Raw genomic sequence first — 55057 nt, forward strand, 5'->3', positions numbered from 1 at the left:
GCCACGGTGCCGGTGAGCGCGTAGACGCCTGTGCCCAGGATGTCACCGATGATGAACAGGATGAGGAGCTTGGGGCCGATCGCCCGCTTGAGAGAGACCTGGCCGGCCCCTGGTACGGGGGCTGTCATGAGATTCTCGTTCCCGTTGTCACGGTCTCTGACACGGACGGGACAACCTCGGAATCAGCGGGGGCCGGCTCGGTCCCGGTATCGTCCTCAGCCGGCCGCCACGGTCTGCGGCTGCCACGAGAAGACGGCGGATGACGTGGGGTCGGCGGTGACGCGGAGCCAGTGGGAGGCGGTGTCGCCGTACGTCTCCAGGCGAGTCAGGTTGGGCACGCCGGCGTAGCCGGGCTCCACCTCGTAGACGTGCTCGTCGCCGTGCGCGAGCACGACCGGCTTGCCGTACGCCCGCGCCCGCTCCACGATGCGGGCCCTGATCTCGGCGAATCCCGGCGTGTTCATGGGCTCGGCCTGCATCAGCAGCAGGACGCCGGGCGCCTGCGTCCGCTGGGCGACGGCGAAGGCGTGGTCGATCCAGTCCAGCGCGGCGGCCTTGCGCGCCTGGAACTCGGCCAGCCGCTCCTCGGGCCGGTCGCCGCCGGGCAGTTGGCTCCACGGGGCCAGGTCGTTCTCGCTGCCGACCACGTGGACCGTGGCGAAGACCACGCGGGCCCGGGTGAAGAGCACGTTCTCGCGGTAGTCGCGGTGACGGGGATCGCGGGCCTGGGTGCGCACGCCCATCGGGTGCTCGCCGAGCGTACGTCCGGTGACGGGATAGAAGACGCGGCGGACCGCCTCCAGCCGCTCGGTGGGGAGGTAGCCGCCTGCGGCGGTGCGGTGGCAGTCGGTCCACTCGTTGTCGCCGGGCGTCAGCACGAACGGGTCGTCGAACGTGCCGAACAGCCCGGCCAGTGTTTCGAAGCGGGCGTCGTCGCAGGCGGAGGAGCCGTTCTTGACGTCGCCCGCGTGCAGGACGAACCGCACGCCCGGGTCCGCGTCGATGGATTCGACCAGGTTCGGGAACGCGGCCTGCTGGACGTCGCCGTACGGGGTGTCGCCGATCAGGGCGAACGTGACGGCGGGTCCGGCGGAGGCGTGCGCCGGGCCGGACGGCGCGACCAGCGACGCGGCGATGAGGGCGGTCAGAAACAGAGATTTGCGCATGCGCGATTCTCTAGCGACCTCGGTCACCGCCCGGTGACGCTGAGCCGACGCCCAGGAGAACGCTGACGGGCGAGCCCCTGGGCGAGGCTGAATGCGGACGACGTCCGCCGGGCCGACCCTGAGCCTTCGCCCGCACATGCCCGGCTGAACGGGAAGCCCACTCGCCCATGGCGGGGCGCGTCAGGAGCTCGTGGCGAACCGGAAATCGAACTCGACCTCGACTTCGTCGCGGAGCCTGAGGGCGCCGAAGAAGGCCGAATAGGGCCGAATGCCCCACTGGGACTGCACGACGGTCGCCGTGCCTTGGACGCGATCACCTTCCAGGCGAGCCCGCACCGTGAGCGGCCGGGTGACGCCGACCATGCTGAGATCGCCGTCGACCGTGAACGATTCCGGTTCCCCGGCGATCCGGGTCGACCGGAACGTGATGGCCGGATGGGACCGGGTGCGCAGGATCTTCTCCCGCACGTTCTTCTTGATCTCCGAGCGGTCGCCGTCCGTCAGGGGCTTCACGCCGCCGGTCGCCTGCCGGATCTCCAGCGACTCCGGATCCACGGACACGGTCACCGAGGAGGCGGCCGGATCGGCGGTGTCGACGGTGAGGTCCGCCTGCCAGCGCGTCACCTCGAAGGTGAGGTCGTGGCCGGCCTTCGCCCCCAGCCCGGCACGGCCCGTTTTGATCAGCAGCCGGCCGGACTCCGGCGTCACCGTGAAGCCGCCGTCGTGTGCACCCATCACAGCAGGCTAGCCGCCTGAAACTTTCAGTGCTCGTTGACACGCTTGACATGAGCGCTGACAATGCGCGGAATCCCGCGGCCGGCCTACCACGACGTCGACCGTGGTGAAACGCCCGAACGGCGGTTACCTCCTCGCCCACACCGGCGACAACATCGCCCTCAAGACGTCAGCCGACCGCACCGCGTGGCGTGACGCGGGCGTGGTGTTCCCGTCGGGCGCGCCGTGGACGCACGCTTACACGGGCGGCAGCGCCGGCCTGTGGGCGCCGGACATCTCCTACGGAAACGGCAGGTACTAATGATCGCGCGCTCGCCCCTTCGGCCTGTTACCGTTACCGCCGAGGGGGTGAGCCGCGGTGAAATCCAAGCCGGGCAGACCTGCGGTGCTCGTGGACGTCGCCGTGCTCGCCGGCGTTTCCACGATGACCGTCTCGCGCGTGCTCAACGCGCCCGAACGCGTCAGGGCCGAGACCAGGGCCCGCGTGCTGGCCGCCGTCAAGGAGCTCGACTACCGGCCCAACCAGGCCGCCCGCCAGCTCGTCACCGGACGCTCGGGCGTGCTCGGCGTGGTCAGCATCGACACCACGCTGTACGGCCCGGCCTCCACGCTCTACTGCATCGAGCAGGCCGCCAGGCACGCCGGCTACAACGTCAGCATCGCCAGCCTGAGCTCGCTCAACCGCAGGTCGATGGAGGAGGGCATGCAGCGGCTGCGTGCCCAGGCGGTCGACGGCGTGATCATCGTCGCGCCGCACGAGTCCGCGGCCGACGGCCTGCGCCACCTGCCGCCCGAGATGCCGGTGGTCGCGGTGGACGCCGGCGACGACATCCCGGTGCCGGTGGCCAAGGTGGACCAGCGGGCCGGCGCCGCGCGCGCGACCAAGCACCTGCTCAGCCTCGGCCACGAGACCGTCCGGCACGTGGCGGGACCCGCCGACTGGCTCGACGCCAACGACCGCATCGAGGGCTGGCGCGGCGTGCTGGAGTCGGCCGGCCGGCCGGTGCCCGAGATCCTGCGCGGCGACTGGAGCTCGCGCTCCGGCTACGAACTCGGCCGCCGCCTCGCGGAGGATCCCGAGGTCACGGCCGTGTTCGTGGCGAACGACCAGATGGCGCTCGGCGTGCTGCGGGCGCTGGGCGAGGCGGGGCGGCGCGTTCCCGAGGACGTGAGCGTGGCCGGGTTCGACGACATCCCCGAGGCCGCCTACTTCTGGCCGCCGCTGACGACCGTGCGGCAGGACTTCGGCGCGGTCGGCAGGTACGCCTTCCACATGTTGCTGGACCGGATGGCGGGCGCCGAGCCGGAGGCGCGGCGCCTGGTGGAGCCGGAGCTCGTCGTCAGGGAGAGCACCGGCCCCGCACCCAGGCGGGTCAGCCGAGCCTGATCACGTTCCAGGAGACCGGCGGCAGCAGGACCCGCATCGGATCGTGCTCGACGTCCGGGTTCGCCCGGGGCGCGACGCGGTCGGGCTCGTCGGCCGTGTTGCGGGCGTAGACGTCGGCGTCCGTCAGCGTGGTGGCCTCGACGATGCGCTTGCCGCCGAGCGCCCGCGCGTCGATCTCCAGCGAGAGCGGACCGTCGGCCGAGCGGTTGACCGCGAACAGCGTCGTGCCCTCCTCCGAATGCGTGGCCACCGCGTGCAGCAGCGGCACGTCGCCGTAGTCTGCCGTCTCGTACGACGGCGAGACCGGCTCGATCCGCAGCACGTCGCCGGCCGCGTGCCTGGACGCCTGCGCGAACGGGTGGAAAGTGGTCTGCTTCCACGCCCGCCCGCCGGGCTCGGTCATGATCGGCGCGATCACGTTCACGAGCTGGGCCAGCGAGGCGGCGGTCACCCGGTCGCTGTTGGCCAGCAGCGTGATCAGCAGGCCGCCGAACGCCACCGCGTCGGCCAGGTGGTAGTGGTCCTCCAGCAGCCGCGGCGCGACCGGCCAGTCGGTGGGGGGCTCGGCGTTCTGGAAGCGCGAGAGATACCAGATGTTCCACTCGTCGAAGGAGATGTCGATCCGCTTGCGCGACTTCAGCCGGGCGCCGACGTGGTCGGCGGTGGCGACGACAGAGCGGATGAAGTACTCCATGTTGGTCGAGCAGGCCAGGAAGCTGCCGAGGTCGCCGTCCTTCTCCTCGTAGTACGCGTGGCAGGAGATGTAGTCCACGAGGTCGTACGTCTCCTCCAGCACCTCGGCCTCCCACGCGCCGAAGGTCGGCATGCTGGAGCTGGAGCTGCCGCAGGCGACCAGCTCCAGCCCCGGGTCCACCATGCGCATGGCGCGGGCGGTCTCGGCGGCGAGCCTGCCGTACTCGCGGGCCGTCTTGTGGCCGGTCTGCCAGGGGCCGTCCATCTCGTTGCCCAGGCACCACATCCTGATGGCGTGGGGCTCCTTGGCGCCGTTGGCGGCGCGCAGGTCCGACAGCGTGGTGCCGGAGGGGTGGTTGCAGTACTCCAGCAGGTCGAGGGCCGCCTCGATGCCGCGGGTGCCGAGGTTGATCGCCATCATCGGCTCGGCGTCGGCCTTGCGGCACCAGCGGACGAACTCGTCGACGCCGACCTCGTTCGTCTCGGTGCTGTGCCAGGCCAGGTCGAGCCGGCGCGGGCGCCGGTCCTTGGGCCCGACGCCGTCCTCCCAGCGGTAGCCGGAGACGAAGTTGCCACCGGGGTAGCGGACCGTGGAGATGCCCAGTTCCCTGGTCAGCCGCAGCACGTCGCGGCGGAAGCCGTCCTCGTCGGCGGTGGGGTGTCCCGGCTCGTAGATGCCGGTGTACACGCATCGCCCGAGATGCTCGACGAACGTGCCGAAGGTGCGCCGCCGTACCGGAGCGACCTTGAACGCGGGATCGATCGTGAGTTTGGCCTGATGCACGAAGGTGGCTCCTGGTTTCGCGGGCGTTACGTCGATCCAGATTGTTAGCGTTATCACCGGTACTGGTCAAGGGCTCGGTGGTCTGGGAGTGCGGCCGCGACCGGGGTTGACACGATTCGTGTTACCGCTAACACTCGGGTAACCCCGCTGAAATACGGGGTCCGCACGGCGGCCTGCGTACTCCGCAGGCCCGCCCCGTCACCGGGCAGCCTTCAACACTCCCCAGTCAGACCCCAGACACTCAACACCTTCCGCGAGAACTCGGCCAAGCAACAGCTCGGTGAAGGAAGAGGCCACAGTGCAAGGTCACCCCCACATCACCCGCCGGACCCTTCTCGGCGGCAGCCTGGCGCTGGCCGGCGCCGCCGCCACGGGCTGCGCCATCCCGGTCGGGCTCGGCTCGTCCCAGACCCGCGTCCAGTACTGGCATTTCCTCGGCGCGAGCGACGGCATCATCATGAACCAGATGGTCAAGGCGTTCGCCACGCGCAACCCCGGCATCTTCGTCGAAGAGAACGTGCTGGCCTGGGGCGAGCCGTACTACACGAAGATCGCGATGGCCGGCTCCGGCGGACGCTCGCCCGACCTGGCCACCTTCCACCTGGCCCGGCTGGCCGGGATCGGCGCCGGCGCGATCCTCGACCCCTTCAACGTGAAGCTGCTGGAGGAGGCCGGCCTGCGCGCCGCCGACTTCAGCCCGCCGATCTGGGAACGCGCCCACCTCGACGGCGTGTTGTACGCGATCCCGTTCGACGCCCACCCGATGGTGCAGTACTACAACACCGACATCTGCGGCAAGGCGGGGCTGCTCGGCTCGGACGGCAAGCTGCTGCCCACCAAGGGCCCCGACGAACTGCTGGCGATGCTGCGCAAGGCCAAGGAGGTGATGGGCGGCAAGCCGCCGCTGGCGTTCGACGCGCTTGGGCTCGGCACGGTGGGCCCCTGGCGCGTGTGGTATTCGCTGTATCCGCAGAGCGGCGGCACCCTGCTGTCGGACGACGGCACCCAGATCACGATCGACGACGCCAAGGCGCTCCAGGCACTGCGGCTCATGGCCCAGCTCGGCGAGGAAGGGCTGTGCGACTGGCGCACCGACTACGGCGCCTCCGTCGCCAACTTCACCAACGGCCAGGCCGCCTTCCTCTGGAACGGCGACTGGGAGACCACCGGGCTCAAGGAACGCAAGACCCCGTTCAGCATGACCCGCTTCCCCAGCGTCTTCGGCACAGGCGCGGCGCAGGCCGACTGCCACGCGTTCGTGCTGCCGCACCAGCGCGATCGCGATCCGGAGGTCGAGCGGGCGACTTACCGCTTCATCGCCGACATCGTCAAGAACAGCGCCGACTGGGCGGTCGCCGGGCACGTGCCCGCATACCTTCCGGCGCTGGAGAAGCCCGAGTACCTCGCGCTGCAGCCCCAGTCCGAGTACCGCTCGGTCATCACCGAGGTCGCGCTCGACCCGCAGGTCTGGTTCGCCGGCTCGGCCTCGCGGCTGTGGATCCTGTTCGGCGAGGCGTTCTCACCGGTCATCAGCGGCCAACGCACGCCGGAGGAGGGCCTGGCCGCGGCCAAGGCGTCGCTGACCCGGCTGCTTTCCGCCCCGAACCCCTTCCCCGCCCAGGAGCGATGATGACGACCACCGTCGCCGCCCCCGCGGCCGCCACCCCCGTCACCGAGGCCAAGGTCAAGCGCGGCTGGACGCAACACGGGATGTTGTTCGTCGCGCCCTTCATGGTGATCTACGTGGCCTTCCTGGTCTGGCCGACGATCCTCGGCCTGCGGATGAGCCTGTCGAGCGTCAACATCGCCGGCACCAACGACAACCTCGTCGGCTTCGCCAACTACGCCGAGGCGTTCGCCGACCCGCGCATGTGGCGCTCGCTGTGGAACACGGTGGTCTTCACCGTGCTGAGCACGGTCCCGCTGGTGCTGCTCGGTCTGGCGTTCGCACTGCTGGTGCACCACCTGCGGTTCGTGCAGTGGTTGTGGCGGCTGTCGTTCTTCGGGCCGTTCCTGCTGCCGTCCGCCGTGGTGTCGATCCTGTGGCTGCAGATGATCTACCCGGCCGACTACGGCCTGCTCAACGGCACGCTGGGCACCGACATCCTGTGGCTGGGCGACTCGTCCACGGCCATGCTGTCGGTGGTGCTGACCACGGTCTGGTGGACGGTCGGCTTCAACTTCCTGCTCTACCTGGCCGCGCTGCAGTCGATCCCGCAGCACCTGTACGAGGCCGCCGCCCTCGACGGGGCCAGCGCGTGGGACAAGCTGCGCTCGATCACGCTGCCACTGCTCGGCCGCACGACCTCCCTCATCGTGGTGCTGCAACTGCTGGCGTCGCTGAAGGTCTTCGACCAGATCTACCTCATGACCGGCGGCGGCCCGGAGGACAGCACCAGACCCATCATCGAGTACGCCTACGACGTCGGCTTCACCGGCTACCGCATCGGCTACGCCTCGGCTGTCTCCTACATCCTGTTCGCCATCATCGTCGTCGTCTCCCTGGCACAGCTCCGGCTGTTCCGCAAGCGCGCGGAGGGCTCCTCATGACCAAGCGGTTCAGCTTCAGCCAGATCGTGCTGCTGGTGGTGGCGCTGGCGCTGGCGGTCATCTGGCTCGCGCCCCTGGCCTGGGCCGTGGCCACCTCGCTCAAGCCCGAGGACGAGACCACCAAGATCCCGCTGCAGTGGTTCGGCAGCGAGATCACCCTGGACTCCTACCGGCTGGTGCTGGAGACCGGCGGCATCGTCAAGTGGGCGATCAACTCCACGGTCACCGCGATGATCGTCACGGTCCTCACCGTGCTGTTCTCGGCGATGGCCGCGTACGGGTTCGCGCGCACGCAGTTCCGTGGTCAGCGGGCGATGCTGGCGGTGATCCTGGCCGGGATCATGGTGCCGCCGCAGGTGCTGATGGCGCCGCTGTTCGCGGAGATGGTCGCGCTCGGGCTGGTGGACACCTGGTGGGCGGTGATCCTGCCGCAGGTGGCCGCGCCGCTGATCGTCTACATCCTGTACAAGTTCTTCCAGGATGTGCCGCCCGAACTGGAGCAGGCCGCGTTCGTGGACGGGGCGGGGCGCTGGCGGGTGTTCTTCACGATCGTGCTGCCGCTGTCGCGTCCCGTGCTGGCCGCGGTATCGATCTTCACGTTCATCACCACCTGGAACAACTTCCTCTGGCCGTTCCTGGTCTCCACCGACCCGAACACGATGACGCTGCCGGTCGGCCTGGCGAACGTCGTCCAGGGCACGTTCGGCCTGCGCTACGCACAGATCATGGCCTCCGTGGTCCTGGCCGGGCTGCCGCTGCTCGTGGTGTTCGTGCTGTTCCAGCGTCAGATCGTCCGCGGCGTCGCCCATACCGGCCTGGCCGGCCAGTGACATCCTCCGAGGGGCGTGAACCGTCATCCTCGACGTTCACATGGCTGTCAAGCCGCCGACCGGGTGGCGATCGATGTGACCTCACGGTGAAGGATGCGTAGTTCGTCAAGGTGGGGGCGAGTTCGTGGCAGTGGTAGTGACAGGCCGCACCAAGCGCACCCCACGCGCCGGCGGCGGTGCCGGCGGCGGCACGGCCGTTAGACCAACCGGCCATCGAGCTTCGGCAGGGTGCCTGTGTTGCCATGCCGCAACGCCGATGGCGATCTCCATACAGATCTCCCACGTGTGCTCCGTACTGCTCGCGTAGTTCCTCAACACGGGCCGGTTCGCCTGTGGATGCGGTGGAGAAAGCCATCGAGGCACTGGGAGTTGCCCGCGGAGGCCGCGGGCGCCCGTGTGATTCCGGCCGCCTGGCCGCCGCAAGGGCTGCCAGGCGGCGGTTCGGGGTCAGCCGTTCGTGGAGATGACCGACGTGGCCGGCGGCGCACTGGGGGCGGGACGGCCGGACGGGACGGGCGCCGGGGCCGAGTTGACGACCGGTGCGGGCGGGATGGCGGAGGCGGTGACCAGACCGGTCGCCTCCAGCATGTCCATGTGGTCGTTGACGAACTTGGCCGCCCGCTCGGAGAAGTCACGGATCAGCGTGTTCCGCGTGGTCGCCCGCACCTGCGCGATCGCCGGGAACACCCCGCCGTGCGCCAGCCGCAGCCGCTTGACCGCCGTCTTGTCGAAGGACACCCCTCGCTTGCCGAAGATCTCCTTGATGAACCCCTGCTGCAGGGCCGAGGGCTCGTCCGGCAACGGCACCCGCAACCGCGCCGCGACCGAGGTCACGTCGGCGTCCAGTTGCTCGTGCTGCCGGGCCATCTCGCCGAGCATCTCCCTGGTCTTGGCGCGGGCCGCGCGCCGCGCCGCTTCGCGCCCGACCGGGATCTCCCACAGGCCTGCCTGCCGCACCTTCACCAGCAGGTCGCGGTCGGCGGCGCTCAGCGGGCCGAACTCGGTCGGGAAGACGCCGATGACGTTGACGGCGGGCGGTACGGAAGGCAGGTTCTCGCCGGCAGGGATCACATCGGGGGCCGACTGGACCTCTGGCACCGGCGGCAGGGCGTCTTCGGTGACCAGCCCCGTCCCCTCCAGAAAGTCCATGTGGTCGTTGACGAACTTGGCCGCGCGCTCGGCGAAGTCGCGGACGTGCTTGTTCTGCGTCGTCGCCCGCACCTGCGCGATCGCCGGGAACACCCCGCCGTGCGCCACCCGCAGCCGCTTGACCGCCGTCCGGTCGAAGGACTCTCCCCGCTGACCGAAGATCTCCGCGATGAACCCCAGTTGCTGCCGGGTCGGCTTGTCGGGCAGCGGGACCCGCAACCGCGCCGCCACCCGCCGCACATCGGTGTCCAGGGCGATGTGCTGGCGCCCGATTTCCCCCAAGTGGTTTCTGATCTTGTCGCGCGCAGCCTGTCGCGACGCCCGGATCCCGACCGGGTTCTCCCACAGTCCGGCCTGCCGTGCGCGCACCAGGAGATCGCGGTCGGCCGGGCTGAGCGGACCGCCCGGCGCCTCGACCAGTCCCTGCCCGGTGCTGGGAAGCGGCTCGCTCTCGGAGCCGGGACCGGTGCCGTCCGGCGCGGGCAGGTCGGCGACGGAGGGCACTCTGGGCAGGCGTTGCCCGCGTGCGATCACGTCAGGCGCGGACTCCACCTCCGGCGCCTCCGGCAGTGCATCGGCGGTGACCAGGCCCGTCGCCTCCAGCATGTCCATGTGCCTGTTCACGAACGTGGCGGCACGTTCGGCGAAGTCGCGCATCAGTGTGTTCCGGGTGGTCGCGCGCACCTGTGCGATCGCCGGGAACACCCCGCCGTGCGCCAGTCGCAACCGCAGCACCGCCGTCCGGTCGTAGTCCAGGCCCGACTTGCTGGAGATCTCCGCCATGAAGCCCTGCTGCGCTTCACTCGGCACGTCAGGCAACGGCACCCGCAGGCGCGCCGCCACCCGCCGTACGTCCCTGTCCAGGACGACGTGCTGGTCGGCCATCCCGCCGAGCATCTCCTTGGTCTTGGCGCGCACCGCTCGCTCGGCCGCCTCCCGTCCGACGGGGATCTCCCACAGCCCTGCCTGCCGTACCTTCACCAGGAGGTCGCGGTCGGCGGCGCTCAGCGGACCCCACTTGGTCTCGACGAAGCCTGACCGGGTGCCTGACTGGGTGCTGGTGCCGGCGGCTTTCGCGGCGACGGCGAGGAGTCGCATGCCTTCGGCGCCACTGCTGCCACGACTGTCGACCGCCGCGCAGGCGCCCGCGAATTGGAGCACGGCGAAACCACTCACTGCGGCGGCCATGAATCGAGAGTGCTGACGTCTCATCTGCCGTCGTCCTTCCGAATGTCGAACCGCTACGGATCGGCGCCGAATCCGTGGGGGTAGCGGGAACGTGTTCTCGTTCCTAAAGAGGTACGCACTCCTCTGCCGGACAGTTCGCCGCAAGATGCAAAATTTGCTCTGAGCAATAGTTGGCCGACTTTCGCACCTTAAGTTATGTTTTATCGCTTTTGTCGGAAAAGGGTGATGGCGAGCCCGGCGCCCGTGTCCGCCGGGCGATGGGGCTCAGGGACTCCCGGATGCGGGGGAGGCTGGAGACCGCCGGCACACGAAAGCGACGGATCGGGGAACCGACTGCGGTCCCTTTCAGTCAAACTTGCGGAATTGCCGATCACTGGGCTGCGCGCGTTCCCGTGAGGTGGGCGCCGGCCATAGGGGGAGCATGCATGATCGAGATTGACGGCGTCGAGGCCGTCACCTTGGCCGTGCTGACCGCCTCCCGCCTGCTGGTGGCAATTTCGGCACGGTCTCTGTCGGTGGTGGAGGAGACGGTGACCCTCCCTCAGTTCCGGCTCCTGATGATCATCTCGGTGCACGGCCCGATGAAGCTCGTCGCGCTGGCCGAGCGGCTCGCCGTCAACCCTTCCACGGCGATGCGCATGGTGGACCGCCTCATCGCCGCAGATCTGGTGACGCGCAACGTCAACCCGCGCGACCGCCGGGAGATACTGGTGGACCTGACCGAGAACGGCCACCGGACGGTGGCGGAGGTCATCGAGCGGCGGCGGGAGGAGATCGCCGCTGTCGTACGCCGGATGGCGCCGGAACAGCGGGCGGCGCTCGTCGAAGCGCTGCAGGCGTTCTCGGCGGCCGGCGGCGAGATCGCCGCACCGGTGCGAGAGCAGGACCTGGCTCGGCTCGGCTGGACCTGACAAGCCGCCGGCAGTCGTGATCGACGCGGAACAACAACAAGCCCCAGACACCCGGCATGTGCCGTGGGCTGGGGCTCTGTCTCCTGTTCGACCAGGTCATGCCTGATCCGGGTGGAGTCTGGTGGACGATACTGGGATTGAACCAGTGACCTCTTCCGTGTCAGGGAAGCGCTCTCCCGCTGAGCTAATCGTCCTTTGAGGTGGCGACGGGATTTGAACCCGTGTGGACGGCTTTGCAGGCCGCTGCCTCGCCTCTCGGCCACGCCACCGAGTCAACATCCCACTCCGAGCGGAAGACGGGATTCGAACCCGCGACCCTCACCTTGGCAAGGTGATGCTCTACCACTGAGCCACTTCCGCGCTGCTTGAATCACTCTAGCGGGTTTTCCGACCGAATGCTCACTTGCGCAGCTGCCGGGCCACGCTGCGCTCCGTGGCGGGGAGGCTGAGGAAGATCTCCAGGATCCTGGTGAGGCGGTGGACCTCGATGCGGTGGAAGGCGGGGCCCTCCGAGCGGGCCAGGATGAGGCCGAGTGCGAGCGGCGGCAACGGGGCGTGGATGACGTGCAGGCCGCCGTCGAGCGTGGCGGCCGTCGGGCGTGCGGGCACCTCGTCCGGGACGGTGAGGTCCTGCGGGGCGCGCCAGCTCGCGTACAGGACGCGGTCCTCAGCGATCGTGGCGGCCCAGTCGGCGCTGAAGAGGACGGGGAGCGAGTCCACGAGCGTGGTCAGGGCCCGGTCGCCGGCCGTCGTGATGTATTTGAGGATCTCCAGCTCGGGGTAGGTGCCGGGCGCCTCGCGCGTGGTCCAGATCCCCTCGACCCTCACGTCCCGGACGCCCTCCAGGCTCTTGACCAGGGCCTGCCGGGGCGTGCTGTCCGGGCAGAAGATCGTGATGTCGTCCAGCGCCGCGCCGGCGCCCCGGTCGAGGACGGTCACCTGCGTGATGTCGGCCCCCGCCGCCCCCAGGACCTTGGTGACCTGCGCCAGGGAACCCGGCCGGTCGGGCAGCGCCACGCGCACTCGAAGAAGCATCCATCCCCCTCCACCGAAGATGCTGATCACAGCTTATCCGCGAATACCGGTTGCAGCCGGACCTGCGCTACAACTGACGGGGTGAAGATTGGGCCGATTGGGGTGTGGCCGCCGGTGGTGCTGGCGCCGATGGCGGGGATCACGAACGCGCCGTTCCGCGTGCTGTGCCGGGAGCAGGGCGCCGGGCTGTTCGTATGCGAGATGATCACGACGCGCGCGCTGGTCGAGCGTAATCCCAAGACGCTCAGGATGATCAGGTTCGCCGAGTCGGAGCAGCCCAGGAGCATCCAGCTGTACGGGGTGGACCCGGGCGTCGTGGGGCGGGCGGCCAAGATGATCGCCGAGGAGGATCTGGCCGACCACATCGATCTCAACTTCGGCTGTCCGGTGCCGAAGGTGACCAGGCGCGGCGGCGGGTCGGCGCTGCCGTACAAACGCAATCTGCTGCGGCGGATCCTGCGGGCGGCCGTCGCGAACGCGGGGTCGCTCCCCGTGACGATGAAGATGCGCAAGGGGATCGACGACGATCATCTGACGTACCTGGACGCGGGGCGGATCGCCGCCGAGGAGGGCGTCGCGGCCATCGCGCTGCACGCCCGCACGGCACGGCAGCACTACGGCGGGGTCGCCGACTGGGCGGCCATCGCCCGGCTGAAGGAGGCCGTCCCCGAGATCCCCGTGCTGGGCAACGGCGACATCTGGTGCGCCGACGACGCGCTGCGCATGGTGGCGGAGACCGGCTGTGACGGCGTGGTGGTCGGGCGCGGGTGCCTGGGGCGGCCGTGGCTGTTCAAGGACCTGGAGAACGCGTTCAACGGCAGCCCCGAGCGGGTCCGGCCCACGCTCGGCGAGGTGGCCGGGGTGATGGCCAGGCACGCCGAGGGTCTGGCCGGGTGCTTCGACGTCGAGCGGTACGCGGTGGCCGACTTCCGCAAGCATGTCGGCTGGTATCTGAAGGGGTTCACGGTCGGAAGCGAGCTGCGGCGGGAACTGGCCACGGCAGAGTCGCTCGACGGGCTGCGGGCGGGGCTGGCGAAGCTGGAGCACGACCAGCCGTGGCCGTCCAACACGGACACCCCTCGGGGGAAGTCCGGTGAGCGGTCCAAGGTGCTGCTGCCCGACGGGTGGCTGGACGATCCGTGGGACTGCGTGGTGCCCGAGGAGGCCGAGTCGGACGTCTCCGGCGGTTGAGCCCCCGTCCCTAGTGCGGGCCCGCGACCTCCGTGCCGCAGGGTCCGCCGCCCACGGCCGGCTCCAGCCGGAGCGGCTCGCCCGACATCGTGAGCGTCGGATAGTACTCGGCGATCCGCTCCGCCGAGCGGCCGGCGTAGTGGCAGATGAAGCTGCGCCTGAACCGGTCGGTCGTGGTGTTCGGCTCGGAGCCGTGCACCAGGCTGCCGTTGAAGAACAGCACGTCGCCGGGGTCCATGTCGACCGGCTCCTTGCCCAGGCCGGGCGGCGGCGGGACGTATTCGCGGGTGAAGGACACCTCCGGGTCGGCGTCCTCCGGGCAGAACAGGTCCATCCGGTGGGTGCCGGGCACCACCTCGAGGCCGCCGTTCGCGCGGTCGACCCGGTCGAGCGCGACCCATGCGGCCACGCAGGTGCCGGGCTCCACCTGGAGGTAGAAGTTGTCCTGGTGCAGCGCCTGGCCGCGCGCTCCCGGCGGCTTGAAGTAGAACATGCTCTGGGCTGCTATCGGCTCCTCGCCGAGCAGGTCGCGGAGTATCCCGGCGATGCGCGTGTCGAGCAGGTAGCGCAGGGCGAGGTCGCTCACCTGGTGGGGATGCATGATGCGCGGGTAGTCGCGGAGGATGTCGTACGGCCGGCCCGGCTCCTGCGGCATGGGCGTGAAGTGACCGGGGATCGGGCCCCTGGCGTGCATCGCCATGAACTCGTCGCGCAGCGCGGCCACCTCTTCCGGTGCGAGGAGACCGGGCACCAGCATGTACCCGTGTTCGTGGAAGTCGTTGAGCCTCATGTGTCTCACGCTAAGGAGCGGGATCGGGGAACGGTATGCCTGTGATTGCTGAGGACATGTCCGTTCCTGCTGCCGAGCTGATGATCGTGGGCCACTACGACAAGCCGGCGGGGTACGGGACGCGCCGTCCCACCGGGTCGCCCAGCTGGCTGCTGATGTGGACGCAGGCGGGGGCGGGGATCGTGGCGCAGGGCGGGGCGTCGTACGAGGTGGGGGCGGGGGACCTGGCGGTGCTGGGGTCGGGGGTGGCGCAGCACTACCGGGTGGCGCCAGGGGCGGGGCGGTGGCGGTTCTGGTGGGTGCACTTCCAGCCGCGGGCCTCGTGGGCGGCGTGGCTGGGGCCGTACGCGCGGGGCGGCGGCTACCACCTCGTGCCCGGGGTGCCGGAAGGGCTGCACGAGCGGATCGATGCGGCCTTCGGGCGGGCGTTGAGAGATGCCCGCTGGATGCCCTCGGGCGTGTCCCGCGCCGTGCCCGTTCCGGAGGTGGCGGTCGTGGTGGGCGGGGCGGCGCGGGAGCTGGTGCTGGGCGCCGTGGAGGAGGCGCTGGTGCTGGCCACCGCCTCCGCGCGGCTCGAGAGGGGCCGGCAGGCCGACGAAGGGGACGAGCGGGTGCGCCGCGTCCTCGCGATCATCGCGGCCGAGCCGGGCGCGCCGCACTCGGTGGCCTCGCTCGCGCGGGCGGTCGCGCTCTCGCCGTCCAGGCTCGCCCACCTGTTCACGGCCGAGACGGGCCGCACGCCGATGCAGGCAGTGCGGCAGGCGCGGGTGCGGCATGCGGCCGGGCTGCTGGAGGTGACCGACTTGGATGTGGGGCAGGTGGCGGCGGCTTCGGGTTTCGTCAGCCCGTTCCACTTCAGCCGGGCCTTCAAGCGGGAGTACGGCCTGCCGCCCCGCGACTACCGCGCCCGCCTGCGCCCGCCGCCCTGACGCGGAGGCGGGCGGCAGGCGGGGTCAGCGGGTGAGGGGGAGGGGGCCCTTGTCCGTGGTGAAGAGCTGGTCGTCCAGGTGGTCGACGGCGTAGTCGATCGCCCCGACCACCACGCACTCGTCCCCCAGCGTGGACGCGCGTACCTCAGGTATGCGCATGCACACCCGCTCCAGCCGCTCCCGCAGCCGTCCGAGCAGCACGTCCGACGACCGCGAGAACCCGCCCCCCAGCACCACCATCTCGGGGTCCAGGATGAGGACCATCGCGGCCGTGCCCACCGCGAGGTCGTCGACGTAGCGTTCGACGGCCTCGATCGCGACGGGATCGCCGTTCCTGGCGGCGGCCAGGGTGTAGCCGGCGGCGTCCTCAGGCGCGGTGCCCTCCGGCACGCAGGCGCAGGTGTGCAGGTGCTCGGGCGCGTTGAACCAGCGCGCCTCCGGCAGCATGACGATCTCTCCGGACGCCGCGCCGAAGCCCCTGTGCACCTTCCCGTCGATGATCAGCCCGGCACCCATGCGCCGGCCGACGTGCAGGAACACCACGTCCCTGGCTCCCCGGGCGACGCCGCGCCGGGTTTCGGCCATCGCGGCCAGGCGGCTGTCGTTCTCGATCAGCACCTGGCAGGGGAACATCTCGCGCAGCTTGCCGGCCAGGTCCAGATCCCGCCAGGCCGGGACGGCGGCCGAGTAGATCACGCGGCCCTCGACGTCGATGACGCCGATCGTGCCGACGGCGATGCTCCACACATCGGCCACCGTCGTACGGCTGAGTGCCAGGCAGCCGGAGACGGCGCGCTCGATCGCGGCCAGCCGCTCCTCGAGCGGGGCGTCGGGCAGGACCGGCTGCCGGGTCTCGGCGAGGATCTCGCCGTCGAGATCGGACAGGGCGGCGCGGATGTTGTGTCCCCCTATGTCGACGCCGACCAGGTAGCCGTTGTCGGCGCGGAAGCGGTAGCGGCGGGCGGGGCGGCCCATCGTGCCCGGGCTCGGCGGCACCTCCTCCACCCAGCCCAGCGCCATGAGCTCGCCGGCGACCTCCTTCATGGAGGGCCGCGAGAGGCCGGTCCGCTCGGCGAGCGCCGACAGGGTGAGCGGACCCGCCCTGCGCAGGGCCCGGATGGCGGTCAGCGAGTTGAGCTGCCGCAGCCGTGACAGGTCGCCGCCACGTAGGTCCGCCATCGCCGTCCTTAATGTAGCTCTCCTCTGTAACCAGACATTATGCCAGTGCTCGCCGCAAGGACGCGTCCGTTACATCCGAGAAGGACAACGTTGACCCCTCGAGGGGTCAGTGCTACTAATGAAGCGCTCCTTCGTAAGTCGAGAGGAATGAGGACTGATGTCGTTCGCGGACATCGGCGAGATCACCTACGTCCCCGGCCGGGCGCGGGTGTTCGAGCACGGCTGGCAGTCGTGGAGCCCCACGGGCGCCTACGGCCTGGGTGAGACCCCGCCCCGGCCCGCCGACGAGACGATCCAGGTCCTCGCTTACCGCCCGGGGACGCCCGTCCCGGACGGGGTCTTCCAGGGCGAGGGGCTGCTGGCGATCGAGCCGGGCGACGGGTCCGTCGAGCTGTGGTCGGCGCCGAGCCCGCTCCGGGTGCCGTCGATCAGGGCGCGAGAGGAGCGCGGCCGCCTGGTGATCTCGGCCGACGGCCCGGTGCGTCACCACCGCTCCGAAGGCGGCCTGGACCGGGCTCTGCGCGACTGGGCGGACACCATGGCCGAGCCCAGGGCGTTCCCCGCGATCCCGCCCATGTGGTGCACCTGGTACGGCTACTGGGACAAGGTCACCGACGCCGACGTCATCGAGAACCTGGAGCTGGCCGGACGGCACGCGCTGCCCGCCGACATGTTCCTCATCGACGACGGCTACGAGGCCGAGATCGGCGACTGGCTGGAGGGGCGGCCCGGGTTCGGCTCGCTGGAGCGGGCCGTCGACGCCGTCCTGGCGACGGGCCGGCGGGCCGGGATCTGGACGGCGCCGTTCCTGGCCGGGCACCGGAGCCGGATCTTCCGCGAGCATCCCGGCTGGCTGGTCGAGGGCGCGTACGCGGGCCGCATGTGGAACCAGGAGCTGGCCGTGCTCGACGTCACCCACCCGGGGGCCGCCGAGCACCTGGTGGAGGTGTTCCGTACGTTCCGCGCCATGGGGATCACCCACTTCAAGCTCGACTACCTGTACGCGGGCGCGCTCGCGGGCGGGCGGCACGAGGACCTCGACCCGATCGCGGCGTACCGGCGCGGGCTGGAGCTCGTCCGCGAAGGCGCGGGGACGGACGCCACGCTGCACGGGTGCGGGGCGCCGATGCTGCCCAGCATCGGGCTGGTCGACGTCATGCGGGTCAGCCCGGACATCGCGCCCACCCTGCTGCCCCGGTCGGGGGACATCAGCCAGCCGTCGCAGCTCGGCGCCCGGCTCACGGGGGCGGCGCGGGAGTTCCTGCACGCGCGCTGGTGGGTGAACGACCCCGACTGCATCATCCTGAGGCCCGAGGTGGAGGCCAGGCAGGAGTGGGCGGCGCACATCGCCGGCACGGGCGGGCTGCGCGGGGCGAGCGACCCCATCGCGGCCATGGACGCCTGGGGCCTGGAAACGACCAGGCGGCTGCTGGTCCCGACCGCCGCGGAGCCGTCGTGACCAGCCAGGCCGCCGACGCGCGCCTGCCTGCCGCCGCCCGTAACAGGCGGAGAAGGCGGGGGAGGGGATGGCAGGCGTACCTGTTCGTCGCGCCCAGCCTCTTCGGCGTCGTGGCGTTCCTGCTGCTCCCCATGGTGATCGTCCTCGTCCTGAGCCTGTTCGACTGGGAGCTGCTGTCCGCCCCCGAGTTCGTCGGGCTGGACAACTACCTCCGCCTGGCCGCCGACGGCGAGAGCTGGCACTCGCTCTGGGTCACCGTCGTCTACGTCCTGCTCTGCATCCCCCTCCAGACCGTCCTGGCCCTCGCTCTGGCGATGCTGCTCAACCAGCGCGTCAAAGGCGTGCGGTTCTACCGGTCGCTGTTCGTGATCCCGTGGATGGCCACGCCGATCGTCCTCGCCCTCATCTGGAACTGGATCTTCGACCCGCGTGACGGGGCGCTCAACAGCGCCCTGGCCCTGGTCGGCATCGCGGGTCCCGACTGGCTGTCCGACCCTGCCTGGGCGCTGCCCGCCGTCGCGCTGGTCAGCGTCTGGCAGTACACCGGCTACAACATGCTGTTCTTCCTGGCCGGCCTGCAGGGCGTCCCGAAGGAGCTGTACGACGCGGCCGCGACCGACGGCGCCACCCCGGCGCAGCGCTTCTGGCGGGTGACGTTACCGCTGCTCAACCCCACGATGTTCTTCGTCACGGTGACCAACCTCATCGGCGCCTTCCAGGTGTTCGACACGGTCTACGCGATGACGGACGGCGGCCCGAGCGGGAGCACCGAGGTGCTCAACTTCCGGATCTTCCAGACTGCGTTCAAGGAGTTCGACTTCGGCTACGCGGCCACGCTGTCGACGCTGCTGTTCGCGGTCATCTTCCTGGTGACGGTGGCGCAGGTCAGGTTCTTCGGCAAGCGCACCACCTACGACCTGAGCTGAGAGACCCATGGCCAAGCGAATCCTGCTGTACGCCGCGCTCGCGATCGGCGCTTTCATCGCGGTGTTCCCGTACCTGCTGGTGGTGCTGACCGCGGTCAAGTCGCAGGCGCAGCTCACCTCCACCGCGCCGTGGCTGCCCGCGCTGCCCCCGACCGCGGACAACCTGGCCAGGATGCTGAGCGGGGACTTCCCGCGCTACCTCCTCAACACGGCCGTGATGACGGCGCTGCTGACGGCCGGGCAGCTGGTGTTCACCACGTTCGCCGCCTACGCGTTCGCGCGGCTGCGCTTCCGGGGCCGGGACGTCCTGTTCTGGCTGTACGTGGCCACGATGATGGTGCCGAGCGCCGTCACCATGATCCCGCTGTTCCTCATCATGCGGGAGCTGGACCTGGTCAACACCTGGTACGGCCTGCTGGCCCCCTACATCCTCGGCACGCCGTACGGGATCTTCCTGATGCGGCAGTTCTTCAAGACACTGCCCGCCGGGCTGGAGGAGGCCGCGCGGATCGACGGGGCGGGGCCGCTGACGATCCTCCTGCGCGTGCTGCTGCCCCTCTGCCGTCCCGCGCTCGGCACGTTGGCGATCATCACGGTGATCTCCTCGTGGAACAGCTTCCTCTGGCCGCTGATCATCACGAGCGGCGAGGACACCAAGGTGATCACCGTGGCGATCGCCACCCTCAAGGACGGCATCGGCGTCGACTACCACCTCATGATGGCCGGCAGCCTGATCGCGCTGGTGCCGATGGTGGCCGTCTTCATCTTCTTCCAGAAGCACATCGTCAGGTCTGTGGTCCTCACAGGCCTCAAATAAGAAGAGGTCAGCGAATGTTGAAATCCCCCCGGATTCGCTGGGCCGGGGCGCTGCTCGGCGCCGCCATGCTCGTCATCTCCGGATGCGGCTCGTCAAGTGAGGAGCCGGGCAAGGTCACGCTGACGTACCGGCTCTGGGACGACCAGCAGAAGGCCGGCTACGAGAAGGTCATGGCGGCCTTCGAGAAGGCCAATCCCGGCATCGACGTCACGATCGAGCTGCTGCCGTACGACCAGTACTGGACGAAGCTCACCGCTGACGTGGTCGCGGGCACCGCGCCGGACGTGTTCTGGATGACCCCCACCCAGTTCCCCGAGTTCGTCACCAAGGGCGTCCTGACCCCGGTCCAGCTCGACGCGTCGAAGTACCACCAGACCGTCGTCGGCTCGTTCACCTACCAGGGCAAGCTGTACGGCGTCCCCAAGGACTGGGGCATCGTCGGCCTGCTCTACAACAAGGACCTGTTCGAGAAGGCCGGCGTCGAGATGCCGGACAAGCTCACCTGGACGGCCGACGGCACCGGCACCCTGCTCGACACCGCGCGCAAGCTCACCGTCGACGAGGCCGGCAAGCACCCCGGCGAGCCCGGCTTCGACCCCGCCAAGGTCAAGACCTATGGCTTCGCCTCCTGGAACCACTACCAGACCCAGTGGATGAACTGGGTCAGCTCGAACGGCGGCAAGCTCGTCGACAAGCCCTTCGGCAAGTACGCCTTCAACGACCCGGCCTCGGTCCAGGCGCTGCAGTTCGGCGTGGACCTGGTCAACAAGCACCACGTGGCGCCGCCCGCCACCCAGACCAACCCGCCCACCGGCAAGGTCACCGACATGTTCAAGGCGGGCGAGATCGCGATGTTCCCCGCCAACAACGCGCTGCTGCCGTTCGTGGCCCCGGAGGCGACGTTCGAGCTGGGCGTCGCCCCCATGCCGGAGGGCCCGCAGGGCCGCTCGGTCAACCTCAACGGCCTGGCCGAGGCCGTCTACGCCAAGAGCGACCACCCCGAGGAGGCCATGAAACTGGCCGCCTACCTGGGCACCCAGGAGCCGCAGAAGATCATGGCCGACGGCGGCTACGTCTTTCCCGCCCTCAACGGCCTCGCCCAGGGCTACGTCGACTACTGGAAGTCCAAGAAGATCGACGTCTCGCCGTTCCTGACGGAATCGGAGGGCTCGACCTTCCCGCTGCCGATCACCACCGGCTTCACCGGCTTCGAGACGAAGCTCAACCAGATCTTCAACGAGATGTACCTCGGCAAGCTCTCGCCGCAACAGGCCGCCGACCAGGCCGTCTCCGAAGGCAACGCCACCGTCAAGTAAGGAACCCCATGATCACCCGGCGTTCTCTGTTCGCCGGGGGCGCGAGCCTGGGCATCTCCGCCGCACTGGGTGCCGAACCCGTGCGCGCGGCGGTCCGCCGTGCCCCTCTGTCCGACCTCTTCCAGCTCGGCGTCGCCTCGGGCGAGCCCACGTCCGACGGCGTGGTCCTGTGGACCCGGCTCGCCATGGACCCGGTCGCCCCCGACGGGCTCGGCGGCATGCCGGGCCGCCCCGTGGCCGTCCAGTGGCAGCTCGCCAAGGACGAAAACTTCCGGCGTGTCGTACGCCACGGCGTCGAGCTCGCCCGCCCCGACGCCGCCCACAGCGTGCACGTCGAGCTCGACGGCCTCACCCCGGGCGCCGAATACTTCTACCGGTTCAAGGCCGAGAACGAGCTCAGCCCGGTCGGCCGCACCCTCACCGCCCCCACCCCGTGGGCGCGGAGCCGGCCGCTGAACCTGTCGTTCACCTCGTGCGCCGACTACCAGGCCGGCTGGTTCACGCCGTACCGCAGGATGGCCGAGGACCAGCCCGACCTGATCGCCTTCCTCGGCGACTACATCTACGAGTACGGCGACTACAAGTACCCGGTCCGCGACCAGGCCGGCGGCGAGTGCCTGGACCTGGCCGGCTACCGGTTACGCCACGCCCAGCACAAGGCCGACCCCGAGTCCCAGCTGGCCCACGCCATCGCGCCCTGGGTCGTGGTGTGGGACGACCACGACATCGAGAACGCCTGGGCCGGCGACGTGCCCGAGCAGCCGGACCCGCCGTTCCTCAAGCGCCGCGCCGACGCCTTCCAGGCCTACTACGAGAACATGCCGCTGCGCCGCGCCCAGAAGCCCAACGGCTCGTCGCTCAGGCTCTACCGCAGCATCCGGTGGGGCGCGATCGCCAACCTGCACCTGCTCGACACCCGCCAGTACCGCGACCTGTACGCCTGCACCGGCAAGAGCGGCACGATCGGCCCCGACTGCCTGGACCGCTTCGCCCCCAACCGGACGCTGCTCGGCCGCGACCAGGAGGCCTGGCTGGACGGCGAGCTGCGGCGCTCCCGCGCCACCTGGGACCTGCTCGGCCAGCAGGTCTTCTTCATGGAGATGGACTGGACCAACGGCGAGGGCAAGGGCTACTCGAACGAGGGCTGGGACGGCTACGTCGCCTCCCGCAACCGCCTGACCACCGCCTTCGACACCTACAAGCGCAACGCCGTCGTGCTGACCGGCGACGTGCACTCCCACTGGGCCGGCGAGATCAAACGCGACCACCAGGACCCGGCGTCGAAGTCCGTCGCCGTCGAACTGGTCACCACCTCCGTGACCAGCGCGGGGAACGGCCTGGACGAGTACCCCAACACGCAGGTCCTGCTGAACGAGAACCCGCACGTGAAGTTCTTCAACGGCCGCCGCGGCTACGTCCGGACCCGCATCACGCAGCAGGAGATGAAGGTCGACTTCCGCTCGCTTTCCCGGATCACGGAACCCTACGCCCCGGCCTACACCTCCGGCTCGTTCGTCATCGAGCCGGGCGACCCTCGACTCAACCCCGCCTGACAGGACCCCCATGCGCACGATCACGGCCGCCGCCGCGGCGGCCCTCCTCGCCATGCCCTTCGTCCCGTTATCCAGCGCCGCCGCCGCGGCCGAGGCCCCACCCATGGGCTGGAGCAGCCGCTCGCTCGGCTGCTCGGTCTCCGAGTCGTCGGTGCGGAAGGCCGCCGACGCCATGGCCGCCCTCGTCCCGCTCGGCTACCGGTACGTCATCGTCGACGACTGCTGGCTGGCCCCGCAGCGCGCGAACGGCGCCCTCGCCCCCGATCCCGGCCGCTTCCCCGGCGGGATCAAGGCCCTGGCCGACTACGTGCACAGCAAAGGCATGAAGCTCGGACTCAGCCTGTCGGCCGGCACCAAGGCGTGCGCCGGCGGCGGTCCCGGCTCGTACAAGAGCGAGGCCGCCGACGCCGCCCAGGTCAAGGAGTGGGGCGTCGACTACGTCAAGTACGACTGGTGCACCATCCCCACGGCCGACTTCCCCGGCCAGAACGTCCAGCAGATCGCCCAGGCCCTCTACCCGCGCATGCGCCAGGCCCTCGGCGGCGAGGTGGTCTTCGCCATGAACAACGAGGACGGCAGCACCGTGCCGTGGTTGTGGGGCAAGGACGCGGCCGCCACCACCTGGCGCACCAACGTCTACAACCGGCCCATCGCCGACAGCTACCCGACCATGGTCGACATCTGGGAGTTCAACCAGCTCAGGGCCGAGTACGCGGGCCCGGGCAGCTGGGCCGACCCCGACCTGATCCAGGCCGGGCGCGGCGGGATGACCGGCACCGAGTACCGCACTCAGGTCACGCTGTGGGCCATGGGCGCGGCCCCGCTGATCCTGCAGGCCGACCCGGCCGCTGCACCGCCCGCGATCGTCGCCAACCCGAAGGTGATCGCGGTCGACCAGGACAAGCTCGGCGCACACGGCCGCTTCGTCAAGACCGACGGCTGGTACCACGTGCTGTCGAAGCCTCTGGAGAACGGTGACCGGGCGATCGCGCTGTTCAACGAGAGCGACCGCGCGGCCGTGATCTCCACCCGGCTCGGCGGAGGGCGCCACCGGATCGAGGACCTGTGGACCGGCGCCGTGGTGTCCTCCGCGGGCGAGCTGGCGGCCCAGGTGCCCGCGCACGCGGCCCTGCTCTACCGGGTCGCCAAGAACCGCGAGCAGGTGCCGCCGCTGGTGACGTTCGAGGCCGACCCGCAGAAATTCCCCGGCGACGACCGGCCGTCGGTGCTGGAGCCCGGCAAGACGGGCGAGATCATCACCCGGGTCACGAACACCGGGGCCACCGGGCGGCTGAACGACGTCGCGGTCACCGCGTCCGCGCCGGAGGGATGGCAGGTCTCCGCGCGCACGCCGGCGAGGACCGCCCGGCTCGACGGCGGAGAGACGTTCACCGTGAAATGGGCCGTGACGCCGCCCGCCGGCGCCGCGCCGGGCGCCTACGACCTGACCTTCTCGCAGGGCGGCGGGACCGCGACGGCCGTCATCACCGTCGCCACGGCGCCGGGATCGGGGCGGACCCACCTCAGCGACGTGGCCTGGACCAGCGCCAAGAACCATTTCGGCCCGGTGGAGAAGGACACCAGCAACGGCGAGCGGGCGGGGGGCGACGGCCGTCCGATCACCATCGAGGGCGTCCCGTACGCCAAGGGCCTCGGCACCCACGCGCCCGCCGAGATCGAGTACTACACAGCCGGGCGCTGCTCGACGGTCGAGTTCCAGGCCGGGATCGACGACGAGGTCGGCGCGGCCGGCTCCGCCGGGTTCGAGGTCTGGGCCGACGGCGGCCGGGTGGCCTACTCCGGCGTGCTCACCGGCACGATGCCCGCCCGCAAGGTCACCGCGTCCATCAAGGGTGCCCGGTTCGTCCGGCTGGTCGCGACCAACGGCGGCGACAACGCCACCTCCGACCACGCCGACTTCGCCGACGCCACCATCACCTGCGACCTCATGGGAAATCTGCCACGACCGGCCGCTACGGCCGAAGTCCCAGCAGGACATTAGGGCGGCAATTTCATGAGCAGGTTTCCTATGAGGAGAAGCCCTTGATGATCGTTCCCAAGCCTGTCAAGCACGAGTCCAGGCCGGGCTCGTTCGTCCTCGACAGCCGGACCTCGCTCAGCGCCGACCCTTCGCTGAGCGAGGTGGCCGCCTGGCTGCGCGGCGAGCTGGCCCCTGTCACCGGCGGCGAGCTGCTGCCGGGGGCGGGCTCGGGAACGATCACCTTCGCCCGCGGCGACCTGCCCCCGGAGGCCTACCGGCTGACCGTCGGGCCCGACGTGGAGATCGTCGCGGGCGGTCCCGCCGGGGCGTTCTACGGGGCGCAGACGTTCCGGCAGCTCCTGCCCGCCGCCGCCGTCAGGAAGGCCGCCGGCGGCCCCTTCACGGTCCCGGGCACGTACGTCGAGGACGCGCCGCGGTTCCGGTGGCGCGGCTGCCTGCTCGACGTCGCCCGGCATTTCATGCCCAAGCATGAGGTGCTCCGCTTCATCGATCTGCTGGCCCTGCACAAGCTCAACGTGCTGCACCTGCACCTCACCGACGACCAGGGCTGGCGCGTCGAGATCCGGCGCTACCCCAGGCTCACCGGGGTCGGCGCGTGGCGCAGGGAGAGCCAGACCGGCTGGAACGGCGCCATGGACGGCCGCCCGCACGGCGGCTACTACACCCAGGACGACATCAGGGAGATCGTCGCCTACGCCGCCCGGCGGCACGTCACGGTCGTCCCCGAGATCGACCTGCCGGGCCACACGCAGGCCGCCATCGCCGCCTACCCCGAGCTGGGCAACCTGGACACGCCGCTGGAGGTGCGCACGACCTGGGGCGTCGGCGTGAACGTGCTCAACGTCGAGGACGCCACGATCGTGTTCTTCCAGAACGTGCTGGACGAGGTGCTGGAGTTGTTCCCCAGCCCGTACGTGCACGTCGGCGGCGACGAGTGCCGCAAGGACCAGTGGCGGGCCAGCCCGGCGGCCCGGCGCCGCATCGCCGAGCTCGGGCTGCGGGACGAGGAGGAGCTGCAGAGCTGGTTCATCCACCAGTTCGACGCGTACCTGACCGAGCGCGGCCGCAGGCTCATCGGCTGGGACGAGATCCTGGAGGGCGGCCTGGCGCCCGGCGCGGTGGTCGCCTCCTGGCGTGGCGAGCTGGGCGCGGTGGCCGCCGCCAGGCGCGGCCACGACGTGATCAACTGCTCCAACACGAGCCTCTACCTGGACTACCGGCAGGGGCCGGGGGAGGAGGAGCCGGCGCCGTTCGGGACGGTGCTGACCCTGGAGGACGTCTACGCCTTCGAGCCCGTCCCCGAGGAGCTGCGCGGCGACCCGGCCGCCGCCCATGTCCTGGGCGCCCAGTGCGGCGTCTGGACCGAGCTGATCGACTCCGGCCGGCGCGTGGACTACATGGCCTTCCCCCGGATCGCGGCCTTCGCCGAGACCGTGTGGGGGCCGGAGACCCGCGACCCGGACGGTTTCCGCGAGCGGCTGGCCGCGCACCTGCCCCGGCTGGACGCGATCGGCGTGGAGTACCGGCGTGCGGACGGCCCGCTGCCCTGGCAGACCCGGCCCGGCGTACCGGGCCGGCCGGAGGACCCGGAGGGCTGGCAGGCCACGATCGACGCCTGGACCAGCAACCTCCGGACGCTCTAGACGTCCACGGGCTACATGTCCACGGGGCCGCCGCTGCGCCAGTAGACGTTGTCCTCCCTGGACAGCAGCTCCTCGTCCACCAGGTAGCGCCGCAGGGCCGCGTAGTCGTCGTGGAAGGCCCGCAGCGCCACGTTGACGGCCTTCTCGGGATAGCGCACCCCGGGCTCGAAGACCCTGGCGATGTAACGCAGCACCACGAGCCGCTTGTCGCGGCGCATCGCCAGGGTCGTCAGCCGCCCTTCCACCAGGAACGTGCGCAGCACCCGCTCCTCCGCGCTCAGCTCCACGGCCGGCTCGGCCCGCGCCCGCAACAGCTCCCTGAAGCGCTCGGGCGTCGCCCGCCACGTGCCGCTCTCGTCCCGCGCCGCCAGCCCGCCGCCGGCCAGCTTGTGGAGCACCTTGGGGGAGAGCCCGCCGGCGTCGCCGAGCACCAGGGAGGCGAAGGCCCGCAACGTGTCTTCCTGGTAGAGCAGCCCGAGGACGCGCCTGATCTCTTCGTCACTCACCCCTACTATTTTGTCCCATGATCGCACTGTTACTGGCGGCCGCCGTCGCCATCCCGAACAACGTCCTGCTGTACGAGAAGGCGGCCGCCACCAAGGACGACGACCCCGAGACGAACTGGTCCGCGAGCAGCAAGAAGTCGGCCGCGCTCGTCGTCAACCCGTGTGGGAAGGCCAAGCTCGGCCAGAGCGGGCGCAAGGCGGCCAGGACGCTCACGTTCACGGGGGTGCCCGACTTCTCCAAGTCGGAGCAGGTCATCCTCTACTCGACCCCGGCGGCCGCGGGCAAGGTCCTGCGGGACCTGGAGGCCGCGGCGCGGTCCTGCCGCAGAGCCGGATACCGCTACAGCGCCGGCACGACCGGCCTCGGCGACAAGGCGCTGAAGATCAGCGGCCAGGCCTACCAGGGCAAGAAGGCGGCCGTCGGCGGCGAGCGGGCCGTCGTGACCCGGCGCGCGAACGCCCTGATCATCTACACCGTGGCCGGTGAGTGGGGCAAGCCGGCTTCGCCGGACTACGAGCAGCAGATCAAGGACACCAAGCGCCTGCTTGCCAAGATCTGCACCATCGCCAACTGCTGATGTCATCAAATGTCTCGATCTTGGGACATTGTCATGACACGACACCGACGTTGGAAGAAAGAAACTGAATGCAGACAGGCGTGTGCCGGGACGCCCTTGCCAGTCCGTTCCGGCACACGGCTTGTCATCTCACAGCCGGTTGAGCCCCTGCACGTGCAGGACGGCCCGGCCCTCCTCGTCCGACGCGGCCAGGTCCACCTGGGCGTCGATGCCCCAGTCGCCGTCGCCGGCCGGATCCTTGATCGTCTGGCGGACCTTCCACAGCCCGCTCTCCTCCGCGATCCGCAGCAGCGCGGGCCCGCGCGCGTCGGCGTCGGTGAAGATCTCCTCGTGGTCGGCGTAGTAGGCGTCCAGCGCCGCCCCCCAGTCCACGTCCGGAGCCAGCTCCTCCAGCTCCTCCTCCTTCTCCAGGGCGCACAGCTCGACCAGCCGGAACATGGCGTTGCGCACCAGCACGCGGAAGGCCCGCGGATTGGCCGTGACCGGGCGTACCTTGGCCTCGAGCTGCTCATGCTGCTCCAGCGCCGCCGCCGGGTTGGTCAGCTTCTCCCACTCGTCGATCAGCGACGAGTCCACCTGCCGGACCAGCTCGCCCAGCCACTCGATCAGATCGACGAGGTCCTCGGTCTTGAGGTGCTCGGGCACCGTCCGCGACAGCGTCCGGTAGGCGTCGGCCAGGTAACGCAGCACCGTGCCCTCGGACCGGGCCAGCTCGTAGAACTGGATGTAGTCGCCGAACGTCATGGCCCGCTCGTACATGTCCCGCACCACCGACTTCGGGCTGACCGTGTAGTCGCCCACCCACGGGTGCCCGCGCCGGTAGGTCTCGTAGGCGCCGAGCAGCAGGTCCTCCAGCGGCATCGGGTACATGACCTCGGCCAGCTGCTCCATGCGCTCTTCGTACTCGATGCCGTCGGCCTTCATCTGCGCGACCGCCTCGCCCCTGGCCTTCTTCAGCTGGGCCGAGAGGATCTGGCGGGGGTCGTCGAGGATGGACTCGACGATCGAGACCATGTCCAGCGCGTACGACGGCGACTCCCGGTCCAGCAGGTCGAACGCGGCCAGCGCGAACGTCGACAGCGCCTGGTTGAGCGCGAAGTCCTCCTGAAGGTCGATCGTCAGCCGGGCCCGGCGGCCGCTCTCGTCCGGCTCGTCGAACTGCTCCACGATGCCCCCGGCCAGCAGCGACCGGTAGATGGCGATGGCCTGGCTGATGTGCCGCCGCTGCCACTTGCGGTCCTCGTGGTTGTCGGTCAGCAGGTGCTTCATCGCCTGGAAGCAGTCACCCGGCCGGTTGATGACCGCCAGCAGCATCGCGTTGGTGACCTTGAAGCGGGAGGTGAGCGGCTCGGGCTCGGCCTCCTGCAGCTTCTGGAAGGTGTCCTCGCTCCAGCCGACGAAGCCCTCCGGCGGCTTCTTGCGGGCGTAGCCGCGCCGCCGCTTCGGGTCGTCGCCGATCTTGGCCAGCGCCTTGGCGTTCTCGATGTCGTGCTCGGGGGCCTGGCAGGCGACGTAGCCGATCGTGTCGAAGCCGGCCCGGCCCGCCCGGCCGGCGATCTGGTGGAACTCGCGGGCGCGCAGGCGGCGCACCTTGTTGCCGTCGTACTTCGACAATGCCGTGAACAGCACCGTCCTGATCGGCACGTTGACGCCGACGCCCAGCGTGTCGGTGCCGCAGATGACCTTCAGCAGGCCCGCCTGGGCCAGCCGCTCCACCAGGCGCCGGTATTTCGGCAGCATGCCGGCGTGATGCACGCCGATCCCGTGGCGGACGAGCCGCGACAGCGCCCGCCCGAACCGGGTCGTGAAGCGGAATCCGCCGATCATCGTGGCGATGGCCTCCTTCTCGGCCTTCGTCGCCATGTTGATCGACATCAGCGACTGGGCCCGCTCCATCGCCGCCGCCTGGGTGAAGTGCACGACGTAGACGGGCGCCTGCCCGGTCTTGAGCATCTCCTCCAGCGTCTCGTGCAGCGGGGTCATCCGGTAGGAGTAGACCAGCGGCACGGGCCGCTCGGCGTGCTTGACCACGGACGTCGGCCGCCCGGTGCGCCGGGTCAGGTCGCGCTCGAACATCGCCACGTCGCCGAGCGTGGCCGACATCAGGATGAACTGCACGTTCGGCAGCTCCAGGAGCGGCACCTGCCACGCCCACCCGCGGTCCGCCTCGGCGTAGAAGTGGAACTCGTCCATCACGACCTGGCCGATGTCGGCGGCGGCGCCGTCGCGCAGCGCCACGTTGGCCAGGATCTCGGCCGTGCAGCAGATGATCGGCGCGCCCGGGTTGACGCTGGCGTCGCCGGTCATCATGCCGACGTTCTCGGTGCCGAAGATCGCGCACAGGTCGAAGAACTTCTCCGACACCAGCGCCTTGATCGGCGCGGTGTAGAAGGTGCGCATGTCGCGCGTCAGCGCGGCGAAGTGGGCGCCGGCGGCCACCAGCGACTTGCCCGAGCCCGTCGGCGTGGCCAGGATCAGGTTGCTGCCGGAGACGACCTCGATGAGCGCCTCCTCCTGGGCGGGATAGAGCGTGAGCCCCCGTTCGGAGTTCCACTGGACGAACGCGTCGAAGATGGCGTCGGGATCGGCGTCGATCTCCTCGGGCAGGCGGTCAACAAGTAGGCTCACATACCTATCCTGCCGAAGTTTGCACGATGGTCGGACCGCTCGCGGCCATCTCGCGTAAAGCCGGCGCGCCGGATCCGGTCACGCCTGCGCCCGCGGCGCGGTCATCAGCAGCCCGCCCAGCAGCGCCAGCACCGCGAGGAACGGCCCGCCGCCGGGCGCGAACCCGCCCACGGTGAGCGTCAGCATCCCGCCGCCGACCAGCGCCGACGCCGCCAGCATGCCGGTCCACCCGGCGGCGCCGTACGGCAGCGCGGGCGGCGTCTCGAACCTGGCGAACAGCTTGACCAGCGGCCACATGACCAGGCAAAGCAGCCCGAACCAGAGCGGCCACCCGGCCCACCAGAACGCGCTGCCCGGCACCGGAGTGCCGATCCGCAGCAGCACGACCACGAGGCCGGTCACCACGAACAGGGCCGGCATGTGCCACAGGTACACCGTCATGATCCGCGGCCCCGCCCAGTCCAGCAGCCGGCCCGTGGGCAGCCGCACCAGCCACGGCCGCAGCAGCGCGGCCAGCCCGACCTGCCCGGCGCCCACGGCCAGCATGGCGAGTGTGGGCGGCGCCATGTTCGACACCTCGGCGCCCGGCAGCCCGATCATGCTGCCCGGGTACGGCCCGAACGCCACCAGCAGCGCCGCCGCGCCGAACCCGCCCGTGGCCAGAGCAACGGGCCGCCGCAGCCGGCCCGTTGCGTAGAAGAAGCCGAGCTGGTGCACGGCCAGCCACACGAACACGACGTTCAGGTAGCCGATCGGCTCGAACCCGGTCGAGAACCGCGCCACGTCCGTCACCACCGCTCCGGCCGCCAGCGCCGCGGGGACGAGGAGCCCGTGCCGCTCGTGCAGGCGCAGCGCGTACGGGGTCGCGAGGACCGCGATCAGGTACACGGCGAGGAACCACAGCAGCTGCCCCGTCAGCCGCGCCCCCACCTCCAGCGGCTGCTCCGGCACGCCGAAGGTGAGCAGCACGTGGGGGAGCGGGATCCACACGGCCGCCAGCGGCAGCAGCGGCCAGGCCAGCCGCCGCAGCCGCGCCGCCAGCCACCGCGGCGCGCCCCCGGCCGACCGGCCGAAGCTGATCGCGTTCGCCGCGCCGCCCGCGAAGAACACCAGCGGCATGACCTGGCTGAGCCACGTCACCACCCACACGCCCGGGGAGGACAACGCGTTGCCCGTGGTCAGCCGGACTCCGTCATAGGCCAGCACCGGGATCGTCCAGTGCTGGAAGACGATGAGCGCCATGCCCGCCACGCGCAGCAGGTCGATGAACGGGTCCCGGGCCTTGGGGAGCGCCTTCGCGGTTACGGAGACCGGGCGGTCCAGCAGGACGGTCATGGGGGGCCTCGTTTCACAGGGAGCGGATGGCTCCAGGCTCCCGTCCACGAGGCTTCGGCACACTGACGCGAGCCGCCCTCCTGGGGTCAAGATCGCACCACTGCCCGTGGTAGGGCTGGCCCCACCCCCGGACACCGGCGCACCTTCTCGTCATGCGCGGGGTGACGACTTACGGTGAAGGTCATGCGCTCCCTGATGAGGCGTGTCCTTCTCGACACCCGCTACACGCTGGTCGGCTTCCCCACGGCCGTCATCGGCTTCGTGCTCATGATCGCCGGTTTCGCCGCCGGAGTCGGCACGGTGGTGATCTGGATCGGGGTGCCGCTGCTGGCCGGCACGCTGATGGTCGCGCGCGGTTTCGCCGACGCGGAGCGCGGCTGGCTGTCCGACGTGCTCAAGCGGCCGCCCGTACGGCCGCGCTACAAGCCCGCCCCACCCGGCGCGGGCCGCTTCCGCAGGATCGTCAACCCGCTGATGAGCGGCCAGTCCTGGCTCGACCTGCTGCACGGGATCATCGTCTTCCCGTTCGCGATCCTGTCCTTCGTGCTCACCGTCGTGTTCTGGGCGATCCCGCTGGCCGGGCTGACGTACCCGTTGTACGGCATCATCACCTCGCGCATCCCCGGCAACGAGGAACTGCCCCAACTGCTCGGCCTCGGCGACGGCTACCTCGTCAACTCGATCTTCTACGTCTCCGTCGGCCTGTTCTTCACCCTGATCATGCCGTTCGTGGTGCGCGGGGCCGCGCTGATCAGGGCCGGGCTCGGCCGGGCGCTGCTGACCGGCGTGGCCGAGCTGCAGGAGCGCATCGACGACCTGGCCCAGGGCCGGGCCGCCGCCGTGTCGGCCGAGGCCAACGCGCTGCGCAAGCTGGAGCGCGACATCCACGACGGCCCCCAGCAACGGCTGGTCTCGCTCGCCATGGAGCTGTCCAGGGCGCAACGGCAGCTCGCCAAGGACCCCGAGGCGGCCCAGGCCACGATCAAGTCCGCGATCGCCGCCACCCGCGAGACGCTCGACGAGCTGCGCGCGCTCTCGCGCGGCATCGCCCCGCCCATCCTGTCCGACCGGGGCCTCGCGCCCGCCCTGGCCGCCCTGGCCGGCCGCTGCACGGTCCCCGTGGACCTGGACGTGCAGACCGTCGAGCGCTATCAGGCGGCGGTCGAGAACGCCGTCTACTTCGTCTGCGCCGAGACCCTCACCAACGTGGCCAAGCACAGCCGCGCCACCATCTGCACGGTCCAGCTGTCCCGCATCGGCGACGTACTCATGCTCACGATCGGGGATGATGGGGTCGGCGGCGCGCACGTCGCCAAGGGACACGGTCTCGCCGGACTGGCCGACCGGCTCCGCGCGGTCGACGGGGAGCTGACCGTACAGTCGCCGGACGGCGGGCCGACGTTGATCGTGGCGGAGGTGCCGTGCGGGTAGTCGTGGCCGATGACGCAGTGCTGATCAGGGAGGGCCTGGTCAGGCTCCTGGAGGAGTTCGGCTGCGAGGTGGTCGCGACCGTCGGGGACGGTGACGCCCTCGTCCGGGCGATCGCCGAGCACAGGCCCGACGTGTCGGTGGTCGACGTGCGGATGCCGCCGTCGTTCACCGACGAGGGGCTCAAGGCGGCGGTCGAGGCCCGTCGCATGGTGCCCGGGGCGCCCGTGCTGATCCTCTCGCAGTACGTCGAGGTCTCCTACGCCGACGACCTGCTCGCCGACGCCCGCGGCGCAGTGGGCTACCTGCTGAAGGACCGGGTCGTCGACGTGGACGAGTTCCTGGAAGGCCTGCGGCGGGTCGCCGCGGGCGGGACCGTGTTCGATCCGCAGGTGGTGTCCCAGTTGATGGTGCGCAGGCGCAAGGACGACCCGTTGGCGCAGCTGACGCCGCGCGAGCGCGAGGTGCTCGAGCTGATGGCCGAGGGGAAGTCCAATCCGGCCATCGGGCGGCAGCTCGTGATCAGTGACGGAGCCGTCGAGAAGCACATCAGGAGCATCTTCAACAAGCTCGGTCTCTACGCGGAGGACAGTGATCAGCATCGCCGGGTGCTCGCCGTACTGGCCTACCTGCGTTCCTGAATCCCCCGGCCGGCCCGCCGGACGAGAGCGGGGCGGCTCGCCGCTCTCCCGGCCCCTCCTGCCTGGCTGAGGGAACGCCGGCCGGTCCGCGCGGCGCTGCGCGCGGACCTGGCCGCCCGGTGTTTAGCCGAGCGCCTCGACCAGCTTCTTGCGCTGCTGGGCGCCCAGGCCGCCGAGGCGGCGCTTCTCGTCGACGCCCGCCTCCTCCATCAGCGCGGTGGCCTTGGCCGGGCCGACGCCCTTCACGGCACGCAGCGCCTGCGACACCTTGATCTTCTTCGCGATGTCGTCGTCGCGCTCCAGCAGCTGTGAGAACGTCATCTCGCCGGCCTTGACCTTCGCCAGCAGGGCCGTGCGGGCGGCGCGAGCCTCGGCGGCCTTCGCCAGAGCCGCCTGACGCTGCTCGGGGGTGAGGGTGGGAAGTGCCATCTCTGTTCTCTCCTCGGGGAGTTTTACGATCGGGTTTTCTGTTACCCGTGGTGCAGTGGCTAATCATGGCGGATACCAGCGGTTCGTGTTGCGGAAAGCGCCCGCTCAACGCGTCCGCCACACCAACGCGGCCGCTTCGGCACACGCCACGTCCTGCGCGACCGTGCCTCCACTGACCCCTATGCCGCCGACCACGCGTTCTCCCTCACCGTAGTCCGCCCACAGCGGGATGCCACCTCCAACGCCGACAAAACCGCTCCCCGCCAGGCCGGCGAGGTCCCCGCCCGCGGTCATTTCCCCGGCGAGGCCGGCGGTGCTCCTGCGCAGGGCCACCGAGGTGTACGCCTTGCCCGGCGCGAGCAACGGCCCGGAGATCTCCGCACCCTCCATACGCTGGAAAGACACCAGATTTCCACCGTCGTCGACGACCGCGACGGAGAGATCGACGCACCTTCCCTGAGCGCCTGCCTCACGGCCGCCTCGGTCATGCGGAGAGCGAGCTCGAGATTCACGCGTCACGTCCCTCGGTCGTGATTCTTTCGCGCGTCGGACTCTCCATGGGGTCAGGCTCGCTGCGCGACCCGGCAAGATCGCGTACGAGATGCGCCAAGGTGGGGGTCAGGTTGGCTTTTGCCCGCTCAGCGTGGAATTCATCACATTTTGCCGATCTGGCGTGTCGTGGCCCTGTCCGGGGTGGTTCGCGCGCCACCGGTCCAGGCCCTCCGGGGTGAGGAAGGCGTCGAAGACCGACTCCATGGCGCCCAGGAGCGAGCCGCGCCAGCCCAGGGCCGAGCCCTCGACGCGGGGCGGATGGTCGCGGCGGATCGCCATCAGGCCCGGCTCGCAGGCGGCCATGAGGACGTCACCGGCCCGCTCGTACAGCTCGACGCCGTGGCCCGACAGGGTGACCGCCTCGGGGTCGTGGGCGTTGACGAGAGCGGCGATGCCGCGGCCCAGGGCGCGGGCGTTCCTGGCCACCGCCTCCCGGCTCGTGGCCAGCACGTGCTCGGCCTGCTCACGGCCCCTGCCGCCGCCGTAGGCGAGGCCGACGTGGCGCAGGAGCGCGTTCGCGCCGACGTCTAGGCCCCAGCAGCCGATCGCGCCGCACTTGCAGGGACGGTCGCCGCCGGTCAGCGGCATGTGGCCGAACTCGGCACCCGTGCCGCTCGCGCCGCCCAGCGGCCGGCCGTCCACGACCAGCACGCCGCCCAGGTCGAAGTCGACGTGCAGGTGCAGGCCCACGCGCACGCCCTGCAGCCGCCCGCGCCGGGCCTCGGCCAGCGCCGCGAACGCGGTGTCGTTGCCCACGACGAGCGGCACGCCGCCGCCCGCCACGTGCACGCCGGACTCCCGATCGCCGGTGAGGCCGTGCTCGCCCGTGGGGCCGCCGTCCCGCCCGTGCTCGCCCGTGGGGCCGCCATCCCGCCCGTGCTCGCCCGTGGGGCCGCCGGCCCGCCCGTGCAGGCGCAGCAGGCGGGGCACGTCCGCTGAACGCCAGCCGAGGTGGGCGATGTCCACCAGGCCGCCGTGCCGGACCGGGCCGGCCAGTGCCACGCCGATGCCGACGACCCGGTCGCCGAGCCGTTCGCGCTCGGCGGCGATGGCCTCGCCCAAGGGGCCGAGCGCGCCTTCCGGGGTGCCGTCATGGGGCCGCGTGGCCAGCACCGTCACCCGTCCGCCCAGCTCGCACGCCGCCAGCTCCCAGGCGTCCTCGCGTACGTCCACCGCCAGGGCGAGGGGGCCGCGCGGATGCGGGCCCGGCACCTGCGTCGGCCGCCCCCGGCCGTGCTCCGGCGCGGGCTCCTCGTGCAGCAGTTCGTCCTCCACCAGCCCGGCGACGAGCACCGACGCCGTCCCGCGCGCCAGCCGCAGGTCGCGGGTCAGTTGTGACCGGGTGCGGGCGGCCCCGCAGTCATGCACGGCACGCAGCAGCCTGACGCGGTTGTGCGCGCGGAGTTCGACGCTGGTCGTGGCTCCATTCACATAGCCCACCCTATGCTCTGGCCCCGAGCAAACTGTTATGCTCTGGCTGTGAACAAAAGCCTTATTGACGCCAGACGTGCACGTGCCGGAGTTTTCGGATTCTTCTTCCTGGCCGGTCTTGTGATGGGCTTGTGGGCGGCCGGGCTGCCGTCGCTGAACGACCGGCTCGGCCTCGGCCCCGCCCGGCTGGGCAGCGTCCTGCTGCTGATCTCGGGCGGCGCGCTGGTGTCGATGCTGGCGGCCGGGCCGATGGTGGACCGGTGGGGGAGCCGCCGGGTGTGCTGGATCGCCGGGCCCTTCTCCGGTCTGGTGCTGCTCGGGCCGGCTCTCGCGTCCTCGTACTGGACCTTGGTGGTGCTCGCGGTCGTGTTCGGGATCGGCCTGGGGGTGACCGAGGTCGCCATGAACGCCCACTCCGTCGAGGTCGAGCGCCGCTACGGGCGGCCGATCATCTCGGCCTTCCACGGGACGTGGAGCCTGGGCGGGGCCGCAGGGGGCGGGCTGACGTCCCTGATCCTGCAGGCCGGCGTGGACGCGCAGGCGCTGCTGATCGTGGCGGCGCTGGTGGTGCCGTTCCTGTACGTCCCGGCGGCGCGGCTGCTGTTGCCCGACCCGCCCGCGCACGACTCCGCCGGCTCCGCGGCCCAGCAGGGCGGCTCCTCGCTGAAGTGGGGGCTGATCGCGCTGCTCGGGCTGGCCGCGTTCGCCGGGCACCTGAGCGAGGGGGCGGCCATCGACTGGGCCGCGCTGCACGCGCGCTGGGTGCTGGAGACCGACCCGGCCATGGCGCCGCTCGCGTACACGATCTTCTCCGTGGACATGACGACCGTGCGGCTGCTGGGTGACCCGATCCGGGCCAGGCTCGGGTCCGTGCTCACCATCCGGCTGGCCGGGATCTTCGCCACGGCGGGGTACGTGCTCGTCCTCGTCGCACCCATGGCCCCGCAGGCGCTCCAGGTGGCGTGCGCGTGGACCGGATGGGCGCTGGCCGGCGTGGGGCTGGCCACCGTGGTGCCGGTGCTGTTCAGCGCGGTCGGGGCGGCCGGCGGGCGGGTCGGGCGGGCGCTGGCCATGGTGACGGCGTTCGGCTACAGCGGGCTGCTGCTGGGGCCGGCGGTGCTGGGGTTCGTGGCGGAGGCCACGTCGCTGCCGGTCGCACTGATCATCCCGGCGGTGCTGGCCGCCGTGGTGACGCTCGCCGGTTCCCCCGCCATTCGCGCCATGGTCCGGCTCCCGGTTCCGGCCGCTCCGGTGCCGGAGCCGGAGCCGGCACGCGACTGATCTTGCACCGAGACCGCCGTCCCTCGCGCGCGCGAGGGACGGCGGTTGCCTTTCGGGCTGCTGACCTGGTGTTATGCGATCGTGACTTGACCTGCAAGTTGCACCCATGTTTCATGTGGCCCACACCGTAAACGTTTACAGAACCAGGGGTCGTCAACGTTTACGCCAAGGGAAGGACTGCCGTGGCCGACGGACCCACGATCAACACGATCGCCGAGCGCGCCGGTGTCTCGATCGCCTCCGTCTCGCGGGTGCTGAACGGCCTGCCGACCAGGCAGGAGACGGTGCGCAAGGTGATGGCGGCCGCCGACGAGCTCGGCTACGTGCGCAACGCCGTGGCCAGGTCGCTCAAGTCGCGCCGCACCCACCAGGTGGCCTTCGCCATGGCCGACGTGGGCAACCCCGCCTACCTGGCGATGCTGCGCCAGATCCAGCCCGTGCTGAAGGCCGCCGGCTACCGGCTCGTGCTGCACTCCACCGACGCCGTCGTGGCCGACGAGATCGACGTGCTGCACAGCCTGGGCGAGCGGTACGTGGACGGGCTGATCATGAGCCCGCTGCGGGTCACCGAGGCGCATCTCGAGATGCTGGCCGCCGCCAGGGCCCCCGTCGTGATCATCGGCTCGGTGCCCGAGGGGACGCCGGTGGACAACGTGCGCGCCGACTCGCGTACCGGCGTCAGGCTCGCCGTCGACCACCTCCACGCGCTCGGCCGCCGGCGGATCGGCCTGATCAACGGCCCGCTCGACACCGTGCCGGGCGCCGCCCGCGGGGCCGCGTACCGGGAGGCGCTCGGCGACCTCGGCCTGCCCTGCGACGAGGACCTCGTGCAGATCGGCGACTTCTACCGCGCACAGGGGGGCCGGGCGGTGGCGGAGCTGCTCGCCAGGAGGCCCGACGTGGACGCGCTGATGTGCGCCAACGACCTGATCGCGCTCGGCGCGCTGGACGTGCTGCGGGCCGCGGGGCGGGCAGTGCCGGACGACGTGGCGGTGGTCGGCATGGACGACACCGACCTGGCCGCGGCCTCCTGGCCGGCGCTGACCAGCGTGTCGCTCGGCTCGGCCGAGCGCGGCAGGGCCGCCGCCGAGCTGTTGCTCGACCGGCTGCAAGGCGGCGATCGGGAGCCCCGGGTGGTCACCGTGCCGCCCCGCCTCGTGGTGCGGGCCTCCACGGTGGGGGCAGAGGGGGGCGGGGCGTGACCACGACCGCGACGAGGCCGGCGCCGCCGCGGCGGCCGCACGCGCGGCCCGGGCGGATCTCGCGCAGGACTCGCGAGATGTGGCTGCTCATGCTGCCCGCGCTGGTGCCGGTCTTACTCTTCAGCGTCGGCCCGCTGCTGTACGGCATCGGCCTGGCCTTCACCGACGCCCGCAACACCCGCAACCACGAGACGAGCTTCGTCGGCCTGGAGAACCTCGGCGAGCTGCTGACCGCGGCCGACTTCTGGTCGTCGTTCCGGATCGGCATGATCTGGGCGGTCTCGGTGACCGTGCTGCAGTTCCTCGCCGCGCTCGGGCTGGCGCTGCTGCTCAACGAGAACCTGCGCTTCAGGGGCGTGGCCCGGGTGCTGGCGGTGGTGCCGTGGGCGATGCCGCCGGTCGTCATCGGCCTGATGTGGAAGCTCGTCTACCACCCGGACGCGGGCATACTCAACAGCCTGCTCGGCACGGACATCAACTGGCTGGCCGACTTCTCGCTCGCACTGCCCGCGATCATCGTGGTGGGCGTCTGGACCGGCATGCCGCAGACCACGGTCGTGCTGCTGGCCGGCCTGCAGGGCATCCCGAAGGAGCTGTACGAGGCCGGCGAGGTGGACGGCGCGGGCCGCTGGCGGCGGTTCTGGAACATCACGCTGCCGCAGCTCCGGCCCGTGATCGTGGCGATCACCTCGCTCGACTTCGTGTGGAACATCAACCAGTTCGGCCTCGTCTACGTGCTCACGCAGGGCGGACCCGGCGGGCAGACGCGGCTGCCGATGTTGTTCGCCTACGAGGAGGCGTTCCGCTACCGGTTCGCCGGCTACGCCTCGATGCTGGGCCTCGCCATGGCGATCGTCGTCCTCGCGGTGCTCGGGCTGTACCTGTGGCGGCAGATGAGGGAGACCCGGTGAAACGTCTTTCGCAGTACGCCGCGCTGGTCGCGTACATCGTCTTCCTGGCCTTCCCGCTGGTCTGGCTGCTGTCCACGGCGCTGAAGACGCCGCAGGAGATGGCGCTGGCCGACCCGACGTGGATCCCGCGCGAGCCGACCCTGGCCAACTTCACCGACGCCTTCGGCGAGCAGGACCTGGTGGGCGCAGCCGCGCGCAGCCTGGGCGTGGCGCTGGCCAGCAGCGTGATCACGGTGCTGATCTCGCTGCCCGCCGCGTACGCCATCGCCCGCTACCGCGGCCTGGTCAACCGGATCGCGATCGGGTGGGTGCTGGTCAGCCAGGTGTTCCCGTTCATCCTGATCATCATCCCGCTCTTCATGATCCTGCGGGATCTGGAGCTGGTGAACACGCTGCCCGGGCTGGTGGTCGTGCACGTGACCTTCACGCTGCCGTTCGCTTTGTGGATGCTGCAGGGGTACGTCCGCGCCGTGCCGCCCGAGCTGGAGGAGGCCGCGGCCGTGGACGGCGCGACGCGGCTGCGCTCGCTCGCCAAGGTCGTGGCGCCGCTGCTGGCGCCGGGCGTGGTGGCCACGCTGCTGTTCGCGTTCATCTCGTCGTGGAACGAGTTCATGTTCGCGCTCGTCGTCCTGCAGAACCCCGACGTCATGACGCTCCCCCTCACGCTGGTGCGGTTCACCGGCCCCGAGGGGGTGGCCAGGCTCGGCCCGCTGGCCGCGGCGTCGCTCATGGCGACGATCCCGAGCCTGATCTTCTTCGCAATCATCCAGCGGCGCCTGAAGTCCGGCCTGATGGCCGGCGCCGTCAAGGGCTAGGAGGCTCACATGCGAATCAAGTCCGCTCTGGCGGCGGCCGCGATCGTCGCGCTCGCCGCCGCGTGCGGCAGCGGAGGCGGCGACGGCGGGTCCTCGTCCTCCTCCAACGAGCCAGTGAAGATCAATTTCCTCAGCCTGGCGTGGCAGAAGGAGTCCCTCGCCGCGAACAAGCAGCTCGTGGACGAATGGAACAAGGCCAACCCGAACATCCAGGTCACGTACGTCCAGGGCAGCTGGGACAACGTCAACGACCAGCTCGTCACCCAGTTCGCCGGCGGCACCGCGCCCGACGTCATCCACAACGACTCGCCCGCGCTGTCCGGCTTCGCCACCGACGGCTACCTGCTCGACCTGAAGGACAAGCTGCCCGCCGAGCTGAAGAGCGACATCCCGCAGGCCGCCTGGGACACCGTCACGTTCGACGGCGGCAAGGGCGGGCAAGGGGTCTACGGCGTGCCGTTCCTGCAGGAGTCGCAGGTCATCGTCGCCAACAAGAAGTTGCTCGGCGAGTCCGGCGTGCGCGTCCCCACGCCGGACAACCCGTGGACGTGGGACGAGTTCTCCGAGGCCGCCAAGAAGATGACCAAGAGCGGCTCGTTCGGCGTGGCCTGGCCGATGAAGTCGCCGGTCAACAAGACGCTCAACCTGGCGCTCAACTTCGGCGGCACCTTCTTCCAGACCGGCGCCGACGGCAAGACCACGGTCAAGGTCGGGCCGGAGGAGCGCGAGGTGCTCCAGCGCATCCACGACCAGCTCTACAAGGACAAGTCGGCCGACCCCGCCGCGCTCGGGCAGGGCACCGCGGACCCGCTGCCGGCCTTCTACAAGGGCAAGTTCGCCATGCTGCCCGCCGGCGTGTTCCTGCGGCAGCAGGTCGCCGAGCAGGCGCCCGACGGGTTCGAGTGGGTGACGCTGCCCGGGCCGAAGGGCACCAGCGCCCAGCAGGGGGCGGTCTCGCAGACGCTGTCGATCGCGCAGGACAGCAAGCACGCGGACGAGGCCATGAAGTTCATCGCCTTCTTCCTGAACGGCCCGAACCAGGCCAAGCTCGCCAAGGGGGACTGGCTGCTGCCGACCTCCCAGAAGGCCGCCGCCGACCCGGCGATGACCACCGAGGAGAACGGCTGGAACGTGGCCACCGCCTCCGCCAAGAACCTCGTCGTGGCGCCGTTCCTCAAGGTGAACGGGTTCGACGAGTGGAAGAGCAAGGTCGCTACCCCGGTGCTGCAGGAGTTCTACGCCAATAAGATCACCATCGACGACGCGGCCAAGAGGCTCGTCGACGAGGGCAACAAGGTGTTGGAGCGATACCAGCGTTGAGTCATCGGGACCCGTTGAAGGACAGGGCCCGGGGGTGTCTGCTCGGCCTGGCGGCCGGCGACGCCCTCGGGGCCCCGGCCGAGAACCTGTCGCCGGCGGAGATCCGCCGGCGGTGGGGGCGGCTCACCGAGATCGAGGGCGGGGGCACGGACGACACCGAGTACGCCGTCTTCGCCGCGTCGCTGCTGGTGCGGCACGGGCACGGGCTGACCGCCCGGCTGGTGGCGGAGGCGTACCGGACGGAGATCATCCCCCGGGTGACCGGGCCGATGCGGGGGGCGGGGTTCTCCGAGCTGGGCACTGTCGAAGCGCTTCGACACGGCCTGGAGCCGCCTTTGACCGGGCTGGTGCACTCTCACGGGTGGTCGGACGGGCTCGCCATGCGGGCCGCGCCCTACGGGGTGTTCTGTCCTGGCGATCCCGCGGAGGCGGCGCGGCTCGTGGAACAGGACGGGCTGGTCAGCGGGTCCGGCGAGGGGATCCTGGGTGGCCGCGCGGTCGCCGGCGCGGTGGCCGCGGCGATGGGCGGGGCGTCGGTGGAGGAGATCGTGCCGGCCGCGCTGTCGGTGATCCCGGCCGACTCGTGGACGGCCCGGAACATCGTGCGGGTGTGCGAGGTCCTCGGCTGGTCACCGCCCACGGGCGCGACGCGCGCGGCGACTGACCTGGAGCTCGTGGAGGCGTTGCACGAGGCCGTCGTCGTGAGGCATTACCCCTGGACCGACATCGCGCCCGAGGCGGTGTCGCTGGCGTTGGCCGCGTTCCTGGTGGGTGAGGGGGACGTCGAGGCGTCCGTGACGTTCGGGGTAAGTCTGGGCCGGGACGCCGACACGATCGGCGCCATCGCCGGCGCCATCGCCGGTGCCGGGCAGGGCGAGGGCGGCGTGCCGGAGCGCTGGGCCGCCAGGATCGGGCCCGTGACCGGCAAGTGCCTGCCCGTCGTGGCAGGAAGACACGTGCTGGACGTCGCCGACGAGCTGGCGAAAGGACTGTAGGACACCATGTCGGGGGACAGGATCAAAGGCGCCTTCGCCGGGCTCGCCGTCGGTGACGCCGCGGGCTGGCCCGCGGCCAGGCACCGGGCGGCCCTGCACGCCCCCTGGAGCAGACGCCTGCACAGGGAGCTCGACGCGTTCGCCGAGGAGCACCGGGTCACCACGCTGCCGGTGCCGTTCGCGCTCAACCAGCCCACCGCCCCGCTGGCCATCGGCCCGTCCGACGACGCCGAATGGCTCGCCTGGACGCTGCTCACGATCGACCGGCCGCGGGCGGAGGCGTTCAGGGAGCTGATCGGCGCCGAGGCGCGGGCGCGGATCTCGGTGGCCACCGCGCTGGACAACCTGGCCAAGGGCGTCGAGCCGCCCGCGTCCGGGCACGACAACCCGCATCACTTCGACGACGCCGCCGCGATCAGGGCCGTCGCGTTCGGGGCACTGGGGAGGGACCCCACGCAGGACGCCCAGGTGACGAACGCCGCCGACGGGATCCGGGGCGCCCAGGCCATGGCCGCCGCCGTGGCCGAGGCCGTGGAGACGGGCGAGATCGGCCGGGCGGTGGAGGCCGCGCTGGCCGTACTGCCGCAGGACACCGCCATCGGGCACAACGCCCGCCTGGCGCTGGAGGTCGCGCGCGAGGCGGGCGACGCGTTCGCCGCGGTGCCCGCGCTGGACGCGGCGCTGCTCGACCACGTCTACAGCTACGGCGTGGGCGCCGCCCAGACGGTGCCGGTGGCGCTGGCGCTGGCGGAGGTCTCCGGGGGCGAGCTGGTCAGGGCCGTGCCGGCGGCGGCGTGCCTGGCCGCGCTGGCCGACTCGGCGCCCGCCCTGGCAGGGGCGCTGGCGGGGGCGTGCGGCGGGTACGAGGCGATCCCGGAGGGGTGGGCGGCTCCGGCCCGTACGCTGGCCGGTTGTTGCCTGCCGGACCTGGCGGGCAAGGATCTGATCGAACTAGCGAGCAATTTCACGGAGGGAATCGCATGACGCCGCTTGAGGACAGAGCGACCGGCTGCGTGGCGGGGGCGGCGGTCGGTGACGCGCTGGGCGGCGCCACCGAGGGCTGGACCCCCGAACAGATCGTGGAGCGGTACGGCGGCCGCGTCGAGGGCATCGTCCCGCCGTTCAACGAGGACTGGCGCAACGCCCGCCCGATCGCGCCCTACCACAAGGGCGACGGCCACATCACCGACGACACCCTGATGACGCACGCCCTGATCCGCGTGTACGAGAAGGTCGGGGGCCACCTCGACGCGTACGCGATGGCCGACCACCTCGTGCCCGAGCTGATGGGCGAGCGGCGCTGGATCCCCGAGCTGGAGGCCGAGGCGCTGCCGCTGCAGCGGGTCTTCCTGGCGGAGAAGTGGATCGTGGCCCGGCTGCACTACGGGCACGTGGACCCCCGCGAGGCCGGCGTCGGGAACATCGTGAACTGCGGCGCGGCCATGTACGTCGCCCCCGTCGGCATCGTCAACGCCGCCGACCCCGACGCCGCCTACGCCGAGGCCGTCGACCTGGCCGGGGCGCACCAGTCGAGCTACGGACGCGAGGCCGCCGGCGTCATGGCCGCCGCCGTCGCCGAGGCCATGCGTCCCGGCGCCACCGTCGACTCCGTGGTCGCCACCTGCCTGCGCCTGGCCAAGGACGGCACCAGGGCCGCCATCGAGGCGGTCTGCGAGGCCGCCGCCGGGCTCGGGCACTGGGACGGGTCGTTCGCGGCTCTGCGTGCCGCCATGCGGCCGTACGACACCGTCGCCGACACCTACCGCGACCAGGGGCTGGGGGCGCGGCGGCCGAGCCGGGTGCACAGCATCGAGGAGCTGCCGCTGGCGCTCGGCTTCCTGGTGATCGCCAAGGGCGACTACCGCGACACCGTGCTGGGCGGCGTCAACTACGGGCGCGACGCCGACTCGATCGCCTCCATGGGCGGGGCCGTCGCGGGCGCGCTCGGCGGGCTGGGCGCCGTGCCGGCGCGGTGGGTGGAGCGGGTGGGGGTGGCCAGCCGTACGGACCTGGTGGCGCCCGGGCTCACGATCGCGGAGGTGGCGCGCCGGGTGCACGCCGACGACCTGGTACGCCGCCGCGCCCACGAGGCCGCCTTCGCCGGCCTCGACCGCCGATGATCCGGCTCACCTGGGTCCAGCCCGAGGACCTGATCGGGCACGAGCTCCGCCAGGCCGCCGAGGACGGGCGCGACGTGCGGCACATCGCCGCCCGGTGGCACGCGGCCGGCGGCCACGACGCCCCGCCCCGCGCCGGCGCCTCGGATGCGGGCGCGGCGCGGCTGAGGCGACTGGCCGGGGAATTGCTGGACGAGCTGGGAGGAATCCCGTCGCCCCTCCCGGAGCCGTCGGACCTGCCGGACATCATCGCCGCCTGCCCGTCCTGGCCCGGACGCGGAAGGGAACCGGCTGCCGCCGCCTGGCCCGGTGCCGCCGGATCGGCCGTCGTCGCCGTGGATCCGGCGCGGGTGCTCGGGGCCTGGGCCGGGCGCGTGGCCGGGTGTGTGCTCGGCAAGCCGGTGGAGAAGATCCCGCGGGAGGGCATCAGGGAGATCGCCGAGGCCACCGGCAACTGGCCGATCCGCGGCTGGTTCACCGCGAAGGGCCTGCCGGACGACGTCGCCCGCCGCCGGCCGTGGAACCGCCGCAGCGCCGTCAACTCCCTCGCCGAGAACATCGACGGCATCCCCGAGGACGACGACCTCAACTACCCGCTGCTGGCACTGACCGTCCTGGAGCGGCACGGCCGCGCCTTCACCACGGACGACGTGGCCGGGCTGTGGCTCGACGAGTTGCCCGCCGGACGCACGTTCACCGCCGAGCGTGTCGCGTACCGCAATCTCCTGGACGGCGTCGAGCCCCCGCGCACGGCCACGCGCCGCAACCCGTTCCGGGAGTGGATCGGCGCCCTGATCAGAGCGGACGTGTACGGCTGGGTCAACCCGGGCGACCCGGCCGCGGCCGCCGAGCACGCCTGGCGCGACGCCCGCCTCACGCACACCGCGAACGGGATCTACGGGGCGATGTTCGCGGCCGCGATGTGCGCCACCGCGCTGGTCGCCACGTCGCCGGAGGAGGTCGTGGAGGCGGGCCTGTCCGTGGTGCCACGCGGCTCGCGCCTGTACGAGGCCGTACGCCTGGCCGTCGCGGACGCCGCCCGCGAGGACGACTTCGAACGCGTCGTGGACCGGCTGCACGAGCGCCACGGCGCCCTGCACTGGGTCCACACGATCAACAACGCCGCCCTGATCGCGGCCACCCTGATCCACGGCCGGGGCGACTTCACCGCCACGATCGCCGGAGCGGTCGCCGGCGGCTGGGACACCGACTCGGCCGGGGCCACGGCGGGCTCCGTCGCGGGCGCGCTCAACGGCGGCGTGCCGGAGCGGTGGCGCATCCGGGACAGCCTGGCCAGCAGCCTGACCGGGTTCGACGGGGTGAGCCTCGTCGAGCTGGCCCGGCGTACTCAGGAGATGATGAAGTCATGATCTCGGTTTTCGGCAGCGCCAACATGGACCTCGTCGCCTACGTCTCCGAAGCCCCCAAGCGGGGTGAAACCGTGACCGGGCACCGGTTCCGCACCATACCCGGCGGCAAGGGGGCGAATCAGGCCATCGCCGCCGCCCGGGCGGGCGCGGCGGTGGCGTTCCTCGGGGCGGTCGGCGACGACGGGTTCGGGGCGGAGCTGCGGGCCACACTGGCGGAGTCCGGAGTGGACGTACGCGGCCTGCGCCAGGTGCCGGGACCCAGCGGCATCGCGCACATCGTGGTGGACGACGACGGCGGCAACTCGATCATCGTCGTGCCCGGCGCGAACGGCACCGTCACCGGTCCCTCGGGCGAGGACCTGGCCACGATCGCCGGTTCGCGGGCGCTGCTGCTGCAGCTGGAGCTGCCCATGGAGGCCGTGGTGGCGGCGGCGCAGGCGGGGCAGGTCTCCGGTGTGCCCGTGATCCTCACCCCGGCACCCGCGCAGCCGCTGCCGGACGAGCTCCTGGACGCGGTCACGATGATCGTCCCGAACGAGCACGAGGCCGCCGCCGTCACCGGCGTCACCGGCGCGTACGCGGCCCTGGACGCGCTGCTCGAACGCGTCGAGGAGGTCGTGATCACGCTGGGGTCCGAGGGGGCGTTGTACGGGTCGCGGTCGGGGGAGCGGCTGGGCGTGCCGGCGGTGGAGGTGAAGGCGGTGGACACGACGGCGGCGGGGGACACGTTCGTCGGCGCGCTGGCCGTGGCCCGGACCGAACACATGCCCATGGCCCGCGCCCTCCGCTTCGCCTCCGCGGCGGCGGCGCTGTCGGTGCAGCGAGAGGGCGCCAGCACCTCGATGCCGACGCGCCGGCAGATCGAGGACTCCCTCACCTGAAGCCCCGTACCGGCCGCCTGCCGGCCTGGGGCCGGCAGGGCCCACGCCGGCGTCAGGGCCGGTCGTAGCGCAGCAGCACCGTCCGCGAGTCGAACGTCCGCGTACCCGACAGCCGCAGGCCGATCCGCTCCTTCTGCGGCAGGAACAGCGGCTTGCCGCCGCCGAGGACCACCGGGTGGACCATGATGTTGTACTCGTCGATCAGCCCCAGCTCGGTGAGCGCGGACGCCAGCCGCGACCCGCCGTTCAGCAGCAGGTCCTTGCCGGCCTGCCGCTTCAGCTCGGCGACCTCCTCGGCGAGATCGCCGGAGATGATCCTGGTGTTCCAGTCGGCGTCCTTCAGCGTCGAGGAGAAGACCACCTTCGGGGTGCTGCGCCAGATGGACGCGAACTTGAGGTCGTGCGGATGGTCCGAGATCTGGTCGGCCGTCGGCCAGTAGCTCGACATCATCTCCCACACGACGCGCCCGTACAGGAAGGTGCCGACCGTGGCGTGGACCTCGTCCCCGTACGCCGACAGCTCCGGCCCCATCTCCGTCCAGTCGAACTCGCCGTTCGGGCCGTCGATGTGACCGTCGACCGAGGTGTGAACCCAGTAAATGAGCTTGCTCATGATGTGCTCCTTCGTCGTCTTACGTTGTTCTCGTGACTCGGTCGGAGCCGCATCCGGGTTCTCTACATCCGCAGGGAAGAATTTCCCGCCGGATTCTCGTGCGTCCAGGCAAGCCTGATGGGGGCCGCCGGGCGTGCCCCGGCGAGCAGCGCGGGCAGGATCCCGGCCAGGCCGGGCGGGAAGACGCGTTCCGTGGTCGCGGCCAGTTCGGCGGCGCTCCACCAGCGGTTGCCGAGCAGCCATTCCTCCTGCTCGTAGTCCTCCAGGGCGGCGGGCGCGACCGTGGGAGAGGGTACGCGGGCGAAGAAGTACGTGTGCACGGTGTAGAAGTGGCGGTCCTGGTTGGACCATGGGCCCTCGTTCACCGCCACGGGATCGCCCAGGGCGGCGGGGTCCAGCACGTGACCGGTCTCCTCGAACGCCTCCCGCGCCCCGGCCTGCGCAGGAGTCTCGCCGGGCTCGATGCCACCGCCGGGCACGTGCCAGGACGGCGGATCCTTCGGCCACGGGTCCGGCGGGACGAACCTGAACAGCAGGACCCGGTCGTCAGGGGCGGCGAGGATGACCCGGGCCGTGGGGCGATGGGTTCGGGAGATCATGCCTGGACCGTAGCAAGCCGGTTCGGCGGGTACCGGCGGGGCAGGGGGTGACCATGAGCGAGAATCCCGATGAGCTGCCGGACGCGGTGGCGGGAGTGAACGGGGAGAGCGACGTCGTCGCGGAGCGGTCCGGCGCCGGCACGCCGAAGTCCCGCCGCCCCATCCCCGCCGACCCACCGGACCAGCTGGACGAGCCCGACCGGAAGGAGGGCGCGCAGCGGCACGAGGGCGCCCAGACTGACGAGGGTGCCCAGGAAGACCGGGGCGCGGAGCAGGATGAGGGAGTGACCCGCCCCGACGCGGGCCCCACCGGCTGACCCCCGTCCGCGCCGCCTTGATACCGCACCCCGCCCGGCCTTTCAGGACAGGGCCTCGCGCCGCCATGCCGTGGCTCGCCGCCGCCGTCCCGGGGAACGATCGTGTGACTCGCCGCGATCGTCACGCCGGGCGACACGTCGATCATGGTCCGCCGGACCTCGCCGGCGGGCGCGTCGATGGCGACGCCGCTCTCGAAACGCATCGTCACCTTCGGCCCGCGGCCTCGGGGGTCAGGTGGGCGGCGCATTCGTCCCGGTAGTAGATCGTGCGGCTGCGCAGCCGCTTGGGGTCGGCCAGCACGGCCCGGGAGACCGAGGGCAGGACGGCGTGCCGCACCGACGAGTACAGCCGGGCCACGTCGGCCGGGGTGGCCCCCTGCGCGCCCAGCCCGGGCGCGAGGATCGGCCCGTTGAGACCGGTCAGCGAGTGCTCCAGCTCGGGGAGCGTGGCGCCCATGACCACCCCGACCGGCCCGAACGGCGTGTGTCCCGCGTTCGCCGCGGCCGCTCCGGCCAGCACCTGGCCGGCCACGAGCCGCTGCAGCCCGGCCGCCTCCGGATTGGAGGTGCGGGCCAGCACGAACACGCCGGCGTCGTTGGCCACGGCCGAGGTGATGGCCCCCTCCAGCGAACCGAACCCCAGGTACGGGCTCAGCGTCACGGCGTCCACGGCCAGCGGGCTGCCCCGGTCGAGGTACGCCTCGGCGTACGCGGCCATCGTGCTGCCGATGTCGCCGCGCTTGACGTCCAGCAGCACCAGCGTCCGCGCCTCGCGCAGGTCCGCGATGGCGCGTTCCAGGACGGCGATTCCCCGGCTGCCCCACCGCTCGAAGAACGCCGACTGCGGCTTGACGACGGCCGCCACGTCGGCCACCGCGTCGACGACCGTGCGGGTGAAGCGTTCGAGGCCGGAGGGCGAATCGTCCAGCCCCCAGGCGTCGAGCAGCGCCGGGCTCGGATCGATCCCCACACACAGCGGTCCGCACTCGTCGAGCCTGGCTCTCAGGCGCGTCCCGAACGACTCGTTCATCACTGTCCCTTCGCATGCTCCTGCGGGCGACGATAGGGGAACGTCCGGCAGGCGAACAGGTGACCTGCCGTTCCCGTTCGCCAGTCTTCCAGGAGTGGCCTCCGGGGTAGAGCAGCAGACATGTACGAGATCGCCCATCGGGTGCTGGTGCTGCGCAGCGATCCGCCGCGTGACGTGGTCGTCACGGTCGGCGTGCCGTATGAGGAGCCGACCGGGGAGTGGTCGTGCCCTTACCGGATCGACGGGCTCGACGGGTGGGAACACGAGAGGAAGGTCACGGGGCTCGACTCGCTGGGCGCGGTCGAGCTGGCGATGGCGATGGTACGAGCCGCGGTGACCGGCTCGCACGAGGCCAAGGAAGGGTTGCTGAGCTGGGACGACACACCGTCGGGGCCGCGGGCGCAGACGGTGTACGTCACCTGGGACAAGGAGCTCGACATCGCCTACATCGCGATGAAGCGCGAAATAGTCCCGGGCGAGGCCGTCCGTCAGATCGTGGCGGAGGAGGTCGTCCTCGACTACGGCGACTCGGGGCGGCTCGTGGGCATGGAGCTCCTGAACGCCGCCACGCAGCTCCCGTCCGAGATGCGGATGTGACCCCGTCACCGTGAGATGAGCCACCGCCAGCGTGGCAGCTCCAGCACCACCGTGACCACGGCCAGCACGCTCACCAGCGCGGCGGCGAACGCGTGCCAGGCCACCCACGCCGCCGCGACCGCGGCCACGAGCTGGAGGAGGACCAGCACGATCGTCACGTGCCCCGGCACGGCGACGATCACATTCCGCTTGTCGCCCGGCGTGGAGAACACCGTCGGCAGCCCGATCAGCACCACGACGGACAACGCGGCCAGCGGCACGGAGTGCGGGGCGAGCGCCCACGGGGTCGCGACCCAGGCCACCAGCTCGGTGGCGAAGCGGAACGCGGACGCCACACGATCGTCCGGGCGGGGGGTGGAGGTCACTGGCGTACCTTACAGTTCATGACCCTCCCCCGCATCGTGGCCACCGACCTCGACGGCACGCTGCTCACCTCCGGCGGCGCCGTCTCGCCCCGTACAAGGAAAGCGCTCCGGTCCGCCCGCGCGGCCGGAGCCGAGATCGTCTTCGTGACCGCGCGGCCGCCGCGCGCCGTCCGCCTGATCGCCGAGCAGACCGGCGTGACGGGCACGGCGATCTGCAGCAACGGCGCCATCGTCTACGACCTGGCCACCGACGAGATCACCGGCAGCCTGCCGCTCGACCCGGCGTCCGCCAGGAAGATCGCGCAGGCCCTCGCCGGCGCGCTGCCCGGCGTCGGGCTGGCGATCGAGACCGGCCGGTCGGTGCTGGCCGAGGCGGCCTACACCCTGCGGATCGCCGAGGACATGGCCTACTACCGCGAGGTGCGCTCCGTCTTCGACGAGGACCAGCCCATCGCCAAGCTGCTGGCCATGTCGGAGGCCCACACAGCGGACGAGATGCTCGCGGCCGTGCTGGCCGCGCTCACGGGGCTGGGCGAGGTCACGCACTCGGGTGTGCGGGGGTTGCTGGAGATCAGTGCGCCGGGGGTGACGAAGGCGGGCACGCTGGAGCGGCTCTGCCTGGAGCGGGGCGTCGATCGGGGCGAGGTGGTGGCGTTCGGTGACATGCCGAACGACCTGGCCGTGCTCGCGTACGCGGGCGCCGGCTACGCGATGGCGAACGCGCACGAGACGGTGCTGGCCGCGATCGAGCGGCGCACGCTGTCCAACGACGAGGACGGCGTGGCGGCGGTGCTGGAGGAGCTGTACGGCTGAGGGAGGGCTGCGGTGCCCGCCCACCCCCGCGGGCGGGCACACGCGGGGGTCAAGCGTCGTCGTCCGAGACGCGCGAGGCGCCCGGGCAGTCGGCCCGCGTCTGGCTGAACAGCACCAGCACGCCTCCGCACGTGGTCACCGGCGCCGACACGGGCTCGACGATCTCGTCGTTGAACACCGTCACGTCGCCGATGAGGGGGGCCGGGCCCGCGTCGCGGGTCTCATCGTCGGCGTACGCGGCGGCGCCGTGGAAGAGCACACCGGCGACGGCCGCCGCCGCGACGCCCCGCATCCCCATCACCACGGGCATCGTCGGTACGGGCCCCACCACGCTAGGCGGCTACCCGCTGCCCCTGCGGTGGTTCCGCGGGGTGTTCGTCCGGTCTGCTGCCCTGGTTGCTGCCCTGGTGGGGCCGGCCACCCGCCATGATCCTGTCGATCAGGGCCAGCGCCAGCGCCGAGACGACGAAGGTCAGGTGGATCAACGTTTTCCACAGGAGCTCCCTGTCGGTGATGGCCGGTCTGGCCGCGTTGATGAAGATCTGGAGGAGGTGGATGGACGAGATGCCGATGATCGCCATGGCCAGCTTGACCTTGAGCACGTTGGCGTTGACGTGCGACAGCCACTGCGGCTGGTCGGGATGCCCCTCGATGCGCAGCCGCGAGACGAACGTCTCGTAGCCGCCGACGATCACCATGATGAGCAGGTTGGAGATCATCACCACGTCCACCAGGCCGAGGACGATCAGCATCACGGTGGTCTCCGGGGGAGAGCCGCCGAAGCCGAGGTGCACCAGGTGGAGGAGCTCCACCATGAAGCGCCACGTGTACACGACCTGGACGACGATCAGGCCCAGGTAGAGCGGCACCTGGATCCACCGGCTGAGGAACATGACGTAGCCGACGCGTGCGAGCGCAGTCCGCGGCCCCGTCGGCCGGCCGGCCACGGACAGCTGCGCGAGCCGCACTACGACGTGAGGACGTTGAAGTGCTGGACGAAGGTCTGGACGTCGACGAATGGAGTCGAGCCGGAGCCGAGCTGGTCGAGGACGAAGGGGGGAGCGGCGGCGGACGCCAGCGCCAAGGCGGCGACGGCGGTCATGACTCGGGCCTTCAACGGATCTCCTTGCTGCTCTGTGCGCTTGTCAGCGGAACGGGGGATCGGAGGGGCCGGACGGCGCGACGCACCGGTCGCGCCGCCCGGCCCCGTGGCCGGACGGGGAAGCGCCGGCTCAAGCCGGCGGTCCGGCCGGGCGGGTCAGGGGTGGAAGCAGCCGAGCGCCGGCAACTCGTGCGGGACGCCGGGAGCGGTCGGGTCGACGAACGTCGTGACGCCGGTCGCGGAATCCGCCAGGCAGAGGGCGAGATTGGCCGGGTCGACGACGGCGTGTGAGACGGGTGCGGCGAACAGGGTCAGGCCACCGGCGATGATCGCCACGGTGGCGATCCGGCGGGGTCTGAGAAGCATGGAACCTCCTGGGTAACGGTAATGAACAACCTTCGACTTGCTACCCAGGGTAGTGATTCAGTAACACACTGTTCATGTAAAGAGTTTCAGCACGTGGAGTCCCAGCGGTCCTGCGCCGCCATGACCTCGTCGGCGTGGGCGAAGGCCCATTCCCCGAACGCCCCGATGGGGCCGAGCAGGGTGCGGCCCAGGTCCGTGAGTTCGTACTCGACGCGGGGCGGCGCCTCGGCGTAGGCCTGGCGCGCCACCAGCCCGTTGAACTCCAGGCGGCGCAGCGTCTCGGTGAGGACCTTGGTGCTGATGCCGCCGATCTCCTCCTGCAGCCGGCCGGGACGCCGGGGGCCGTGGCGCAGGGACCAGATCACGACGGCGTTCCAGGTGTTGCCGATCAGGTCGAAGGCGAGCCTGGCCTGGCAGTCGGCGATGAACAACGAGGGCCTCCGTTAGGCACCGAATGGTGTGCGTCGGGATTTCTACAGTCCTCCCATCAGTAAAGGCCTTCATCGGAGGAGGACGTACATGAGGATCGGGATCCTGGGCGCCGGAGGCATGGCGGACGCGCTGGGCACGCAGTGGGCCAGGGCGGGGCACGAGGTGATGATCAGCGGCAGGGACCCCGGCAGGACCGCCGCCCAGGCCGGGAAGATGGCGGCGGGGCCGGGCTCGCCGGCGGTCCGGGCGGGGACCTGGGCGGAGGCGGCCGGGTTCGGGGACGTGGTGCTGGTGGGCGTGCGGGAGGCGGGGCTCGACGACGTGCTGCGGGCGTGTGGCACGGTGCTGCGCGGCAAGCCGGTCGTGGACGTCACCAACGCCGCCGACCCCGCCGCGTACGACCCCGCGTGGCCGCTCGCCGCGCGGATCGGCGCGCTCACCGGCGGGCACGTCGTGAAGGCGTTCAACCTGTGCCATGTGGACGTGTGGCGGATGGAGCCTCCGGTGTTCGGCGGGCGGCCGCTCGCCGTGCCGCTGTGCGGCGACGACCCCGCGGCGCTGGAGGCGGTGCGCGGGCTGGTCGCCGACCTCGGCTGCACGCCGGTGGACGGCGGAGGGCTGGACCGGGCCTGGCAACTGGAGGCGACGGCGGCGTTCGTGATCGGCCTGTGGTTCGGCGGCGCCGACGCCCAGGCGATCCTGCCCCCGCTGGCCGCCTCCGGCGCGCACCTCCCCGCCGCGCCCCGCTGAGCCCGCCCGGTCTCACACCGGATGCCTGGCCAGGTGGTCGGCGTGGCGAATGGGCTCGGGGAGGCGGTAGCGGGGGGCGAGGCGCAGGACTTGGGCCGCGGCGGTGTCCAGGGCGATGCGGTGGCCTTGGGAGACGTACACCGGTTTGACGCCGTGCTGGGTGCGCAGCGCCCGGCCGACGGTGGCGCCCTCGTGCACGATCGGCGTCCACGCCCCCCGCTCCGGTTCGGGCGGCTCGCAGGCGCCGACGAACGGCGTCTTGCCCACGCCCAGCGCCGGCAGCCCCGTCAGCACGCCGATGTGGCACGCCAGCCCGAACCCGCGCGGGTGCGCGAGCCCGTACCCGTCGCAGACCAGCAGGTCGGGCGTCACGGTGAGCCGCTCCAGCGCCTCCACCAGGGCGGGCAGCTCGCGGAAGGCGAACAGCCCCGGCACGTACGGGAACGCCGCCTTCCCGCGCGCCACCGCCTGCTCCACCACGCCGAGCGTGTCCGCGTCCAGGACGACCACCGCGGCCGTCAGATCGTCACCGTCGCCGTGGTAGTGCACGTCCAGGCCCGCCACCAGCGCGAACGTGGTGGGCCCGGTCAGCTCGACGCGGCCGCGGAGCCGGTCCTGGATGGCCTCCGCCTCGGCGGCGCCGGTGGGCCATGGGTGAAGCCGTTCAACCTGCACCCGGCTCAAGGTATCGGCGGGGAAGTCTTCTGTAACGTCGGATGTCATGGACGAAGTGCTGATCGTGGTCGGTCCCGATGTCGTCGCCGACGCCGGGCTGATCGAGGAGATCGCCGGGCGGGAGTTCGCGGCGCTGGGGGTACGAGGATCGGTCACGCACGCCCGCGACGCCGCGCACGCCGCCGAGCTGCTCCGCGACGGGGCGGTGGTGATCCCCGGGCGCTCGGGCGAGATGCGTGAGCTGATCGGGCGGGCGGCCGGGGCCGTGGTGTGGGTGGACGTGGAACGGGTCGACGGGGTCGAGCCGGGGGAGGGGGCGACGCATCTGCACGGGCGCGGGCTCGGCGGGATCGCGTGGGGGATCAGGCACGCGGCGCACCGGATGCGGCACCCCGGGCGGCGGCGGATCCCGTACGGGCCGCATCGGGACCAGTGGGGCGACCTGTACACGCCCGCGGACTCCGCGCCGGTCGTGGCGCTGATCCACGGCGGCTACTGGCGCTCGATCTGGGCGGCCGACCTCATGGAGGCGCTCTGCGCGGATCTCCTGGCGCGCGGGCTCGCCGTGTGGAACCTCGAATACCGGCGGCCCGACCTGCACGGATGGGAGGCGACCACCGCGGATGTGGCCGCCGGGCTGGCCGCGCTCGGCGACGCCGGGAAGGTGGCGGTGGTAGGGCACTCCGCGGGCGCCCAGCTCGCGTTCCAGGCGGCGGCCGACGGGGCGCGGGTGACGCTGGCGGTC

General features: G+C 71.2%; 57 protein-coding genes and 3 tRNA genes (2 of these 60 cut by a window edge). 33 read left to right on the forward strand and 27 right to left on the reverse strand.

Features of this window, described 5'->3' with window-relative positions; genetic code table 11:
- The 3 genes from ACIBX3_RS31405 to ACIBX3_RS31415 all read right to left on the reverse strand — a co-directional run.
- Positions 1 to 128 carry the beginning of an APC family permease gene (locus tag ACIBX3_RS31405; protein WP_397123258.1) on the reverse strand. 1225 nt of this gene lie to the left of the window's left edge, so 128 of the gene's 1353 nt are visible here — the first part of the coding sequence; its start codon is at positions 126 to 128; its stop codon lies off the left edge, out of view.
- Between the two features lie 87 nt (positions 129 to 215).
- Positions 216 to 1166, reverse strand: a complete 951-nt coding sequence (locus ACIBX3_RS31410; protein ID WP_397123260.1) for a metallophosphoesterase — start codon at positions 1164 to 1166, stop codon at positions 216 to 218.
- A gap of 180 nt (positions 1167 to 1346) precedes the next feature.
- On the reverse strand, positions 1347 to 1901 hold the full coding sequence (locus ACIBX3_RS31415; RefSeq protein ID WP_397123262.1) for a YceI family protein: 555 nt from the start codon (positions 1899 to 1901) through the stop codon (positions 1347 to 1349).
- A gap of 103 nt (positions 1902 to 2004) precedes the next feature.
- Between ACIBX3_RS31415 and ACIBX3_RS31420 the strand changes: the two genes are divergently transcribed.
- Positions 2005 to 2202, forward strand: a complete 198-nt coding sequence (locus tag ACIBX3_RS31420) for a hypothetical protein (protein WP_397123264.1) — start codon at positions 2005 to 2007, stop codon at positions 2200 to 2202.
- A 57-nt stretch (positions 2203 to 2259) separates the two neighbouring features.
- Entirely contained in the window at positions 2260 to 3288 is a 1029-nt protein-coding gene (locus tag ACIBX3_RS31425) for a LacI family DNA-binding transcriptional regulator (RefSeq protein ID WP_397123266.1), read from the forward strand.
- On the opposite strand, the gene ACIBX3_RS31430 is transcribed toward ACIBX3_RS31425, so the two are convergent.
- Positions 3275 to 4765 (reverse strand): alpha-N-arabinofuranosidase, encoded by a 1491-nt coding sequence (locus tag ACIBX3_RS31430; protein ID WP_397123268.1) that lies wholly within the window; start codon positions 4763 to 4765, stop codon positions 3275 to 3277. The two genes, ACIBX3_RS31425 and ACIBX3_RS31430, sit on opposite strands and share 14 nt — an antisense overlap.
- A 298-nt stretch (positions 4766 to 5063) precedes the next feature.
- Between ACIBX3_RS31430 and ACIBX3_RS31435 the strand changes: the two genes are divergently transcribed.
- From ACIBX3_RS31435 to ACIBX3_RS31445, 3 genes are read left to right on the forward strand one after another with little or no spacing between them, the layout of a single operon-like run.
- On the forward strand, positions 5064 to 6395 hold the full coding sequence (locus tag ACIBX3_RS31435) for an extracellular solute-binding protein (protein WP_397123270.1): 1332 nt from the start codon (positions 5064 to 5066) through the stop codon (positions 6393 to 6395).
- Positions 6395 to 7315: a carbohydrate ABC transporter permease gene (locus tag ACIBX3_RS31440; RefSeq protein WP_397123272.1), complete on the forward strand. Its 921-nt coding sequence runs from the start codon at positions 6395 to 6397 to the stop codon at positions 7313 to 7315. Before ACIBX3_RS31435 ends, ACIBX3_RS31440 begins: the two co-directional genes overlap by 1 nt.
- Complete coding sequence (locus tag ACIBX3_RS31445) at positions 7312 to 8145, forward strand: carbohydrate ABC transporter permease (protein ID WP_397123274.1); 834 nt, start codon at positions 7312 to 7314, stop codon at positions 8143 to 8145. Before ACIBX3_RS31440 ends, ACIBX3_RS31445 begins: the two co-directional genes overlap by 4 nt.
- A gap of 447 nt (positions 8146 to 8592) precedes the next feature.
- Here the strand turns inward: ACIBX3_RS31445 and ACIBX3_RS31450 are convergent, their stop codons facing one another.
- A complete protein-coding gene (locus tag ACIBX3_RS31450) occupies positions 8593 to 10482 on the reverse strand; it encodes a DUF4142 domain-containing protein (RefSeq protein WP_397123276.1) in 1890 nt (629 codons plus the stop codon).
- Positions 10483 to 10907: 425 nt separating this feature from the next.
- Between ACIBX3_RS31450 and ACIBX3_RS31455 the strand changes: the two genes are divergently transcribed.
- A complete protein-coding gene (locus ACIBX3_RS31455; RefSeq protein WP_397123278.1) occupies positions 10908 to 11393 on the forward strand; it encodes a MarR family winged helix-turn-helix transcriptional regulator in 486 nt (161 codons plus the stop codon).
- A 119-nt stretch (positions 11394 to 11512) separates the two neighbouring features.
- On the opposite strand, the gene ACIBX3_RS31460 is transcribed toward ACIBX3_RS31455, so the two are convergent.
- From ACIBX3_RS31460 to ACIBX3_RS31475, 4 genes are all read right to left on the reverse strand, one after another.
- Positions 11513 to 11587, reverse strand: a tRNA-Val gene (locus ACIBX3_RS31460).
- 4 nt (positions 11588 to 11591) lie between these two features.
- Positions 11592 to 11662 (reverse strand) — tRNA-Cys (locus ACIBX3_RS31465).
- 19 nt (positions 11663 to 11681) lie between these two features.
- Positions 11682 to 11753 (reverse strand) — tRNA-Gly (locus tag ACIBX3_RS31470).
- 39 nt (positions 11754 to 11792) lie between these two features.
- Complete coding sequence (locus tag ACIBX3_RS31475) at positions 11793 to 12428, reverse strand: ACT domain-containing protein (protein WP_397123280.1); 636 nt, start codon at positions 12426 to 12428, stop codon at positions 11793 to 11795.
- Between the two features lie 81 nt (positions 12429 to 12509).
- Here ACIBX3_RS31475 and dusB point away from each other — a divergent pair, with 81 nt between their 5' ends.
- On the forward strand, positions 12510 to 13619 hold the full coding sequence (gene dusB, locus ACIBX3_RS31480) for a tRNA dihydrouridine synthase DusB (RefSeq protein ID WP_397123282.1): 1110 nt from the start codon (positions 12510 to 12512) through the stop codon (positions 13617 to 13619).
- A gap of 10 nt (positions 13620 to 13629) precedes the next feature.
- Here the strand turns inward: dusB and ACIBX3_RS31485 are convergent, their stop codons facing one another.
- Positions 13630 to 14409, reverse strand: coding sequence for a phytanoyl-CoA dioxygenase family protein (locus tag ACIBX3_RS31485; RefSeq protein WP_397123284.1), 780 nt, complete (start codon positions 14407 to 14409; stop codon positions 13630 to 13632).
- Positions 14410 to 14465: 56 nt separating this feature from the next.
- Between ACIBX3_RS31485 and ACIBX3_RS31490 the strand changes: the two genes are divergently transcribed.
- Entirely contained in the window at positions 14466 to 15338 is an 873-nt protein-coding gene (locus ACIBX3_RS31490) for a helix-turn-helix domain-containing protein (protein ID WP_397123286.1), read from the forward strand.
- A gap of 24 nt (positions 15339 to 15362) precedes the next feature.
- Here the strand turns inward: ACIBX3_RS31490 and ACIBX3_RS31495 are convergent, their stop codons facing one another.
- Positions 15363 to 16517, reverse strand: coding sequence for an ROK family protein (locus tag ACIBX3_RS31495; RefSeq protein ID WP_397123288.1), 1155 nt, complete (start codon positions 16515 to 16517; stop codon positions 15363 to 15365).
- A 157-nt stretch (positions 16518 to 16674) separates the two neighbouring features.
- On the opposite strand from ACIBX3_RS31495, the gene ACIBX3_RS31500 reads away from it, so the two are divergent.
- Genes ACIBX3_RS31500 through ACIBX3_RS31530 form a run of 7 tightly spaced genes read left to right on the forward strand, consistent with a single transcriptional unit; the run spans position 16675 to position 26233 of the window.
- Positions 16675 to 17976: a glycoside hydrolase family 36 protein gene (locus ACIBX3_RS31500; RefSeq protein ID WP_397123290.1), complete on the forward strand. Its 1302-nt coding sequence runs from the start codon at positions 16675 to 16677 to the stop codon at positions 17974 to 17976.
- Positions 17973 to 18902, forward strand: coding sequence for a carbohydrate ABC transporter permease (locus ACIBX3_RS31505; RefSeq protein ID WP_397123292.1), 930 nt, complete (start codon positions 17973 to 17975; stop codon positions 18900 to 18902). The genes ACIBX3_RS31500 and ACIBX3_RS31505 overlap by 4 nt, the downstream gene beginning before the upstream one ends.
- Positions 18903 to 18909: 7 nt before the next feature.
- Complete coding sequence (locus tag ACIBX3_RS31510; RefSeq protein ID WP_397123294.1) at positions 18910 to 19719, forward strand: carbohydrate ABC transporter permease; 810 nt, start codon at positions 18910 to 18912, stop codon at positions 19717 to 19719.
- A gap of 14 nt (positions 19720 to 19733) precedes the next feature.
- On the forward strand, positions 19734 to 21035 hold the full coding sequence (locus tag ACIBX3_RS31515) for an ABC transporter substrate-binding protein (protein ID WP_397123296.1): 1302 nt from the start codon (positions 19734 to 19736) through the stop codon (positions 21033 to 21035).
- A gap of 8 nt (positions 21036 to 21043) precedes the next feature.
- Positions 21044 to 22588: an alkaline phosphatase D family protein gene (locus tag ACIBX3_RS31520; protein WP_397123298.1), complete on the forward strand. Its 1545-nt coding sequence runs from the start codon at positions 21044 to 21046 to the stop codon at positions 22586 to 22588.
- 10 nt (positions 22589 to 22598) lie between these two features.
- Positions 22599 to 24590 carry an NPCBM/NEW2 domain-containing protein gene (locus tag ACIBX3_RS31525; protein WP_397123300.1) on the forward strand — a complete coding sequence of 664 codons (1992 nt, stop codon included), beginning with the start codon at positions 22599 to 22601 and terminating at the stop codon, positions 24588 to 24590.
- A gap of 44 nt (positions 24591 to 24634) precedes the next feature.
- Positions 24635 to 26233 (forward strand): beta-N-acetylhexosaminidase, encoded by a 1599-nt coding sequence (locus ACIBX3_RS31530; protein WP_397123302.1) that lies wholly within the window; start codon positions 24635 to 24637, stop codon positions 26231 to 26233.
- 11 nt (positions 26234 to 26244) lie between these two features.
- On the opposite strand, the gene ACIBX3_RS31535 is transcribed toward ACIBX3_RS31530, so the two are convergent.
- Positions 26245 to 26739 carry a DUF2087 domain-containing protein gene (locus ACIBX3_RS31535; protein WP_397123304.1) on the reverse strand — a complete coding sequence of 165 codons (495 nt, stop codon included), beginning with the start codon at positions 26737 to 26739 and terminating at the stop codon, positions 26245 to 26247.
- Positions 26740 to 26756: 17 nt separating this feature from the next.
- Between ACIBX3_RS31535 and ACIBX3_RS31540 the strand changes: the two genes are divergently transcribed.
- Positions 26757 to 27317: a hypothetical protein gene (locus ACIBX3_RS31540; RefSeq protein WP_397123306.1), complete on the forward strand. Its 561-nt coding sequence runs from the start codon at positions 26757 to 26759 to the stop codon at positions 27315 to 27317.
- Between the two features lie 129 nt (positions 27318 to 27446).
- Here the strand turns inward: ACIBX3_RS31540 and ACIBX3_RS31545 are convergent, their stop codons facing one another.
- Together ACIBX3_RS31545 and ACIBX3_RS31550 are read right to left on the reverse strand one after the other, a co-directional pair.
- Positions 27447 to 29945, reverse strand: a complete 2499-nt coding sequence (locus ACIBX3_RS31545; protein ID WP_397123308.1) for a DEAD/DEAH box helicase — start codon at positions 29943 to 29945, stop codon at positions 27447 to 27449.
- A gap of 78 nt (positions 29946 to 30023) precedes the next feature.
- The gene (locus ACIBX3_RS31550) at positions 30024 to 31280 is read right to left on the reverse strand and encodes an acyltransferase (RefSeq protein ID WP_397123310.1); all 1257 of its coding nucleotides are present in this window, start codon (positions 31278 to 31280) and stop codon (positions 30024 to 30026) included.
- A gap of 183 nt (positions 31281 to 31463) precedes the next feature.
- Here ACIBX3_RS31550 and ACIBX3_RS31555 point away from each other — a divergent pair, with 183 nt between their 5' ends.
- Positions 31464 to 32711 (forward strand): sensor histidine kinase, encoded by a 1248-nt coding sequence (locus tag ACIBX3_RS31555; RefSeq protein ID WP_397123312.1) that lies wholly within the window; start codon positions 31464 to 31466, stop codon positions 32709 to 32711.
- On the forward strand, positions 32702 to 33349 hold the full coding sequence (locus tag ACIBX3_RS31560) for a response regulator (RefSeq protein ID WP_397123314.1): 648 nt from the start codon (positions 32702 to 32704) through the stop codon (positions 33347 to 33349). Before ACIBX3_RS31555 ends, ACIBX3_RS31560 begins: the two co-directional genes overlap by 10 nt.
- Positions 33350 to 33472: 123 nt before the next feature.
- Here the strand turns inward: ACIBX3_RS31560 and mihF are convergent, their stop codons facing one another.
- From mihF to ACIBX3_RS31575, 3 genes are all read right to left on the reverse strand, one after another.
- Positions 33473 to 33778 carry an integration host factor, actinobacterial type gene (gene mihF / locus ACIBX3_RS31565; protein ID WP_127934572.1) on the reverse strand — a complete coding sequence of 102 codons (306 nt, stop codon included), beginning with the start codon at positions 33776 to 33778 and terminating at the stop codon, positions 33473 to 33475.
- A gap of 105 nt (positions 33779 to 33883) precedes the next feature.
- Positions 33884 to 34183, reverse strand: coding sequence for a heme-binding protein (locus tag ACIBX3_RS31570; RefSeq protein WP_397123316.1), 300 nt, complete (start codon positions 34181 to 34183; stop codon positions 33884 to 33886).
- 213 nt (positions 34184 to 34396) lie between these two features.
- Positions 34397 to 35761 carry an ROK family protein gene (locus ACIBX3_RS31575; RefSeq protein WP_397123318.1) on the reverse strand — a complete coding sequence of 455 codons (1365 nt, stop codon included), beginning with the start codon at positions 35759 to 35761 and terminating at the stop codon, positions 34397 to 34399.
- Positions 35762 to 35773: 12 nt separating this feature from the next.
- Between ACIBX3_RS31575 and ACIBX3_RS31580 the strand changes: the two genes are divergently transcribed.
- The 10 genes from ACIBX3_RS31580 to rbsK all read left to right on the forward strand — a co-directional run bounded on the left by ACIBX3_RS31580 (position 35774) and on the right by rbsK (position 46653).
- The gene (locus ACIBX3_RS31580; protein ID WP_397123320.1) at positions 35774 to 37042 is read left to right on the forward strand and encodes an MFS transporter; all 1269 of its coding nucleotides are present in this window, start codon (positions 35774 to 35776) and stop codon (positions 37040 to 37042) included.
- 182 nt (positions 37043 to 37224) lie between these two features.
- Positions 37225 to 38244, forward strand: a complete 1020-nt coding sequence (locus ACIBX3_RS31585) for a LacI family DNA-binding transcriptional regulator (protein WP_397123322.1) — start codon at positions 37225 to 37227, stop codon at positions 38242 to 38244.
- The gene (locus ACIBX3_RS31590) at positions 38241 to 39155 is read left to right on the forward strand and encodes a carbohydrate ABC transporter permease (RefSeq protein WP_397123324.1); all 915 of its coding nucleotides are present in this window, start codon (positions 38241 to 38243) and stop codon (positions 39153 to 39155) included. The genes ACIBX3_RS31585 and ACIBX3_RS31590 overlap by 4 nt, the downstream gene beginning before the upstream one ends.
- Positions 39152 to 39970 carry a carbohydrate ABC transporter permease gene (locus ACIBX3_RS31595; RefSeq protein ID WP_397123326.1) on the forward strand — a complete coding sequence of 273 codons (819 nt, stop codon included), beginning with the start codon at positions 39152 to 39154 and terminating at the stop codon, positions 39968 to 39970. Before ACIBX3_RS31590 ends, ACIBX3_RS31595 begins: the two co-directional genes overlap by 4 nt.
- 9 nt (positions 39971 to 39979) lie before the next feature.
- Complete coding sequence (locus ACIBX3_RS31600; RefSeq protein WP_397123328.1) at positions 39980 to 41290, forward strand: ABC transporter substrate-binding protein; 1311 nt, start codon at positions 39980 to 39982, stop codon at positions 41288 to 41290.
- A gap of 14 nt (positions 41291 to 41304) precedes the next feature.
- Complete coding sequence (locus ACIBX3_RS31605) at positions 41305 to 42285, forward strand: ADP-ribosylglycohydrolase family protein (RefSeq protein ID WP_397123330.1); 981 nt, start codon at positions 41305 to 41307, stop codon at positions 42283 to 42285.
- Positions 42286 to 42291: 6 nt separating this feature from the next.
- Complete coding sequence (locus ACIBX3_RS31610; protein ID WP_397123332.1) at positions 42292 to 43269, forward strand: ADP-ribosylglycohydrolase family protein; 978 nt, start codon at positions 42292 to 42294, stop codon at positions 43267 to 43269.
- On the forward strand, positions 43266 to 44405 hold the full coding sequence (locus tag ACIBX3_RS31615) for an ADP-ribosylglycohydrolase family protein (protein ID WP_397123334.1): 1140 nt from the start codon (positions 43266 to 43268) through the stop codon (positions 44403 to 44405). The genes ACIBX3_RS31610 and ACIBX3_RS31615 overlap by 4 nt, the downstream gene beginning before the upstream one ends.
- Complete coding sequence (locus tag ACIBX3_RS31620) at positions 44402 to 45772, forward strand: ADP-ribosylglycohydrolase family protein (RefSeq protein WP_397123336.1); 1371 nt, start codon at positions 44402 to 44404, stop codon at positions 45770 to 45772. Before ACIBX3_RS31615 ends, ACIBX3_RS31620 begins: the two co-directional genes overlap by 4 nt.
- A complete protein-coding gene (gene rbsK, locus ACIBX3_RS31625) occupies positions 45769 to 46653 on the forward strand; it encodes a ribokinase (RefSeq protein ID WP_397123338.1) in 885 nt (294 codons plus the stop codon). Before ACIBX3_RS31620 ends, rbsK begins: the two co-directional genes overlap by 4 nt.
- A gap of 52 nt (positions 46654 to 46705) precedes the next feature.
- On the opposite strand, the gene ACIBX3_RS31630 is transcribed toward rbsK, so the two are convergent.
- Both ACIBX3_RS31630 and ACIBX3_RS31635 read right to left on the reverse strand, forming a co-directional pair.
- Entirely contained in the window at positions 46706 to 47266 is a 561-nt protein-coding gene (locus ACIBX3_RS31630; RefSeq protein WP_397123340.1) for a dihydrofolate reductase family protein, read from the reverse strand.
- Positions 47267 to 47328: 62 nt separating this feature from the next.
- Positions 47329 to 47865 carry an NUDIX hydrolase gene (locus ACIBX3_RS31635; RefSeq protein ID WP_397123342.1) on the reverse strand — a complete coding sequence of 179 codons (537 nt, stop codon included), beginning with the start codon at positions 47863 to 47865 and terminating at the stop codon, positions 47329 to 47331.
- Positions 47866 to 47918: 53 nt separating this feature from the next.
- On the opposite strand from ACIBX3_RS31635, the gene ACIBX3_RS31640 reads away from it, so the two are divergent.
- Entirely contained in the window at positions 47919 to 48182 is a 264-nt protein-coding gene (locus ACIBX3_RS31640) for a hypothetical protein (protein ID WP_397123344.1), read from the forward strand.
- A gap of 205 nt (positions 48183 to 48387) precedes the next feature.
- On the opposite strand, the gene pyrF is transcribed toward ACIBX3_RS31640, so the two are convergent.
- Positions 48388 to 49212 carry an orotidine-5'-phosphate decarboxylase gene (gene pyrF, locus ACIBX3_RS31645; RefSeq protein ID WP_397123346.1) on the reverse strand — a complete coding sequence of 275 codons (825 nt, stop codon included), beginning with the start codon at positions 49210 to 49212 and terminating at the stop codon, positions 48388 to 48390.
- Positions 49213 to 49332: 120 nt separating this feature from the next.
- Between pyrF and ACIBX3_RS31650 the strand changes: the two genes are divergently transcribed.
- Entirely contained in the window at positions 49333 to 49809 is a 477-nt protein-coding gene (locus ACIBX3_RS31650; protein ID WP_397123348.1) for a DUF2283 domain-containing protein, read from the forward strand.
- A 5-nt stretch (positions 49810 to 49814) separates the two neighbouring features.
- Here ACIBX3_RS31650 and ACIBX3_RS31655 read toward each other — a convergent pair whose 3' ends face one another.
- Entirely contained in the window at positions 49815 to 50174 is a 360-nt protein-coding gene (locus ACIBX3_RS31655; RefSeq protein WP_397123350.1) for a hypothetical protein, read from the reverse strand.
- Between the two features lie 18 nt (positions 50175 to 50192).
- Here ACIBX3_RS31655 and ACIBX3_RS31660 point away from each other — a divergent pair, with 18 nt between their 5' ends.
- Positions 50193 to 50987 (forward strand): HAD family hydrolase, encoded by a 795-nt coding sequence (locus ACIBX3_RS31660; protein WP_397123352.1) that lies wholly within the window; start codon positions 50193 to 50195, stop codon positions 50985 to 50987.
- Positions 50988 to 51036: 49 nt separating this feature from the next.
- Here the strand turns inward: ACIBX3_RS31660 and ACIBX3_RS31665 are convergent, their stop codons facing one another.
- From ACIBX3_RS31665 to ACIBX3_RS31685, 5 genes are all read right to left on the reverse strand, one after another.
- Positions 51037 to 51297, reverse strand: coding sequence for a hypothetical protein (locus ACIBX3_RS31665; protein ID WP_397123354.1), 261 nt, complete (start codon positions 51295 to 51297; stop codon positions 51037 to 51039).
- A gap of 22 nt (positions 51298 to 51319) precedes the next feature.
- Positions 51320 to 51955, reverse strand: coding sequence for a TIGR00645 family protein (locus tag ACIBX3_RS31670; protein WP_397123356.1), 636 nt, complete (start codon positions 51953 to 51955; stop codon positions 51320 to 51322).
- The gene (locus ACIBX3_RS31675; protein ID WP_397123358.1) at positions 51955 to 52104 is read right to left on the reverse strand and encodes a hypothetical protein; all 150 of its coding nucleotides are present in this window, start codon (positions 52102 to 52104) and stop codon (positions 51955 to 51957) included. Before ACIBX3_RS31675 ends, ACIBX3_RS31670 begins: the two co-directional genes overlap by 1 nt.
- Positions 52105 to 52245: 141 nt before the next feature.
- Positions 52246 to 52455: a hypothetical protein gene (locus ACIBX3_RS31680; RefSeq protein WP_397123360.1), complete on the reverse strand. Its 210-nt coding sequence runs from the start codon at positions 52453 to 52455 to the stop codon at positions 52246 to 52248.
- Positions 52456 to 52541: 86 nt separating this feature from the next.
- Positions 52542 to 52886 (reverse strand): winged helix-turn-helix transcriptional regulator, encoded by a 345-nt coding sequence (locus ACIBX3_RS31685; RefSeq protein ID WP_397123362.1) that lies wholly within the window; start codon positions 52884 to 52886, stop codon positions 52542 to 52544.
- A gap of 88 nt (positions 52887 to 52974) precedes the next feature.
- Between ACIBX3_RS31685 and ACIBX3_RS31690 the strand changes: the two genes are divergently transcribed.
- Positions 52975 to 53637, forward strand: coding sequence for an NADPH-dependent F420 reductase (locus ACIBX3_RS31690; protein ID WP_397123364.1), 663 nt, complete (start codon positions 52975 to 52977; stop codon positions 53635 to 53637).
- 12 nt (positions 53638 to 53649) lie between these two features.
- Here ACIBX3_RS31690 and ACIBX3_RS31695 read toward each other — a convergent pair whose 3' ends face one another.
- The gene (locus ACIBX3_RS31695) at positions 53650 to 54312 is read right to left on the reverse strand and encodes an endonuclease V (protein WP_397123366.1); all 663 of its coding nucleotides are present in this window, start codon (positions 54310 to 54312) and stop codon (positions 53650 to 53652) included.
- A gap of 46 nt (positions 54313 to 54358) precedes the next feature.
- On the opposite strand from ACIBX3_RS31695, the gene ACIBX3_RS31700 reads away from it, so the two are divergent.
- Positions 54359 to 55057, forward strand: partial view of an alpha/beta hydrolase gene (locus tag ACIBX3_RS31700; RefSeq protein WP_397123368.1) — the 5' portion only. The gene runs 387 nt beyond the window's last position; the window shows 699 of its 1086 coding nt (coding positions 1-699); the start codon lies at positions 54359 to 54361; the stop codon falls past the right edge of the window.

Source organism: Nonomuraea sp. NPDC049480 (genome assembly GCF_044465905.1).
Lineage (GTDB): Bacteria > Actinomycetota > Actinomycetes > Streptosporangiales > Streptosporangiaceae > Nonomuraea.

Bases quoted from the DNA above. Each gene is read 5' to 3' on its own strand.
- ACIBX3_RS31520 (WP_397123298.1), top strand. From the start codon at position 21,044: ATGATCACCCGGCGTTCTCTGTTCGCCGGGGGCGCGAGCCTGGGCATC.
- ACIBX3_RS31485 (WP_397123284.1), bottom strand. From the start codon at position 14,409: ATGAGGCTCAACGACTTCCACGAACACGGGTACATGCTGGTGCCCGGT.
- ACIBX3_RS31495 (WP_397123288.1), bottom strand. From the start codon at position 16,517: ATGGCGGACCTACGTGGCGGCGACCTGTCACGGCTGCGGCAGCTCAAC.
- pyrF (WP_397123346.1), bottom strand. From the start codon at position 49,212: ATGAACGAGTCGTTCGGGACGCGCCTGAGAGCCAGGCTCGACGAGTGC.
- ACIBX3_RS31550 (WP_397123310.1), bottom strand. From the start codon at position 31,280: ATGACCGTCCTGCTGGACCGCCCGGTCTCCGTAACCGCGAAGGCGCTC.
- ACIBX3_RS31415 (WP_397123262.1), bottom strand. From the start codon at position 1,901: ATGGGTGCACACGACGGCGGCTTCACGGTGACGCCGGAGTCCGGCCGG.
- ACIBX3_RS31610 (WP_397123332.1), top strand. From the start codon at position 42,292: ATGTCGGGGGACAGGATCAAAGGCGCCTTCGCCGGGCTCGCCGTCGGT.
- ACIBX3_RS31635 (WP_397123342.1), bottom strand. From the start codon at position 47,865: ATGATCTCCCGAACCCATCGCCCCACGGCCCGGGTCATCCTCGCCGCC.
- ACIBX3_RS31580 (WP_397123320.1), top strand. From the start codon at position 35,774: ATGCTCTGGCCCCGAGCAAACTGTTATGCTCTGGCTGTGAACAAAAGC.
- ACIBX3_RS31410 (WP_397123260.1), bottom strand. From the start codon at position 1,166: ATGCGCAAATCTCTGTTTCTGACCGCCCTCATCGCCGCGTCGCTGGTC.
- ACIBX3_RS31680 (WP_397123360.1), bottom strand. From the start codon at position 52,455: ATGCTTCTCAGACCCCGCCGGATCGCCACCGTGGCGATCATCGCCGGT.
- ACIBX3_RS31640 (WP_397123344.1), top strand. From the start codon at position 47,919: ATGAGCGAGAATCCCGATGAGCTGCCGGACGCGGTGGCGGGAGTGAAC.
- ACIBX3_RS31510 (WP_397123294.1), top strand. From the start codon at position 18,910: ATGGCCAAGCGAATCCTGCTGTACGCCGCGCTCGCGATCGGCGCTTTC.
- ACIBX3_RS31540 (WP_397123306.1), top strand. From the start codon at position 26,757: ATGATCGCACTGTTACTGGCGGCCGCCGTCGCCATCCCGAACAACGTC.
- ACIBX3_RS31530 (WP_397123302.1), top strand. From the start codon at position 24,635: ATGATCGTTCCCAAGCCTGTCAAGCACGAGTCCAGGCCGGGCTCGTTC.
- ACIBX3_RS31455 (WP_397123278.1), top strand. From the start codon at position 10,908: ATGATCGAGATTGACGGCGTCGAGGCCGTCACCTTGGCCGTGCTGACC.
- ACIBX3_RS31665 (WP_397123354.1), bottom strand. From the start codon at position 51,297: ATGCCCGTGGTGATGGGGATGCGGGGCGTCGCGGCGGCGGCCGTCGCC.
- ACIBX3_RS31615 (WP_397123334.1), top strand. From the start codon at position 43,266: ATGACGCCGCTTGAGGACAGAGCGACCGGCTGCGTGGCGGGGGCGGCG.
- ACIBX3_RS31440 (WP_397123272.1), top strand. From the start codon at position 6,395: ATGACGACCACCGTCGCCGCCCCCGCGGCCGCCACCCCCGTCACCGAG.
- ACIBX3_RS31490 (WP_397123286.1), top strand. From the start codon at position 14,466: ATGTCCGTTCCTGCTGCCGAGCTGATGATCGTGGGCCACTACGACAAG.
- ACIBX3_RS31525 (WP_397123300.1), top strand. From the start codon at position 22,599: ATGCGCACGATCACGGCCGCCGCCGCGGCGGCCCTCCTCGCCATGCCC.
- ACIBX3_RS31555 (WP_397123312.1), top strand. From the start codon at position 31,464: ATGCGCTCCCTGATGAGGCGTGTCCTTCTCGACACCCGCTACACGCTG.
- ACIBX3_RS31500 (WP_397123290.1), top strand. From the start codon at position 16,675: ATGTCGTTCGCGGACATCGGCGAGATCACCTACGTCCCCGGCCGGGCG.
- rbsK (WP_397123338.1), top strand. From the start codon at position 45,769: ATGATCTCGGTTTTCGGCAGCGCCAACATGGACCTCGTCGCCTACGTC.
- ACIBX3_RS31450 (WP_397123276.1), bottom strand. From the start codon at position 10,482: ATGGCCGCCGCAGTGAGTGGTTTCGCCGTGCTCCAATTCGCGGGCGCC.
- ACIBX3_RS31475 (WP_397123280.1), bottom strand. From the start codon at position 12,428: ATGCTTCTTCGAGTGCGCGTGGCGCTGCCCGACCGGCCGGGTTCCCTG.
- ACIBX3_RS31600 (WP_397123328.1), top strand. From the start codon at position 39,980: ATGCGAATCAAGTCCGCTCTGGCGGCGGCCGCGATCGTCGCGCTCGCC.
- mihF (WP_127934572.1), bottom strand. From the start codon at position 33,778: ATGGCACTTCCCACCCTCACCCCCGAGCAGCGTCAGGCGGCTCTGGCG.
- ACIBX3_RS31620 (WP_397123336.1), top strand. From the start codon at position 44,402: ATGATCCGGCTCACCTGGGTCCAGCCCGAGGACCTGATCGGGCACGAG.
- ACIBX3_RS31515 (WP_397123296.1), top strand. From the start codon at position 19,734: ATGTTGAAATCCCCCCGGATTCGCTGGGCCGGGGCGCTGCTCGGCGCC.
- ACIBX3_RS31650 (WP_397123348.1), top strand. From the start codon at position 49,333: ATGTACGAGATCGCCCATCGGGTGCTGGTGCTGCGCAGCGATCCGCCG.
- ACIBX3_RS31690 (WP_397123364.1), top strand. From the start codon at position 52,975: ATGAGGATCGGGATCCTGGGCGCCGGAGGCATGGCGGACGCGCTGGGC.
- ACIBX3_RS31660 (WP_397123352.1), top strand. From the start codon at position 50,193: ATGACCCTCCCCCGCATCGTGGCCACCGACCTCGACGGCACGCTGCTC.
- ACIBX3_RS31630 (WP_397123340.1), bottom strand. From the start codon at position 47,266: ATGAGCAAGCTCATTTACTGGGTTCACACCTCGGTCGACGGTCACATC.
- ACIBX3_RS31445 (WP_397123274.1), top strand. From the start codon at position 7,312: ATGACCAAGCGGTTCAGCTTCAGCCAGATCGTGCTGCTGGTGGTGGCG.